Consider the following 57,671-nt stretch of genomic DNA (forward strand, 5'->3'; position numbering starts at 1 on the left):
GTTCAGTACGCTTGCAATGAGTTCAGTTGTTTACTGGAAAAAAATCCATTCATCATCAGGAGCATGAGTAGGAAAGGAAATTGCTGGGATAATGCAGTCGCTGAGAGCTTCTTTAAGACACTTAAAGCGGAGTGTGTATATCAGCATAAGTTCACTGACAAAGAGCAGGCAGCACTTATCGTATTTGAATATATCGAGACTTGGTACAACCGTAAAAGACTACATTCTGCACTGGGGTACTTGTCCCCAGAAGAATTTGGGAAAAACTTAAATAAACAAAATATTGCCGCTTAACTAAATGTCAACTTTAATGTTGCAATTCCACTAAACAAAAATTAAGCCATATGTAATACTTAAAGAGCTTTAGAAGCGTCGCAGGCAAATAGAAAAAGAACAAATTGGTTTTTACGCTGCTGACATAGGGTTGTCACGAACGCCACTATTTTTGCTGCTTAACAAATAGAAAAAATGGATAATATAAAAATCGGCTCCTTCCACATCATTGGTATTTCAGTGCGTACAACTAATGAAAACGGGCAATCAGCTAAAGATATTCCTGTACTTTGGGAGAAGTTTATGTCGGAAGGAATTCTTGATCAGATCCCAAACAAAATTGACAATTCGCTCTACTGCATCTACACTGATTACGAAAAAGATCATACTAAACCTTATACCACTATTTTGGGCTGTAAAGTTGAAAACTTAAGTGAAGTTCCCAATCATATGGTTAGTAAAACAATCAAAGATGCAACTTATCAAAAGTTTGTGGCAGAAGGAAATTTAATGCAGGGGGCCGTTTATAATGAATGGACAAAGATTTGGAATTCAGAATCAGGAAGAACTTTTACCGCAGACTTTGAAGTATATGATGAGCGATCTCTGAATCCTGAAAACGCAGTGGTGGATATATTCGTTGCAGTTAAATAAGGGATTCCTTATTTAAAATAGGATACATTTGTTTTTTGTCCTAAAAGATTATTGATGAAACTCGAAACCATAGTAACTACATTGAGTATGATTGCGGCTGCCAGTGTATTTCTCTATTTAAAGAAAAGGTATAATCAGCGTTTATGGAATGAAGCCATGGCTAACCCTGATCATCAACTACAAACAGGAAGTTTTATTTTTTCAAAACGTAATGAGGTTCAATCCAAAGAAATACACTATTCCATATTTAAGGTGGTTAGAATAGATGGTGAGTACGTGAAACTTTCAAATATCAGGCAATTTCCCGGTAAAGGCAATTCCGTAAATACTAATTTTTTAATGACTGCTGAACACTATGAATCTATAAAAAATAACATCCAGCAAGTAGTTATTACCGGAATATTGGCGGAGGATTTATCTCAAAAGAGCAATTTAACCCTAACTGAAGACCTATTGCTCAAATATCCGGAATTGAATAAATCGGGATATTATTTTGAAGATCTTGCTTCGGATGAAAAGAATAAACCACTGCCTGCTGACGTCAGCGGATGCCAGCGTTATATGAACCAGATTTACTCTGCTGAACATATAATTAAAAATTGGCGTTTGCGTCTTTATTCATCAACAGACCTTCCCTCGCTGATGCCTTCTTTAGAAGCTGGCAGACGTGAAATTATCGAAGTGATCATTAATAAGAGAAATTAATAGTCAGATAATTAATTTTTATTTTCTTCAGGTGAATATTATTTTTTATTAGAATTAATAGGTAACTTAATGAATTAATTAACCTAAAACCTCTAACAATGAAAAGACTATTAATTGTTTGTATGCTGGCTACTGGATTTACTGTGAATGCAATGCCGATAACTTCTTATACTGTTCCTGTTGAGTATATGAATGCACATCAGATAAAAAAAGCAGGAAATGGCGGATTTATCTACATTGCTGAGGCAGAAGACAGGGATGAATATTTAAGCAATCACCCTGGATCAGTTTATTTAGGTATTGCTTATGTACCAAGTAACTGGGTGTTAAAAAGAGATCCGGGACCTCAATAAAATATAGGGTGATTAAATTCACCCTTTTTATTTAAGGGATTTCATTCAGGTAATCCACTTTCGTGGTTTTATGAACAGAGTCCGCTTTTGTTTTTTTTATTCCCTGAGAAGCTATAGGATCTTTTTTAACCATGGTTGTTTTCTGTTTTTCCTGACTCTGGCAACTATAAATAAACAGACTAAGAAATAGCAAACTCAATAGTGATATTTTCATATTCAAATATCGGCAATACCTTTCAATCGTTATAATTGATTGTTTTAATGGTATTGATTGTTAAAACCGATGATAAGTGCATGGTTTTATAAAGGAATAGAAAGCAAAGGGATGTCCAGTCCTGATGCCATCACGCGGGTTTTACTCCGATGGATAATGTTGGCCCAGAACCCATATTTCTTTGGAACCATAATTAGCAGGTCAGCCTGAAACTCTTTAATCTCTTTCTCTATTTCCCGGATGACCGTAATTGACTTTACATTTTTATAATAATAAGTAATGCCATCTAATCCATCATCCAGTGTATTCACTACCGATGAATGCTCATCCTCAGATCTCAAAACTTCCAGTTTTTGGTCCACATTAAAAATTTCGATGTGAGCATCCAGGTCTACAGCAACTTCCTTAATTCGCGCCAGTACTTTTTTAGATAATCCACGCAATACATCACAAGCAAAAAGAACTCTTTTAGTGCCTTCAAACCTTGCATTTATAGGTACAGCCAGTACAGGAAGTTTCAGATTCTTAATCGCAAAAGAAGTTGTATTTCCCCAGAGGTCCTGTTCCAGTGTCTTTTTTGGCATTCCTAAAACAACCAGTTCAGCTTTATATTTATGGATGACTTCCTTTAATTCATCCTCAATAAATGAAAAAGCACATTCATGGCCCACTTCGATCTGATAAGCATAAGAAAGAGAAAAAGATCTTTCCAGCAAGCGGATCTCATTTTCAATCATTAAAGCTTGAATACTGGAAGCTGGTAAAAGCGTATTCGCGGCATGAAACGGAATGACGAAGGAATTAAACAATATCAGTCTTGCATTTTTGTGCTTTGCAATTGCAGCAGCATATTCGACTGCATTCTCAGCAAGTATGGAAAAATCGGTTGCGGCAATTATAGTCATCATGATCAGCTGGCGTTTCAAAAAATTTACTCACATTACTTTACTTAAAAGTGGAATAAAATAAATTTGACATAATAAAAGCATATCAATTTTTTTATGCCCTTTACCAGATTAAAAAATAAATTTATACATTTGAATCATCAGATGATATGATGAATACTACAAATCTAATTTCCCGTAAATCTCTGGCCGACGAAGTCGCTGAAAAAATACAACAGCAAATCGCTTTTGGTACCTATAAAGTAGATGAAAAGCTACCTATAGAACCAGAACTGATGGCATCTTTCGGAGTTGGCCGCTCTACGATCAGAGAGGCTATCAAGATCCTGGCAAACTGCGGTTTGCTGAGAGTACAGCAAGGGATAGGCACTTTCGTAGAGAACTCAACAGGGATTAAAGAACCCTTATCCCAGCGGTTGAAACGTGCTGATTTCGAAGATTTGAATGAAGTGCGGCACTTGCTGGAAATGAAAGTTGCTGAAAAAGCGGCACTCAACAGGACAAAAGCTGACCTGGTGAAAATATACGACTGGCTCAAAAAACGAGATAAAGCAGCGAAGAACAATTTGCTGCAGGAATGTATCGATGCCGATATTCAGTTTCACATTTCTATTGCAGAAGCTTCGGGAAATGAAATTCTGATTGACTTATACAAATCAGTAGCTATTCATATGAGAAACTGGTTTTTGGAAGTTTATAAAGACACCAAAGCATTTAAAGATACCAGCCATCAGCACAAACAACTTGTTAAAAGTATTGAAGCTGGTGATGCAAAAAAAGCATGGAATAATTCGGCAAAAATCATAGGACATATTTCTCAATAATAATTTCATCGCAAAGATGAACTGACATAATTTATGGAAACCAATACAGCAACACTAGATCCCGGTACCAAAAAAGACATTATTCAAAAGACAATTTATCCGATTCTCTTTACGATCAGTTTTACGCATTTCCTAAACGACATGCTGCAGGCTGTTATCCCATCCGTTTATCCGCTTTTCAAAGCTGAGTTTAACTTATCATTTACCCAAATTGGTTTGATTACGTTAACTTATCAACTAACTGCATCACTCTTACAGCCTTTTGTAGGTCATTATTCTGACAAGAAGCCAAAACCTTATTCTTTAGCTATAGGTATGGGATTCACGCTGATCGGGCTGATCTTTGTCTCTATGGCGGCGAGTTTTGCGGCAATCCTGGTATCTGTTGGTTTTATCGGTATCGGTTCCTCCATCTTTCACCCTGAAGCATCCAGAGTTGCTCACCTGGCCTCGGGTGGTAAAAAGGGATTGGCACAGTCTATCTTTCAACTAGGCGGAAACGCAGGAAGTGCAATAGGCCCCTTGCTGGCTGCACTGATTGTTATTCCTTACGGACAATTTTATATTATCTGGTTCGGAATTGCTGCCGTTTTAGGTATCCTGATTTTATTTCAGATTGGGAAATGGTATAAAGGCCATCTAAATCTTAAAATTCAGGGAAAAGTTCAGAGTTCAGATGAACCTAAACATAACTTGACAAAAGGAAGAGTAATCGGTTCTATTGTAATCCTGTTGGTACTGATCTTTTCCAAGTACTTCTACATGGCTAGTATGACCAGTTACTTCACATTTTACCTGATTGACAAATTTCACGTTTCAGTTCAGGAATCACAACTTTACTTATTTGCTTTCTTAGCGGCTGTTGCTGCAGGAACGATGATTGGCGGGCCATTAGGTGACCGTTTCGGCAGAAAATATATTATCTGGATCTCTATTTTAGGAGTTGCACCATTTACACTGCTGCTGCCATATACCGGGTTATTTTTAACAGGAGTACTGGCGGTGGTGATCGGGGTAATTATCTCTTCTGCATTCTCAGCAATCCTTGTTTATGCGACAGAGCTGATTCCTGGAAAGGTAGGTATGATTGCCGGCCTGTTTTTCGGTTTCGCCTTTGGTATGGGTGGGGTAGGATCAGCTGTATTGGGTAAACTAGCCGATCAGACCAGCATTGAATATGTATTCAAGGTCTGTGCCTTCTTGCCACTGATTGGTATAATTACCGGCTTCCTCCCTGATATTGAGAAGAAGAAAAAGGCAGTCAGCTAACAGAAAATATTTTATGGAACAAATTATAATTAGAAAAGCGGCGCTCAGTGATCTGGATATATTACTGCAATTTGAACAAGGTGTCGTTGAAGCTGAACGCCCTTTTAATCCCGTATTAAAAGAATCGGGAGTTCATTATTACAATATCAACGAATTGATTACTGCCGATCATATCGAGCTTCTGGTTGCCCTGTCAGGTACTGAAGTTATTGGCTGCGGTTATGCCAGAATAGAAAGCGCAAAACCTTTCCTGAAATATGAGCGTTATGCCTATTTAGGCTTCATGTATGTGGTACCAGAACATCGGGGAAGAGGTGTAAATAAAGCAATTCTACAAGAACTTACTGCATGGTCTAAAGCAAAAGGCATTACCGAATTGAGGCTGGATGTCTATTCAGAGAATATAATTGCGGTTAATGCGTATGAAAAGGCAGGCTTTAAAAAACTTCATATTCAGATGCGGAGTGAGATTTAAATTATTATTTATAAACGATTTAGCTCATATTTGCCAAAAAAAAGATTTTTCCTGACCCTAAATTATTATGAAATTATCTCTAGTTGCCATTGCTTTAATAATTCTTTCTGCCGGATGTAGCCAGCAGGACCAAAAAGTGAAGAATTATACACCGAGAACCTTAACTAAAAACGAAGTCTTCAATGACTTTCCAACGAATGCCTCAGACTCCATTTCTGTTTTGAGTAACAATCAGGGAAAATTAGAAACCTTTAGTGCAAAATTCAGGGACAGTACCGTCCATATTCAGGCTGGTGCAGCTGACCAGAATAAAGATGCAACCAAATTTGTCTCTGCACAATTTATCAATCAGCAAAAAACAGCACTGCTGGTTCAGATCGCAGATAGCTCAGGTATGATTCCGCGTCCATTTCTGATTGCAGTAAAAGACGGTGTATTAGAAGTAATCAGTTTATACCGTCCATCTAAAGGGAAAGAAGATTTAAAGTTCAGCAAAGGCGTGAAGAAAATCGGAGCAACCGGTTACCTGGTTAACAATGATTTTTTCATTACCAATGTAACTGCTAAAGTATACCTGGTTAAAAGACAAAATGACGAAGAAAGGATTCAAGGAGACGTTTTATTGTTGTCACCAGATAAGCAGACTATTGTTTTTACTGCTAAAAATGTCCTGTACCAGGTTAATTACCGGACAGATGACGTGGTGAGTGAACCAATTGTTGCTGGCAGTCCTAAGGGGGATGAAGCCGCTTTTAATAACTGGATCACCACTAATTACGCCTTTACGAAAAATAAAAGAGGAAATACCTTCCTGAAATATCATGACGACAACAGGATCGTGGATATGAAAGAATTCAAATAAGAATAAAAAAGGACAGCAATCGCTGTCCTTTTTTATTGAAAATATGATCTGGTTAACCTCTTGACTCAATATACTGCTCACACAGTCCAAAAGATAAAGTCATTCCATTACCCCCTAAACCATTGATCACAGTAACTCCCGGTGCTGCCTCTGTAATCAACTCAGTAGCTCCATTAGTCATTTTAGGATAGATACCGTGCCACGACTGCAGCATCTTCCACTCCTTGAAATCGGCGAAAGTATGCAAATAATCAATAATCATACGATTGATAAATTCCTTATCAAAAGGATCATGGACTAAACCATACTCATGTGAATCCCCGATAGTCAGTTCCCCATTTCCATTTTGTGAAACCATCACATGAATACCCCAGTTTAAATGCGTTGCATACTCCTGTTCATATCTCTTGCGTAAAGCAGGTAACGAAGCTGCAGCCTGAAAACCCGGATAATGGATCATAGATAAACCACCGCAAAGAGAAGGACCAATACGCCATTCATCCGGCTGTGTTACTAAACGCATCATCTGTAACTTACATTTGGTAATTTCTGCAGCTGCAAATAATTCAGGATAAAGCGTTTCAAAATCAGCCCCGCTGCAAACAAAAATCTCATCTGCCTCCCAGCTCTGATTTCCTGAACTCACCTTAGGATGCTCAATCCGGCTGATAGCTGTATTCCAGTGAAAGACTACCCCATACTTTTCAGCCAGGTAAGCCGTTACCTGCCCAACAGCAACTCTGGATTCAATAATCATTTCCTCCGCACTCCATAAAGCACCTTTCAGCCCGTTGCTATTGATGGCGGGCGATTTTGCCAAAGCCTGTTCCGGCGTTAATAAACTACAATTACGATGCTGACGGTTAAGCTCCGCATACTCCTTCATCACCTGTAACTCATCCTCGTGATAAGCCACATGCAAAGAACCCACCTCATCATGCCATATTTTAGCCTCCGTACAAATCTCTTTCCAAATACTTCGGGATAACATTGCTCTTTCAAACATCGGGCCCGTAGCCTGTCCAATAGGCCATACCATACCGAAATTACGGATAGATGCACCGACTGCGCGTTCATTCCGCTCAATTACTGTGACTTTATAACCTCTGGTGGCCAGTGCGCGGGCAGTCGCTAAACCTACAATGCCTGCACCAATTACTATTGCTTTACTCATAATGATATGATATTAAACTGCTGCTGATTTCTTTGTTGTTCCTCAGCTTTTTTTTCTTTATTTCTATTCTTCTGCGCAGTTTGTAAAAAGTAAATCAGCGACAATACCGCGCTAATTACTCCCACAATCGCAACGAGCATTACACCCTCTTTAAAAAAGTTGCCCCAGCTAATATTAGGCCTTCCCAATTCTTTGACTAATAAAATGCTTACACTCGCTAAATAACCCGCAGCATCAGCTACATACATAATGAAGCCAGCATTGCTGCGATAATTGAAAGAAGCAATCATTCTTTCGAAAAATATAGCATTATAAGGGACATAAGCAAGATAAAGACCCAAACCAGCAGTTGTCATCCAGGCAATCGGGCTGATCATCCGGTGGTCAAAAAGATAAGTAGACATTCCGACCAGTAAACAACCTCCGATAATAAATAAATGAATAATGCTGAAAGCCTTAATGTTTTTCTTCACCAAAATCAGCAAGCTCATTGCAATTAAAACAATGATGGAAATGAATAAATCTATATGTGTATAAATACTATTGCTCTTTACCCCTAAATCTGCCCAGATTTCTACTTCAAAATTATCCCTCACATCACGCATAATCGTTAACAGCACATAAATAATCAATGTTAAAATGATACCCGGTAAAAAGCGGATCAGGAAATCCTTTCGTTCCTTAGCATTCATTGGCGTGCGTTCTACCCTTAACTTTTTATCCTCAGCAGTAGGAGGCGGCATTAATTCCAGGCAAAATACAAAAAGCAGCAGCGGAATAACAAAGATTGCTCCCGTAACAAAAGGCATGTTATACTCATTGATATGAAAATCTGTCAACAACGTACGGCCAATAGTTTTGACAAAACCAGAAGCGAATATTAAACTGATAGACATTACAGCAGCCATAAACTCCGTAGATTTTCTACCCTCCAGGTAACCGAATACCAGGCCCCAGATCATTCCCAGCGGGAAACCATTGATAAATAAGAAGGCAATGTTCCAGGGGGCAGGTACAAGCGCGAACCCTAACAAAGCAAGCCATGAAATTCCGATCAGTATCAGGATACTCTTACCCCGGTTATTTCCTTTGATTTCGGAGATAAAACGAATACCATAAAACTTACTTAACATATAGCCCATTACCTGTGCAATCACCAGCCATACTTTATAATCAAGATGCAGATACTGATGATCTGTAAAAGTACCCGCCGCAAATGCCTTACGAAAAGAATACATAGCTGTATAAGTGCCAAATGCAGCTAAAGCGGCCATGATAGAAAGCACAGCATAAGGTAATGTTGCGACTTGAGTACGCAGACGATCCATTAACTTCATATTATCCGTTTATTATGGTTAACACCTTTGCCATATCATCAATCAGGTGCGTAGGATGGTGAGAAGCTAACTCTTCATGGGTGAAAATTCCTGTAGTGATGCCCACCACATACCTGCAACCTGCATTTTGTCCTTCATGAATATCCACTTCGGTATCTCCTGCTTTAAGTACCTGTAATGGATCTGTAATTCCTGCAAGTTGCATTAAACGCTGAATCATCAAAGGATGCGGTCTGCCCAGTGTAACCTCATCCGATCCGATCAGGTAATCAATCACCCCTTTTTCTCTCCACTGTAACCTGTTTATAATGGCATCAGCAATATCCTTTGAAAACCCGGTATTAATCCCAACTTTTATTCCCTGTTCCCTTAAAGCTTTTAGCGTTTCCTCCACATTCGGAAGCGGCTCAATTGCAGGACCTGCAGTGTAAAAATTAAGCATTTGCTGCACAAAGTCAGCATGGATAACACTAATCAGTTGTGGAGTAATAGTTTCGGAAGCTAAACCCTGCATTTGCAGAAGCTGACCGATGGCCAGATTTTTTTCATAACCCATTAAAGGATTAATCTGTGCTAAATCAACCGCATGACCCTGTTTTGCCAAAGCTGCCTGAAGGGCTTTGCTCACTTCATGATTATCCTTGATTGTAGTACCGGCTATATCAAATACTGCTAGCTTAATGAGGCTCATAACTGCTTATCTTTTGTTTAGCAATACTAAACTTTGTTTATTAATAGCAAATAACCTCAATGTTAAGCTTTGGTAAACAATTGATTCATAAATTTAGCTAAATTTAGACCATGGATACGGTAACAGTTTTATGGCTTAAATCTCTCGATTTTTTTAGTAATGTTCCTGATGATCAGTTACAATGGTTTATTGACCATAGTGAAAATCAATTGCTGAAGGACGGCGATTACCTGACCCGGCCAGGCGATCCCATTCAAGGGCCCCATGTGCTGGTAGCAGGCAAACTGAGCCTTCATATGTTTCAAAATGGCTCCAAACGTGAATTTGTGATGTTCAATAAAGGAGATATTTCAGGTTATCTGCCCTATTCCCGGGGGAAGATTTCAGGAGGATATGCACAAGCCATTGGTGAAGTACAACTCTTGAGTTTCCGGACAGACAGCATCCAGGAAATGATTAAAGATCATTTTGAGCTCACGCAATCGCTCGTTCATGTCATGAGTAACCGGGTCAGAGAATTTACAGCTATGCAGCAGCAAAATGAAAAGATGATGGCGCTCGGTAAATTGAGTGCAGGTTTGGCACATGAGCTGAATAATCCTGCCTCAGCCATTGTACGGGACTCTATTTCACTGAAAGAACACTTAAGGATGGGGCCGGAAGTTTTCAAGAAAGTGGCAGCCATTACTATTGCCGAAGCTCAGATCGACAAATTAAATGAAGTATTATTCGGAATATTGGGCGTTAAAGAGAAACCTCTTTTAAACTTAAAACAGCGGATGGTGCTGGAAGATGAAATTGCAGACTGGTTTGAAGCGCAAAACGTAGAGAACAGTTACGCAATTGCAGAGAGCTTCGTTGACTTTAACTTTACTGTTGCTGACCTGGAAGCCTGTGCAGCACCAGTTGCTGAACATCTTTCCCCGGTTTTTAACTGGATTAGTAACCTGTTGATTACAGAGCGGATGGTCGAAGATATTCAGGAATCCTCTAAGAGAATAGCCGATCTGGTTAATTCCGTGAAAACATTCACCCATATGGACAGGGGAATGGATAAAGAATACGCAGATATTCATATTGGTATCCGCAATACACTCACCATGTTAGGTCATAAAATCAAGAAAGGGAATATTACAATAGTGGAAGATTACGATGAAACGCTTCCGCAAATCAAAGGCATGATCGGTGAATTGAACCAGGTCTGGACAAACCTGATTGATAACGCTATTGATGCGATGGAGTCCAATAAGAAAGGGACTTTAACCTTAAAAACAGAAAAGGACAGAGAATTTGTCAACGTCTTTATAATTGATGACGGGCCCGGTATTCCTGCCGATATTCTCTCTAGTATATTTGATCCCTTTTTTACCACTAAGCCTATGGGTAAAGGCACAGGAATGGGGCTTGAAGTGGTTCAAAGAATCATTCATCAGCACAATGGCAACGTTAAGGTTAAATCGGTACCGGGCCGAACGGAATTTACGGTATGTTTTCCATTGGAAAACTAATGGCTTGATCAGCCGTTTAACGAATTTTAAATTAGTATAAAAGATGAACCTTCCTATAATTTTTTCTATAGATGATGACCCGCAGGTTTTACGTGCAATCAGCCGTGACCTGAAAATAAAATACGGTAAAGAATATAAAATATTAAGTACCACTTCTGCTCAGGAAGCCTTAGACATGCTCACAGAACTTAAAAACAGTGCCGACGTGGTAGCTTTATTTTTATGTGACCAGCGGATGCCTGAAATGGAAGGCGTAGCTTTTCTGGAAAAGGCAATGCTGATCTATCCGGAAGCCAAACGTGTCTTGCTGACCGCTTATTCTGATACTGAAGCAGCAATTAAAGCTATCAATGACGTAAAGCTGGATTATTACCTGATTAAACCATGGGACCCGCCAGAAGATAAACTCTATCCCGTAATCAATGACCTGCTGGATGACTGGCAAGGTGATTATACACCTGAATTTAAGGGGATCAGGGTGGTCGGTTTTCAGTTCTCCCCCTTATCGCATGTGGTTAAAGACTATTTAGCCAGCAATTTGATTCCATACCGGTGGATGGATGTACAGACCAATCCTGATGCGGCGAGTTTATTAACGCTTAATAAGCTGACCAATGATGATCTGCCGATGGTTTTAATGGATGACGGCACATTTTTAACCAAACCATCTATTAAGGAAATAGCTGCTAAAATAGGAAAGAACCCGGAAATCATCCATGACATGTACGATGTGGTGATCATTGGTGCGGGGCCTGCAGGTTTAGCCGCAGCAGTTTATGGAGCTTCCGAAGGATTAAAAACATTAATGATTGAACGTAAAGCCCCCGGAGGACAGGCAGGAACAAGTTCAAGAATAGAAAATTACTTAGGTTTCCCGGCCGGACTAAGCGGAGCAGATCTGACCAGAAGGGCGATCAGTCAGGCCGTGCGCTTGGGTGCAGGGTTCTTATCTCCGCAATCTGTTAGCGATATTAAACAGAAAGATGGTTATAAAACTATCATCCTGGAAGACGGGCCGGAAATTATCAGCCGCTCGGTGATCATTACCACAGGCGTAGATTACCGTAAACTAGAGGTGAAAGGAGTTTCTGACCTGACAGGTGCTGGTATTTATTATGGTGCTGCTACAACAGAAGCCAGTGCTTGCCGGGACAAAAATGTGTATATCATTGGCGGAGGTAATTCTGCAGGACAAGCAGCAATGTATCTGTCAAAATTCGCTTGCAGTGTCAATATTGTCGTGCGCAAGAACGATTTAACCTCCACGATGTCCTCTTACCTGATTGATCAGATCGGGCATACCCCGAATGTGCATGTTTTAGGAAATACCGAAGTGATTGAAGCGAAAGGAGATAAGTGTTTAGAGAAATTGGTACTGATTAACGTAAAAACAAAAGAAACCAGGGAAGAAGAAGCTGCGGCACTATATATTTTTATTGGCGCTAAACCCTATACAGACTGGCTGAAACTGGATATACTGAAAGATGAAAAAGGCTTTATTGAAACTGGCCGTGAATTGAGAAATTATGAGAATTTCAATAAAACATGGAAACTGAAAAGAGATCCGTTTTTATTGGAAACCAGTTGTGCAGGTATTTTTGCCGCAGGCGATGTACGCTCGGGTGCCATGAACCGGGTGGCCTCTGCAGTAGGGGAAGGCTCTATGGCCATCAGCTTTGTCCACAAATACCTGGCTGAAGTTTAAACAGTTGCACGAACTTAAAAAAAAGGCTTTACCTGATCAGGAAAAGCCTTTTTTTTAAGTTTCAATGGCTGATTCATCCTTAGCCTGATTGATTTCGATTGTTTAACAAAGGCTTTACACTAAAGATTTATGTGGGCAATATCTTTGTTACAGCACATTAATTATAATAATTTCTTATAATTTGATACCTAAAATGTGCTCCATTAAATTGATACACCTAATTGTAATTAACAAAAATGAATTCCAGAAGAGACTTTTTAAAGAAAGCAGCAATGTTTTCTGGTGCTGCCGGTTTAGCGAACGTAATCCCGATGTCCATACAAAAAGCAATGGCGATTGAAGCAGATCCCGGAACCACTTTTTATGATGCAGAACACGTGGTATTCCTGATGCAGGAAAATCGTTCTTTTGATCATATGTTTGGTAAACTGAGCGGTGTACGCGGATTTAATGACCCGCGCGCAGCAATTCTGCCCAACCAAAATAAAGTATGGCTGCAACAAGACGCTTCTGGAAACACCTTTGCACCTTTCCACATAGATATTAACAAAACCAAGATCACCTGGCAAGGTGGCCTGCCACATTCCTGGAATGACCAGGTTGCCGCACGCAATAAAGGAAAATACGATAAATGGGTACCTGTAAAAACACTCATGACTTTAGGGCATTACGAGCGTACCGATATTCCTTTTTATTATGCTTTAGCAGATGCCTTTACCATTTGTGACCACAGTTTCTGTTCCTCACTCACCGGAACTACCCCAAACAGGTTGTTCTTCTGGTCGGGTACGATCCGTCCGGAGCAAAATGGAAAATCAATAGCAGTAGTGAATAACTCACAGGCAGAATCTCATTCTGGCACCTTTGTAGACTGGGATACTTTCCCCGAATTACTGGAAGACCACGGCGTATCCTGGAAAGTTTATCAAAACGAGCTCTGGACAGCAAATCTTCAAGATAAAAGAGTAGGGGATTGGGTGGATAACTATGGGGATAACCCGCTGGAATACGTGAAAAGATACAACGTCAAACTTTCTGCCTATTTCCGTAAACACGGTGACCAAACCAATAAAAAAGAGATTTTAACAGCAGAACAAGTGACTGCGAAATATAATAAACTCAGCCAGAAGGAGCGAAACCTGATCGACAAAGCATTTGCGACCAACATCAATATGCCGGGAGATTACCTGGAGCTGAAACCTTTCACCTATACCGATGACCAGGGGAAAAAGGAAACAGTTGATATTCCTGAAAATGATATTTTCCACCAGTTCAGAGCAGACGTAGACCAGGGGAAATTACCAGCTGTTTCCTGGTTGGTTGCCCCTCAGCGCTTTTCAGACCACACCAGTTCCCCTTTATATGGAACATGGTATGTGTCCGAGGCCATTGACATCCTGACTAAGAACCCTGAAGTCTGGAAAAAGACAATCTTTGTTTTAACTTATGATGAAAATGATGGCTATTTCGACCATATCCCTCCATTTGTAGCGCCGGACCCTAATGATCAGGAAACAGGAAAAGTTTCTGCCAAAATGAATATTGACGTAGAATGGGAAGCTAAAATGGGTAGTCCGCTAGGTTTAGGTTACCGCGTACCCATGCTCATCGCTTCGCCATGGAGTAAAGGAGGATATGTAAATTCACAAGTGTTTGACCATACCTCTTCCCAGCAATTCCTGGAGAAATTCTTAAGTAAAAAAACCGGTAAAAAGATCAAAAACAATAATATCAGTGATTGGAGAAGGGCTGTTTGCGGAGATCTGACCTCAGCTTTCAGGCCTTATAACGGAGAAAAAATAGTTAACCCTAAAGCACTGCAAAAAGAGGAAGTAGTAACCAGTATTCAAAATGCCAAGAATAAACCCGCTCAAGTTACCCCTAATGCACTGACAGCAGCGGAAATAGCAGCAATTAATACCCATGCGCCATTTTCTTTCGCATCGCCTGCAGCTATGCCCGTACAAGAAAAAGGAACAAGGAAAGCATGCGCCTTACCTTACCAATTATTTGCAGACGCTAATTTGAATGCAGAAAAAACAGCTGTAGAATTAAAATTTGAGTCTGGTAAAACAGGATTTGGACAACTGCTGGAGCCCGTAGGTTCAGCTTTCAACGTAACCTCCTTAAATCCCTATGCTGAAGTAGCTGGTAAAAACTGGGATTATGCAGTCAATGCCGGAGATCAGGTAACACAACAGCTTCCATTGAGTAAATTCAAAACTGGAAACTATAACCTGCTCGTTAGAGGGCCAAATGGATTTTTCAGACATTTCAAAGGCAGTAAAAATGATCCGGAGCTTACCGTAAACTGTACCTATGAAAAGTCCGGACTGCTTAAAGAAAAACTTAGTGGAAACGTCAATATAGTACTGGAAAATAAAGGGGACACAGCTTTAACGGTAGATATTAAACCGGGCGTATATGCAGGTAATCCGCAGAAAGTTCAGTTAAAACCCAAAAGTAAAGAACAGGTAGTGCTGAATCTTGAAAAGCACTCAGGCTGGTATGATTTTACCATTGTAACCGCCGAAGAAGCTTATAGCAGACAATATGCAGGACATGTGGAAACCGGTGAAGAGTCTGTTTCTGATCCTTACATGGCTGGAATCCTGTAACTCCCTATCCTTGTTTATACGTGGGCAGAGAAATGAAAAAAGAGCTTCCAAAGTTTTTACCTTTACTCTCTGCCCATACTTTACCTTTATGGCTTTCCACCAGCATTTTCACAATAAACAGCCCTAAACCATAAGATTTTTCATGTGCCGTAGGGATAGCGCTTAATTTCGCGAATTTAGTAAATAGCTTTTTCATATCTTCAGTACTCAGGCCAAGTCCCTCATCTTTGAACTCAATGACCAGCTCATCTTCGATCTGGGAAGTACTGACGATGATTGTAGCGCCTTCATAAGAGTATTTCATGGCATTGCTCAGCAAATTATCCAGCACATCCAGTATACGTTCCCGGTCTGCATAAATTAAAGCAGACAGGTCATTGTGAATAATTAAAGTTTGATTTTTTGCGGCCAGCGAAAGTTCAAAAGACTGCTGCAGTTGTAAAAGCAGGTCAGTAATAATAACTGGCTCATGGACTAATTCAATCAGCGAGTTTTCACTTCTGGCATCAGTTAGCAGGTTATTGAGCTTCTTTTCTATTCCCTTAGAAGAACTCTCAATTTTGGCAGCCATAGTAAACACCTTTTCACTGGTCATTTCTCTGCTGCCCAGCAACTGCGCGTATAAAGATATAGAGGTGATTGGATTTTTCATATCGTGGGCCAGGCGATGCAAACGGTCATCGTAAGCCCTCACAATTTTTCTGTTGACCATCCGGGTTTCTAATTTCTCCATCACCATTTTTGAAAGTAACAGCAGCATTCTGGACTGATGCGCAGTAACTGTTGCCCGGGGTTCAGCATCCAAAACGCAAACGGTACCCAGTGCAAAACCATCTGCAGTTCTGATCTGTGCAGCCGCATAAAACCGCACACCTCCCGGTCTGGAGATATAAGGGTTTTTCATGAGCTCCGGAAATTGGTGAGTGTCGTGAAAAATAGTCAGGTCATCCTCCATAATGCTCAGTGAACATAAACCATAAGCGCGGGAAATATGGTCAACCTCAATCCGGCTGCTGCTCGCTTTAACAAAAACATGTCCTTTATCCACAAAAGTTACAAACGCCTTCTTTGTCCCGAATATTTCGGCCGCCATTAAAGCGATCGTATCAAAATCCGTTTCAGAATGGGTGTCCAGAATTTCATATTGGTAAAGTTTCTTTAATCTGATCTCGTCGTTATTGGGAATAAGATTATCCGGCGTTTGAGTATTTGTCATTGATTTTAATTCAGGGCATGCGTGTTCAGGTCGTAAGTTACGTTTTAGCCACGCTTGACCTGGCATAAAAAGAAATCCTAAGAATAATATTATGATTAAACAAAAAACTGGATTGATTGTTGTATAAATTGTTCTTTTTATAAAACGATGTTGATTAACTATACTATTAAGAGAATTACAATGACCGGTCCGTGTATGTTTATGTGTGCATATTATTCATCTTTATAAATTATGAGTATAATTAGACTTTGCCTGGGATTTATTAAGTTTCTATATTCACAGGTATAAGAAAAGCATGGATTCATGCGGTTCTAAAACCTGAACTGAAAGATATGAGACAAAAAGGCGTTAAAATTATTGCTGTTGTACTAATTTGTTTAGGTGCCGTGTTCCCCGCCAGCGCTTCCGAATTAAACAATCCTGGTTACAAAAACGCTGCTGAAGCTTCATTTCCTTCTTTACTTTCTGCTGCTGCTTTTAACAAGCTGTTTCCCTTAAGAAGCAAGTTTTATACTTATGCTTCCTTAATGAAGGCTGTTCAGAATTTAGCACAACTTAAAGTTCAAGTAGAGAAAAGAGGACCTTTTATTTATAAAATTACCAGAACAGACCAGCGTACAGGGAAAAAAACTGTGGTCCGTCAGGATAAAGACTGGAATGAAAGCTGGGCGCAGCAAAAAGAATATACCACCATCACTATTGACTATAGTCAGTTCTGTAACAGCGCAGATCCAAAGACTAATCAAAAAGAACTGGCCGCCTTTTTTGCACAAGCCGCACATGAAACCAGGGACGGAGCAGATGGTCAGTTCAATGACGGGCTGATGCTCAAAAGGGAATTGGATACCACGAACGCTTATCTTGCTGTTAATGTAGTTTATCCTGCAGTTCCAGGAAAGAAATATTACGGACGCGGCCCGCTTCAATTAAGTTACAATGGGAATTACGGATTTGCTTCGGACTGTATTTTCGGGGATAAAAATAAACTACTGTCTGATCCCGATCTGATTCTCAGAGACCCTGTCGTTGCCTTTGAAACTGCGCTCTATTTTTGGATGACCCCACAAGGCATTAAACCTTCCGCACATGAAGTAATTACAGGGAAATGGAAACCTTCAGCTGCGGATCAGGCGAAGGGTTGGGTTGCCGGATTTGGCCTGGTCACCAATATTATCAACGGCGCAATTGAGTGTAACCATGGAGAAAATGTGGCGGCTATGAAAAACAGGACTGCTTATTATCAGCACTATTTGCGTTCATTTGGCGCGACAGATGTCCGGAAATGCTCCTGCGGATCAATGCAGCCCTTTCCTTAGGCGCTTAACATCGGTAAAATTTCATCTACATACTTTCTTTCATTAGCCAGACGTGGTACTTTATGCTGTCCGCCTAATTTACCTTTTGATTTCAGCCAGTTATAAAAAGTATCTTTTGGGGCATTGTGAACTTTAGGTCTGCAAAGCGCCATGTTGTTGAAACGTTTCGCATCATAGTCAGAATTGATGTCCCTGAGCGTCTGATCCAGTATATCTACAAATTTCTCGAAATCATCAGGCTGCTGATCAAATTCTATGATCCATTCATGCCCTCCGGCATCATTTCCTTTGAAATAAATCGGACAGGCTGTATAATCTTTAAAAGCTGCGCCAGTTTCTCTGCAAGCTTTACTGATGGCCTGTTCTGCATTGTCAATAATCACCTCTTCTCCAAATGCGTTGATGAAATGTTTGGTCCGGCCGGTAATTTTGATTCTGAAAGGGGATAAAGAAGTAAACTGAACCGTATCTCCAATTACATAACGCCATAAACCAGCATTGGTAGAAATGATAATTGCATAGTTTTTATGTAATTCTACTTCACCAAGGCTCAGTGTAACCGGGTTATCATCACAAAGCTGCTCTAAAGGTAAAAACTCATAGTAAATACCATAATCCAGCATCAATAACATTTCTTCAGAGTTTACCTGATCCTGGATGCCAAAGAAGCCCTCAGAAGCATTATACGTTTCCAGGTAATACATATCCTCCCGGGGTATTAATTCTTTAAACTGCTCCCTGTACGGGCTGAAATTAACCGCACCATGGAAGTAAAGTTCCAGATTTGGCCATACTTCCAGTAAATTCTTCTTGCCTGTGATTTCCAGTACCTTTTTGGCCAGTACAATCGTCCAGGTGGGTACGCCTGAGATATTGGTTACGTTCTCTTTAATCGTGGCTTCTGCCATACGATCCATCTTTTGCTCATAATCATCCATCAAAGCAATTGAAATATCCGGCGTACGGTAGTATTCTGCCCACATAGGCAGGTTTTTAATCAATACAGCAGAAAGATCTCCGTAAAAGGAATCTTCATTTAATTGATTAATCTGGTGGCTGCCGCCTAATACAAGTGCTTTCCCGGTCAGGATCTGGTTGGATGGTTTGTTATTACAGAAGATTGAGATCATATCCTTTCCGCCCTTAAAGTGGCATTCTTCTAAAGCCTCAGGAGAGACTGGGATAAATTTACTTCTGTCACTGGTTGTTCCGGATGATTTGGCGAACCATTTAATCTCTGAAGGCCATAGAATATTTTGTTCCCCCTGCAACATCCGCTCGATATAAGGTTTTAGAGAATCATAATTCTGAAGCGGAACGCGCTGCTTGAACTGATCCGGGGTTTCAATAGACTTATAATCATATTTCTTCCCCCATTCTGTGTTCTCAGCACAGGAAATCAGGGTGTGAAACCATTCCTCCTGGACATCTATCGGATATTTCATGAAAAGCTCTATCTGGTGGACACGCTTTTTCATATACCAGGTGAAAATAGAATTTACAATTGCCATACGATACCTTATAAGTTTTTACTGCGAAGTACAAAATTGGAACCCAGGTAGACCTTTCTTACCATTTCATTGGCGGCAAGTACTTCGGGAGTACCAGACTCCAGTATTTTACCTTCAAACAGCAGGTAGGCCCGATCCGTGATGGAAAGTGTTTCCTGAACATTGTGGTCGGTAATCAGGATACCGATATTTTTATTTCTGAGTTTAGCTACGATGGTCTGGATTTCCTCCACAGCAATAGGGTCTACCCCTGCAAATGGTTCATCCAGTAAAATGAAATTAGGGCTTGCTGCCAGTGCTCTGGCAATCTCTGTCCTGCGGCGTTCTCCTCCTGATAAAAGGTCACCACGGTTTCTTCTTACTTTGTGCAAACTGAATTCATCAATTAACTCTTCCAGTTTTTCCTGTCGCTCTACCCTGGTCATGGTGGTCATTTCCAGAATCGACAGGATGTTGTCTTCCACAGACAGCTTTCTGAAAACAGAGGCTTCCTGCGCTAAGTAACCGATCCCTTTCTGCGCCCTGCGGTACATCGCATCCTTGGTGATGTCTTCATCATCCAGGAAGATATTCCCTTCATTTGGTTTGATCAGGCCTACAATCATATAAAAGGAAGTAGTCTTTCCAGCACCGTTAGGGCCGAGTAATCCTACAATTTCCCCCTGACTCACACTAAACGAAACATCGTTGACGACCGTTCGCTGTTTGTATTTTTTTATAAGATTATCAGCTCTTAATATCATTGATATGATTGGTTATTTATCTCTATTGCTTTAATATTCAATTGTAAACGCTTCTGCTCTTTCCAGACATTTTCCTCTATCGTATAACAAACAGAGAAGGGTTGATCAGGTTTTAATAGTTGCTCAAATTCTGCCAGTCCGAATCCAATGGTTTCAAAAATACTGGAATTTTGTTGTTTAATGCTCAACTTTAAATGTTTTGCCCCTACAATATAAGGTCTTCCCGCATAAAATACATCATGGCTCACAAATACAGGAGCCGGGTTAGCCGGGCCAAAAGGTGCCATCTGAGCGAGTATACGCTGAAACTTGCCATCAATCTGGGTCAATGAAATTTCATTGTCAATCAAAATTTCCGGACAAAGTAAATTTTCTGTTATCGTCGCCGCAACCACAGTTTCAAACCTTTCGGCGAAAGCTTCGATGTTTTCAGGCTTAATCGTCATTCCGGCTGCAAACTTATGCCCGCCAAATTGTTCCAGTAAATCAGCGCAGCTTAACAAAGCCTCATAAAGATCATAACCCGGTACCGAACGCGCAGATCCTGTCATCATTCCATTCGATAAAGTTAAAACGATGGTTGGCCTGAAATATTTCTCGGTTAAACGGGAAGCGACAATCCCGATCACTCCTTTATTCCACTGGTCATTGTAAACTACCGTTGTTTTTTTATTGATCAGGATTTCAGATTCATCAATCAGTGCTAATGCTTCTGCGGTAATGTTCTGATCTGTTATTTTCCGGTCTGTATTCTGCAGGTTAATGAAAAGGCTTTGCTCGGTGGCCAGCGTATCTGCGGTGCACAATAACATTTTAACCGCCTGGTTCCCGTGATCCATCCGTCCGGCAGCATTAATCCGCGGTGCTAAAGAGAAGACGACATCAGTAATGGTAAAGTCTTTGTTTTTGCCGCAGCTGTCCATTAAAGCTTTCAGCCCGGTACAAGGGTTTGTATTGAGCTTGATCAGGCCATAATAAGCAAGGGTACGGTTTTCATCATTGATCGGAACAATATCTGCGGCAATGGAAACCATGACCAGGTCAAGGTATCTTTCGTAATTTTCTGCCGGAAGATTATGGGTGATGCAATAAGCCTGGGCGAGTTTAAAACCAATCCCGCAGCCCGCAAGTTCCTTAAAAGGATAAGGGCAATCCGACCTTTTAGGGTCAAGGACGGCAATTGCTGCCGGTAGCTCATCACCCGGTAAATGGTGGTCACAAATGATAAAGTCTATACCCAGTGTATTGGCGTAATCTATCTTATCATTTGATTTAATTCCGCAATCCAGCGCAATGATCAGCGTAATTCCCTGCGCCTTTGCATGGTCAATTCCTGCGGTAGAAATCCCGTATCCTTCTTTATGGCGGTCGGGGATATAATATTCAATAGCTGAAGTGAACTGACTGAAAAAACTAAAAGTAAGGGCTACTGAAGTTGTTCCGTCCACATCATAATCTCCATAAATCATGATATTTTCTCCCGCAGCCAGTGCAAGGTCAATCCTGGCGATGGCTTTATCCATATCCTTCATTAAAAACGGATCATGTAATTGCGTGAGTTGAGGCCGGAAAAAGTCTTTAGCTTCCTGAAAAGAAGAGATACCCCGTTGTACTAATATTTCAACTAAACTTGTATCTATATTTAACTGCTGTGCAAGCGAACCTGTTGTTTCTACTTTACCCTTTACGGCCTGCACCCATCTTTTCTTCATTTAGTTTTAGTTTTTTGTGTTTTTGCAAAGCGCTGTTCAGGCGGTAATGACGTTAGCATGAAGGTATTTCATGCAGGTTCCATATCTTTGTAAAAGATTGTAAATATATCATTAATTATTCTTTTGACTAACACCTACGCCATTGCAAGTTTTCACTTTATATGAAGGTTCTTATTCTGTAGCAGCCGACAAAAAGTTCGTCCCTTTTAATCCTCAGACAGATAGCCCTAAAGACAGACCCGGATCTCTATTTATTCACGTTAATCCTTTCCTTGTTAAATTTGGGGATAAATTATTGGTACTGGATACCGGACTGGGCTATAGTAACAGTAATGGAGAGCTGATTTTACATGAGAATATCCGCAAAGCAGGCTTTAATCCTGAAGATGTGGATTATGTTTTAATGTCGCACCTGCATTTTGATCATGCCGGCGGCATGGTGCATAAAGAGAACAATGGAATGGAGCTTAGTTTTCCGAATGCGACTTACGTGATCCAGCGCGGAGAGTGGGAGGGTGCGTTTACCAATGCTTCTTCCTCTTACAGAACGGAGATCTTTGATTTCCTTCAGCGCAATGCAACCCTGGTTTTCGTAGATGAAACCGGTGATTTAATTCCGGGCATCAAACATATCCTGACTGGCGGGCATACCCCTTTTCACCAGGCCTGGTTATTAGAAGATGAAGAAAATAAAGTGTTTTTTGGTGGTGATGTTTTGCCAGAGCCAGAAGAGCTGTACAAGAAATTTATCGCCAAATATGATTATGACGGCCGCAAGTCCATGGAATTAAGAGAAGAATTTGGACATAAAGCAGTTACTGAACACTGGAACTGTCTTTTTTATCATGGTAAAAGTAAAGCGACCGGTTTTATAGAGCTTGGTGAAGAAGGTCAGTTTAAAGTTATATAGCCTGCGTATTTTTGCCTTCAAAGAGTTCCACAAGACGTTCAATAGAAAGGGGTTTAGAAATAAACCCTTTTACTGTTTTATAGGTTTTGGCTTTTTCAATATCATTCTCATAAACTGAAGAAGAGAGCATATACATGTCTATCTCAGTTTGTATCCCCAGTTTTTCATAAGCGTCCAAAAACTCCCAGCCATTCAGTACCGGCATATTGATGTCGATCAGGATCAGGTGCGGAAGAACTTCATTACCAGCTATTAATTCCTGCAGATATTCAATAGCCATTGACCCATTTGTCTTGGCAACCATTTTAGCCTCATAGCCTGTTTTTTCTACAATTTTCTTAATGATGAAGATGTTAATGTCATCATCGTCAATTACCAGCAGGTTAATTTTAGTATTCATCAGCTTAATAGTTTATAGAAAGATCAGCGGGATTAATATAAAGATATAAAATAGAAACGTAAAGTAAATCTTTGAAGATTTATATATTTCAAAAAAGCAGGGTCATTTTTTAAAATGACCCTGCTGCTTAATCAAAGGAATGTGAAGCTCAGTTTATAAACTAACCTCTTCTTCTTCCATATAACTTTCTATTGGCGGGCAGGCACAAACTAATGACCTGTCTCCAAATGAATCGTTAACTCTTCCAACTGAAGGCCAGAATTTATGTTCTGATACATAAGGCAACGGGAATGCTGCAGTTTGTCTGCTATAGCTATGTGACCATTCATCACCTGTAACTTTAGCCGCAGTATGCGGTGCATTTTTCAATGGATTATCTAATTTATCCAAAGTACCGTTCTCCACCTGGGTAATTTCATTTCTGATGGCAATTAAAGCATCACAGAAACGGTCAAGCTCATGTTTAGCTTCACTTTCTGTTGGCTCAACCATTAGCGTTCCAGCAACCGGGAAAGAAACCGTTGGTGCGTGGAAACCATAATCCATTAATCTTTTCGCAATATCAACAACCTCGATACCGAAGTTTTTGAATCCGCGGCAGTCCAGGATCATTTCATGTGCACAACGTCCTTTACTACCAGAATAAAGTACCGGGTAATGTTTCTCTAAACGCGCTTTCATATAGTTCGCATTTAAGATTGCATATTCAGTCGCATTTTTCAGTCCTTCGCCACCCATCATTGCAATATAAGCATGAGATATAATCAGGATAGAAGCAGAACCCCATGGTGCAGAAGATACCGCATGAATTGATTTCTCATTGTTGATGTCAACTACAGCATGACCTGGTAAATATTTCACCAGGTGTGCAGCAACACCGATCGGGCCCATACCAGGACCACCACCACCGTGAGGAATACAGAATGTTTTATGCAAGTTCAGGTGACATACGTCAGCGCCAATATTTGCAGGGCTGGTTAAACCAACCTGAGCATTCATATTTGCACCATCCATATAAACCTGTCCGCCATTGGCGTGGATAACTTCACAGATTTCAATGATACTTTCTTCAAATACACCATGTGTAGATGGATAAGTAACCATGAAACAAGATAGATTCGCTTTATGCTCTTCCGCTTTTGCTTTCAGATCAGCTACATCAATATTACCATTTGAATCACATTTAACGATCACAATCTTCATTCCGGCCATCGCTGCTGATGCAGGATTAGTACCATGTGCTGAAGAAGGGATTAAAGCGATGTTACGCTGATGATCACCACGATCCTGATGATAAGCTCTGATCACCATTAAACCTGCATATTCTCCCTGAGCACCAGCATTTGGCTGTAAACTCATAGCTGCAAAGCCAGTAATTTCACTTAACCATCTGTCAATCTCGTTGAATACAGTGTAATAACCAGCCACCTGATCTGCCGGAGCAAACGGGTGAACACGGCCAAACTCTGCCCAGGTAACCGGGATCATTTCTGTAGTTGCATTTAACTTCATCGTACATGAACCTAAAGCGATCATAGAATGACAAAGAGAAAGATCTTTTGCTTCCAGTGATTTGATATAACGCAGCATTTCATGTTCTGAATGGTGCAGGTTAAATACCGGGTGCGTCAGGTAAGCCGAAGTACGTTGTAATTCAGCAGGGATTACAGTTTGAATATTTTTTTCTTCAGCAAGTTCAACGCTGTCCGCAGAGATCGCTTTTACTTTAGAAAATATTTTATTCAGCAATTTGATGTCTTCAATAGAAGTAGTCTCATCTAATGCGATGGTAGCTACAGTACCGATGTAGTTCAGGTTGATTTCGTTATCGATACATTCTTTATGGATTGAATCTTTTAAATCACCTAAATCAACACGGATCGTGTCAAAGAAAACTTTGTTTAATTGTTTATAACCGGCTTGCTCAATTGATTGAGAAAGGGCAACAGCTAAACCGTGTGTTCTTTCTGCAATTAATTTAAGACCTTTCGGGCCATGATATACTGCATAGAAACTAGCCATGATAGCTAATAAAGCTTGTGCAGTACAGATGTTTGAAGTTGCTTTATCTCTGCGGATGTGCTGCTCTCTTGTTTGCAGCGCCATACGTAAAGCATAGTTGTTGTGACTGTCAATAGTTACACCGATAATTCTTCCAGGGATAGAACGTTTATATTCATCCTTAGTAGCGAAAAATGCAGCGTGCGGACCACCAAAGCCCATTGGTACACCGAAACGTTGTGTAGTACCTACAACGATGTCAGCTCCCCATTCTCCCGGAGGAGTTAATAGTGTTAAGCTTAAAATATCAGCTACCACTGTTAATTTAACATTTTTAGCGTGTGCTTTTTCAGCAAATGAAGTATAGTTGAACACTTCACCGTTTCCAGCAGGATATTGAACAATTGCACCAAAGAACTCTTCAGTTGCTTCAAATGTTTGGTGATCACCGATTACCAGTTCAATTCCGAATGGATTTGCACGTGTTTTTAAGATGTCTATAGTTTGAGGGAATAACAATTCCGAAACGAAAAACTTGTTTGCCTGTGTATTTTTACGCAAACTGAACTGCATAAACATCGCTTCAGCAGCAGCAGTACCTTCATCTAAAAGAGAGGCATTTGCAATTTCCATACCCGTCAGGTCAATCACCATAGTCTGGAAGTTCAGCAAAGCCTGTAAACGACCTTGTGCAATTTCAGCCTGGTATGGAGTATATTGTGTATACCATCCTGGATTTTCCATCACATTTCTCAGAATTACTCCTGGAGTAGTGGTGTCATAATATCCTTGTCCGATATAAGATTTGAAAACTTTATTCAGTGAAGCCGTTTGTCTAAGGCTTTCCAAATATTCTTTCTCAGACTTAGCAACAGGTAAATTAAGTGGTTTTTTCAATCTGATTTTTTGAGGAACAGTTTGTTCAATCAGTTCTTCAATAGAATTCAGACCAAGGGTGCTTAACATAGCCTCAGTATCCTCCGCATTTGGAGCGATATGACGGTTTTTAAAGTCTTCTTTGTAATGGATGTTTAAACTCATGACGGTTAACAATAAATTTGCGCAAAGGTATTAAAATTTCAGTTCCATTCCAATGGAATGGGCTGATCTAAATATATTCTACAATTGTTTCAAATAGAGCTGAATTGTGTTTTCCAGACCTAAATACAGGGAATCGCTGATTAAGGCATGGCCAATAGAAACTTCCAGTAAATTAGGGATGTTATCTGCAAAATATTTCAGGTTCTGCAGGTCAAGATCATGCCCGGCATTGATCCCTAAACCAAGCTTGTTCGCTGTATGTGCAGCCTGCGTGTAAGGACTGATTGCTTTGACAGGATCTTTGGCATAATTCGCTGCATAATACTCTGTATAAAGTTCTATCCGGTCAGTTCCTGTAGTTTGTGCAGCTTCGATAATTTCTCTTACCGGATCTGTGAAAATAGAAACCCTGATACCTTCTTTTTGAAATAGCTGGACCATTTCTTTAAGATAGGCCTGATGTTTTATAGTATCCCATCCATGATTGGAAGTGATCTGTCCTTCAGTATCTGGTACCAATGTTACCTGTGCGGGCTTATTGGCCAGTACAAGGTCAATGAATTTTTGTTCTTTGCAGTTACCTTCTATATTGAATTCTGTTGAAATGGCTGTTTTAAGATCGAATACATCCTGATAACGGATATGACGTTCATCAGGTCTTGGATGTACAGTGATTCCTTCCGCACCAAAACGTTCACAGTCAAGTGCTACCTTAACCAGATCTGGATTGTTTCCCCCGCGACTGTTGCGTAACGTGGCTATTTTATTGATATTTACTGATAGTTTTGCCATGTACAAAGATAAACCATTAAACATGAACAGGTATAATATTATTGTAAACAGGTTAACGTTCTGTGTAATTATTTGTTGTTTTTTAATTTTTGGAGCAACTGTCTGTTCCGCGCAGGAGGTTATTAAAAATTATACTGTTTATAGCGGGGTGGCAAAAGTGCAGGGAAGTGAGCTGCTGGTGATCCGTAAAATGGAGAAAGCGGGACAAGTGGTTTATCTGACCGTAAATCCGCAGACTTTAACTACAGCATTAACCGCTGAAGTTGCTGTACGCCCGATGGACTGGAAAAGTGCAAAAGCTTATTTTCAGCAGACCCCTTATTTCAAAGCTTACGATGCGGCCGCAAAACAGGCGCTTGCTTTACAGGATGCAGGAGTGACCCATGGTTTCCCTAAGAATAAGGGAATAACGCTGACTATAGACCTTTGTCCTTCGCATAAACCATTAGACAGGATTATTTTCACTTCACTGATCACCGAGTTTGCGAAAATTGAACAGCCTGTACCTGTAGCACTTTCTATAACCGGGCGGTGGATGTTAACGCATACTGACGATTTGAACTGGCTGAAAGAACTGGTCGCAAAAAAAGAAATTGACATTACCTGGATTGATCATTCTTTCAATCACCATGTGAGCCCGACTGCGCCTTTAAAGACTAATTTCCTGCTGGAACCGGGTACGGATATGAATTTTGAAATACTGGGTACTGAACTGGCTATGTTGCAGCATGGTTTAATTCCTTCTGTATTTTTCAGGTTTCCGGGACTGGTTTCTGATCAGCGGGTAGTGGATAAAGTTTTAGCTTATGGGATTATCCCGATAGGGAGCGATGCCTGGCTTGCAAAAGGGCAGAAACCTGCTGCGGGCAGTATCGTTTTAATTCACGGGAATGGAAACGAGCCGGTAGGAGTGGCTGACTTTATCAAACTGTTAAAAAGCAAGACTGCTGAAGTAACCAGCAAGCAGTGGCTGATGTATGATTTGTCGGAAAGTGTAGAAGATGAATTTGGAGGGGCTAAATAACCTATTGTATTAAAAGAGGGATGTAACCTTTCGGCACATCCCTCTTTATTGTATTTAATAACCTCTTAAAAAAGGTCTTTAAACGGACTAGTATCTGTAAGCTTCCGGTTTGAAAGGACCTTCAACTGGTACACCGATATAATCAGCTTGTTGTTGATCTAATACATCTAATTCAACACCGATTTTAGCTAAGTGTAAACGTGCTACTTTCTCATCCAGTGATTTAGGAAGAACATATACTTTGTTCTCATATTTTCCTGGGTTAGTCCAAAGCTCTAATTGAGCTAAAGTCTGGTTAGTGAAAGATGCAGACATCACGAAACTTGGGTGGCCGGTAGCACATCCTAAGTTTACTAAACGGCCTTCAGCTAATAAAATAATGTCTTTACCGTCGATAGTATATTTATCAACCTGTGGTTTGATTTCGATTTTAGTATCACCGTAGTTCGTGTTTAACCAGGCCACATCGATTTCATTGTCAAAGTGACCAATGTTACAAACGATAACTTTATCTTTCATTACTCTGAAATGCTCAGGACGAACGATGTTACAGTTACCAGTAGTGGTAACCACAATATCAGCTTCTTTAACTGCTGTAGCAAATTTCTTCACTTCATAACCTTCCATTGCAGCTTGTAATGCACAGATAGGATCAATTTCAGAAACGATAACACGTACACCTTGTGAGCTTAAAGATTCAGCAGAACCTTTACCTACATCACCGTAACCTGCAACTACAGCAACTTTACCAGCAAGCATTACATCAGTAGCACGACGGATCGCATCTACCAATGACTCACGGCAACCGTATTTGTTGTCAAATTTAGATTTGGTAACTGAGTCATTTACATTGATAGCTGGTAAATGCAAAGTTCCGTTTTTCATACGTTCGTATAAACGGTGAACACCAGTAGTAGTTTCTTCTGATAATCCTTTGATTGCAGCAATCAGCTCAGGGAATTTATCGAAAACCATGTTGGTTAAGTCACCACCATCGTCCAAGATCATATTTAAAGGCTGTTGTTCCGGGCCGAAGTGTAAAGTTTGCTCAATACACCAGTCGAAATCTGCTTCATTCAAGCCTTTCCAGGCATAAACCTGGATTCCTGCAGCAGCAATAGCAGCAGCAGCGTGGTCTTGTGTAGAGAAGATATTGCAGGATGACCAGGTCACTTCTGCACCAAGTTCAACTAAAGTTTCAATTAAAACTGCAGTCTGGATAGTCATGTGCAGACATCCTGCGATACGTGCACCTTTTAGTGGTTTTGAAGGACCAAATTCAGCACGCAAAGACATTAAGCCTGGCATTTCTGCTTCTGCTAATCCAATTTCTTTACGGCCCCATTCTGCCAGTGAAATGTCCTTTACTTTAAAAGGAACGTAAGTAGTCTCTACTGATGACATATTTATTTTGTTAAGTTGTTTATTTATAGTTAGTTGTTAAGATTTACGAGTGAAGCTGATGATGCGCATGCCCCACGTCCTCTTTTACTATTACAAAATTACACAATAGTTTAGCCAAATTCAAAAAGGGATCAGATCGTTGGGATGTTTATACAAAGATCTCCACATTCTTGATTTTCAAATGATAAAAAAAATGCCCTTCGTGCCTTATACGGATTTCACTTGACACATTAGGCGTAATAATTGATTATAATTGCTGATTTTACTTTACCTTATGTCCGTTCCTGAAATCACTTTACGTCTTAATAAATGGCCGTGATTATGATTCTAAAGGATTGATGTATAAGCCTGAATTGCGTTTCGATGGCCTGGACGCGGAATATATTATTATGGTAAGTGGCGGGCCGGCCTCTAAAAAAAGAATCCCAACTGAAAATTTGTTTCAGGGTAAACAGGGAAGCCGGGTGCTGTTAGAAGGGAAATATAAAGAAATTGTTCCTGGGTTTGATGTAATCGAAAGTATTGAAGAACTTACGGAAATGAGTGTTCAGGTTCCATTGATGAAAGAAGACGAAGATTAATTATGAAAAAAAATATTATTTTAGCATTGTTTATAGTTTTGATGATAAATGCAGCACAGGCACAACAGAAGCTGGATTTGGAAAAATTACCTTACCATACTTCCATCAAAACTTTATTAAAAGATAAAGATACTTACCCTGAAGAACGGGAACTGGCAAGCTCTTTACCTTGTCTGACCACAAAGAGTGTAAAGAAATTCAAATTCGGTACCCTGGAATTTACGAATGGCAGCCAAAGTGGTTCTGAATCGGACCTGAGTAGTACAGTTTCTTTTCTTTTCACTGATCATACACATACAAAACTGGCTGGGCTGGTCATTAGGATAGAGAAAAAAGTGGAGGCTAAAAAGGTAGGGAAATATATCGCTGCGAAATATGGAAAAGGTACTGTACTGGCTGCGGTTCCAAAACCACGGGCTACCGGAGAGGTACTTGGATATCCTGCAGTATTTTACGTAGATAAAAAGACAAACTGCACGATCATAGTTGCTGATAATTATACAGAGATAGATGGAAAACCAGATTTTTCTACAGACCTGTTTATCATCGCTAACGGTATTAAAGTTGCTGACAAGGGAACCACCGATACGGTAGATGAAAGGCTGAAAAGGTCTTATAAAAGACTTCAGGAATAGACTAGAAAAGCAATAATTATAATCAGGATGAGAACATCAATCTACTTAAATCTTTTTATATTGGATTTTACAGGGGGTATAAGTTCAAAGTAATTTCAAGGTAAAAAACTATTCACCCTGTCAGTATTCCTTTGATGCTATGTAACAGTGCAGTACCTTTGTATAGTAAAATTGAATAATATTAAAGCTTTTATATATGTATCCAGAATATTTAGTTGAACCAATGCGTGCAGAACTTACTAATGTAGGTTTTGAAGAAATGAAAACTGCAGAAGATGTGGACAACGCGATTTCATCAGAAGGAACTGTTTTTGTAGTTGTGAATTCTGTTTGTGGCTGTGCAGCTTCAAATGCAAGACCAGCAGCAAAATTAGCAGCTGCTAATGAGAAACACCCTGATAAAATGATCACTGTTTTTGCAGGAATGGAAAAAGAAGCGGTAGACAGAGCAAGAAGCTATATGGTACCTTTCCCTCCATCTTCTCCAGCAATGGCATTGTTCAAAGACGGTAAATTAGTACATATGATTGAACGTCACCAAATTGAAGGACGTGCAGCTCAAATGATCGCTGATAACCTTAAAGGTGCTTTTGATCAATACTGCTAATTAATATCTTAAAAGATATATCCGGTGAATACCGGTAAGGAATCCGGTCTTTGTACCGGATTTTTTATTGCGTTTAAGTTTCCAGTAATACTGCTGTTTGAATAGCAACAGTTTAAAAATCCTTGTTCAGTAGTTTTTCCAGTTCCCCGAAAGAAACATTCATCCTTACCCTGCCTTGTTTTGCATAGGCAATTTCACCAGTTTCTTCAGATACAATAACTGCAACTGCATCGGTAGTTTCTGACACCCCAATTCCGGCGCGGTGACGTAAACCAAACTGCGGAGGCAGTTTATCATTTTCTGTAAGCGGTAAGATACAACTGGCACTTTTAATCTTATTTTCTGCAATAACCACGGCTCCATCATGAAGCGGGCTGTATTTTTGAAAGATACTCTCTAATAAACGTTTAGAGATTTTAGAATCTATCAGTTCACAGCTGTTAGCGAATAACTGATCATCGTAAAATTTCACGAACACAATTAAAGCCCCTGTTCTGGACTTCTTCATGCTTTTACAGGCATCGATAATAGGCTTAATCCTGACCAGGTTATCGCGTTCAATATCTTTGCTGCCAAATAAGTATCCCCACCAGGCTTTGTTTTTCTGTAAAAAGGTGTTTTTACCAATCAGGAGCAGGAACCGCCTGATTTCGGGCTGGAAAATCACAATCAGCGCGATAATTCCCACACTCATGAATTTGTTAATAATGGTTGATAAAAGACGCATATTCAGCGCATCTACCACAAACCAAAGGATCAGAATGATAAACATACCCAGCAGTAAATTAACTGCCAGTGTATTTTTAATCAGGTTATAGGTATAATAGATCAGGAAGGCAACGAACAAAATGTCCACTACATCCGTAACTGTTATCGTTAGAAAATCAAAGTCAAAGCCTTTCATTGTTGCCAAGTTAGGAAAATATTAAGTATCTGTTTGAATTTAGATCCTGTTTAAGTTTTAAGCTTGCTGCATCTTTTCGACAATGGTGATACATTCCACTGCAGCCTTTACATCATGTACACGTAAAATTGCTGCACCTTTTTGTAACGCAATTGTATTTAATACCGTGGTTCCGTTCAATGCTTCCCCGGCCGTAGTGCCTAATAATTTATAAATCATAGACTTTCTTGAAATCCCAACCAATACCGGTAAACCGAATACATCCAGGTTTTCCAGCTGATTCATTAACTGGTAATTGTGTGTCGTGTTTTTAGCAAAGCCAAAACCAGGGTCCAGGATAATATCTTTAACGCCTAAAGCTTTTAATGCGCTCACTTTTTCAGCCAGATAAGCTACGACTTCAAGTCCTATGTTTTTATAAACAGGTTTTTGCTGCATGGTCTGGGGCGTGCCCTGCATGTGCATCAGGATATAAGGCACATTTAAAGCTGCAACAGTCTCAAACATCAGTTCATCAAGGTTTCCTCCTGAAATATCATTCACCACATGTGCTCCGGCTTCAATACTTTCCCTGGCAACTTTAGCTCGGAAAGTATCAATAGATAACCTGGCTTCCGGAAATCTTTTACTGATCGCGGTTACCACCGGGATCATTCTTTGGAGTTCCTCGTCTGTACTGACTTCGGCTGCTCCCGGACGGGAAGAATAAGCCCCGATGTCAATAAAAGCAGCGCCTTCTTCAAGGCAGGTTTCTGCTCTTTCCAGTGCCGCATCTATCGATCCCATTCTGCTGTTGCTATAGAAAGAATCGGGGGTTAAATTCAGTATACCCATCACACAGGGACGGCTTAAATCTACCAGTTCACCTTTTACGTTAAGTGTTATTTTTCGGTTTAAAAACGTATCTTTAGCCATCATTCTGTACAAAAATACAGTATTAAAATAGCTTTAAACTAAGAAGCTGTTTAAATTTATCTGATAAATTTAAACGATTTCTAAGAGCCGTTTAAAATTTATCAGACTCTAAATATTTTAATTGTTTTGGCAACAAATACCTCACAAGAATTCGACTCAGTAATTGCGGTTTGTAAATCGCTTTTTTTAAAGAAAACTAAAGACTACGGAACAGCATGGCGCATTCTGCGTTTGTCTTCTATCACCGATCAGCTGTTCATCAAGGCGCAGCGTATCCGCACACTGGAAGAAAAGAAAGTTTCTAAAGTTGGAGAGGGGATTATTCCTGAATATATCGGTATTATTAATTACTGTGTGATTGCGATGATGCAAAGTGAAATGACAGCGGATGATCCGAATGAACTGGAGCTTGCAAAAGTGGAAGCCCTGTTTGATCAAAAAGTAAAAGAAACCAAAGATTTGATGCTGGCCAAAAATCACGATTACGGTGAGGCCTGGAGAGATATGAGAATCAGCTCACTGACCGATCTGATCCTGATGAAAGTATTCAGGGTGAAACAAATTGAAGATAACCTTGGAGAAACTGTAGCCTCAGAAGGCGTGGTTGCCAATTATCAGGACATGCTGAACTATGCAGTTTTTGCACTGATCAGAATGGATGTGAAATAATATCAATACATAAAAATAGCTGTAAAAAAGATGAACAAAGCCGCGCTGAATTTTTCAAGAATATTTGTAGGGATACTTTTTATTTTCTCAGGTCTGATCAAGGCCAACGACCCGCTGGGATTCGGATATAAGCTGGAAGAGTACTTTGATGTATTTCATATTTCTTTCTTTAGTCCTTATGCTACCGGGATAGCCATATTTCTTTGTGTGCTTGAAATTGTATTGGGTGCATTATTGTTATTTGGTTTCTGGAGTAAGAAAGTAGCTACAGGCCTGCTTGGGATTATCATCTTTTTTACTTTTCTGACCTTTGTCTCTGCTGCTTTTAAAGTAGTGACTTCTTGCGGCTGTTTTGGGGATGCTATTCCTTTAACACCATGGCAGTCTTTTTCAAAAGATCTGGTCTTATTAGTACTGATCGTATACCTGTTTATCAACCGCAACAAGATTTTACCGCTTACCACAAACCCAGGTCAGCAAAAGATTGGCCTGATCGCTGTAGTTTCCCTTTCTGTAATCTTCAGTATCTATACTTATACCTACCTTCCTGTACTCGACTTTTTACCTTATAAAAAAGGGGCCAGCTTACCAGAGGCGATGAAAATTCCTGCTGGAGCAGAACCGGATCTGTATCTGATTATGTATAAGCTGAAAAATAAAGCGACCGGAGAAACCAAAGAAATGAGTGATAAAGATTATCTGAAAACAGAAATCTGGAAAGACAATAACTGGGAAATTGTAGGTCAGCCGGTACAAAAACTGATTAAGAAAGGTTATGAAGCTAAAATCAAGGATCTGGTGATCAGTGATGCTTCAGGAACCGATTATACCAAAGAACTGATAGAAAATCCATATTATAATATTCTGATTGTTGCCTATAACCTGAACCATACAGATGAAGAGGCTATCGGGAAATTGAATGCCATGACTTTGGATCTGACCGAACAGTTCAATATCCGCACAGTTTTACTGACTTCTAACTCTGCTCAGGATGCTGCGGTATTCAGTAAAGAACATAAACTGTTCGCAGAAGTATTTTATGCGGATGCTGTTCCTTTAAAAAGTATGGTGAGAGCTAACCCGGGTATTGTATTAATGAAAAACGGGGTTGTAATCAATAAATGGAGTTACCAGTCTCTGCCTTCACTGGAAAAATTAAAAGCCACTTATTTCAATAAGTAAATCAGATGTGGTTTTACGCGCTCAGGAAATTTGGCTATGGGCTCGCTGTGATGGCGGGTGTGGTCGTAGTTGTATTTGTCCTGTTCAATATCCTGCCGGGCGACCCGGCAAGGATGACGCTCGGACAGCGAGCTGATGTACAGTCTTTAGAAGCGGTACGTAAAGAATTCGGACTGGACCGTTCCAGACCAATGCAGTTTGTGCTGTTTCTCAACGACCTGTCGCCTGTTGGTTTTCATGAAGATAACAAGCAGACACAGGAAAAGTATCATTATATCCGTTTGATTAGTTATTCTTCCGATGTTATTGCCTTGAAATGGCCTTATCTAAGGCGATCTTATCAAACTAAGCGGGAAGTATCAACAATCTTATCAGAAACTGTCCCTAACACCTTTGTATTAGCTGCAACGGCTATGTTGTTTGCTACACTCTTAGGTGTTTTGCTGGGTGTGCTGTCAGCAGTGCACCAAAACACATGGATTGACCATGCTGTTAATGCTTTTGCAATCATGGGGTTATCAGCGCCTTCATTTTTTGCGGGTATTATTATCGCCTGGTTTTTCGGTTTCGTACTTGGTCCGTATACGGGATTGAATATGTCCGGGAGTTTATATAGTTATGATCCTTTCAAGGGAGAAGTTCTGACGCTGAAAAACCTGGTATTACCAGTGCTTACACTTGGACTTCGCCCGCTGGCAATTATTGTTCAGCTCACCAGAACAACTATGCTTGATATACTGGCACAGGATTATATCCGCACTGCACGCGCAAAAGGACTGGGACGTAATGCGATCATTTATAAACATGCTTTGAAGAATGCAATGAATCCTGTGATCACTGCGATTTCCGGCTGGTTTGCTTCTTTACTTGCTGGTTCTTTTTTTGTAGAATATATTTTCGGTTATAATGGGCTGGGAAGGGCTACGGTCAGAGCTTTGGAAATGTCTGATTTCCCTGTAGTGATGGGATCGATCCTTTTTATTGCACTGGTATTCGTAGTAATTAATATTTTTGTAGACGTGTTGTACGTCCTTGTTGACCCAAGGGTAAAATTGAATAATTAATGAAGATATTTCTGATTGGTTTTATGGGATGCGGCAAGAGTACGCTGGGAAGAAAATTAGCGACTAAACTGGGTTATGATCTGATTGATCTGGATCACCAGATTGAGAAAAATACAGGACTCGCTGTAGGTGAATATTTTTCAACTCATGGCGAGGAAGCCTTCCGTAAATTGGAAAGTGAAACCCTTCAGACTTTTGACTACCCTAAAAACTGTGTCATTGCAACAGGAGGGGGCACACCGTGTTTCTTTGATAATATAGAGTGGATGAATACCAACGGTACTACGATCTATATTGACATGCCGCCAGCAGCACTCGCTAAACGCCTGGAAAGTGGCATAGCCAAACGTCCGCTGCTGCGTAACCTGAATGCTGAAGGCGTGCTGGAATTTATTGAAAGTAAGCTGGCCGAACGTGAGCCATTCTACGCTAAAGCATCATTGGTGATGAGTGGGATCAGCTTAACCGCCGACGACATCCGCGCAGAAATCCTGGCCCGGAACTAATTATCTTCGGCAGCGAACTGCTCTTCTATAAATTTGATCTCTTTTCTGCCGTGTGCGACAGGATTACCATATTCATCAACGTTTACAAAGACCATTTTATCAATTGTTAAAATGCTTTTCCTGGTGATCTTGTTGCGTACCTCACAGCGCATCGTCAAAGAAGTATGACCAAAAGCGATTGCAGTAATCCCCATTTCAATAATATCTCCCTGTTTTGCAGAGCTTACGAAGTTGATTTCTGAAATATATTTGGTAACAACTCTTGGATTGCCTAGCTGAACAATAGCATAAATGGCTGCTTCTTCATCTATCCATCTTAACAAACTACCTCCAAATAAGCTTCCGTTAGGATTTAAGTCTTCGGGTTTGATCCATTTTCTGGTGTGGAAATTCATAATATTTAAATTTCCACAAAAATAAGAGTTTCTTAATGCCCGAATCTCACCTGAGCGTAAATAATATTACAGTGCTTTCCAGTTCGTATCCGCGTGTTTTTGAAGCACGGCAGAGAAATCTACTCTTGGAGGCAGGTTCAGATAGGGATAAGTTACTTTAGAAAGGTACAGTCCCTGGGGATGTGCAGGAGTAATCAGCGCAGGGGTTTGTCTGCTGATCAGATGGCTTTCAAATTCATCCACACTGAGCGTTCCCTGACCAATTTTTAAAAGCTGGCCCATAATAATGCGGATCATCTTTCCTAAAAAACGGTTAGAAGAGATCTGGAACCTCATTTTCTCCCCCTTCTCATCCACCATTAAACTGGCAGACCTCACATAACATAAAGTATGCTCATATTTATCCGGGCTCGTACAAAAGGCACGGTAATCTTTGTATAACGGCAATAAAGCTACTGCTGCTTTCATTTGATCCCATTGCAGATTCTCCAGCAGGTAATAAGAACTCAGTCCGTTTAAAAAAGGGTCTTTATACGTATGCAGGAAATAATCATAGGCACGCTGTACGGCATCAAACCGGGCATGGGGCAGACCCTCCATCGGTATGACATCATAAACAGCAATGTTCAGGGGGAGTAGTTTATTGAGCCTGAAGATCAGATCAAAATCCCAGGACTGCTCAATGTCCATATGAAAAAAGAACTGGCTGGCATGAACCTGTGCATCTGTTCTGCCGCATCCGTTAATGAAAACGGGGACCTTAAAAATCTGGGTCAGTGCGTTTTCTATCACGCCCTGAATATTCAATACATTGAGCTGCTTTTGCCAGCCATTGTATTGTAAACCATTATAACTGATGTGTACGAAATATCTCAACCGCTTATCTTTTTCCTGCTCTTTTATTTAAATCATCAACAGAGATCGTTAATAATCTGCCGATCGCCTGTTTACCCCTGTAAGTAATGACACGCATTTGATTTGCATCTTTAGGGATGACTACTTTTTCTGTATATTTTGGATAAAATCTATCTGGAGTAGAGTTGTCGAAACTGTAATAAATATCCAGACCGTCAATTTCGGTCGTCAGTTCAACCATCACCTGTCTGTCGGCAGTTCTGCTTGCTTTGATGACCGGATCGTAAATTGCTGGTGAATATTTAGTTTCAGCAACGTCCATTCTGTGGAAGTGCTGTTCTACTTTACTGGCAAAATTAGTCCAGTTTTTCTTCTCTTTCGGCGACCATACCGATTCTGCAATGGCATAACCTCTTGGCCAGGTCATATATTCAGCCTGACGGATGTTATAGACTTGTTCTGCCCATAAATTACCTTGTCCTCCTTTAATGTATTTAGGATCTGCTCCGGCCGGGACAGGGTCAAATTCATAAGCTTTGCCTAAACGGACTGAGTTGTAGACTTTGGACTCAGAGGTAACGTCGCCTTGCATCAAATCGAGATAATTTGTTCCCTGAGGGCTCATGACTACTTCACGTTTGGCACGTGAAGCCTCTATACCGAATTTCGGGCTTCTCCAGCTCATGATTGCTGCACTTGTTGGAATGTCATTCTCCATGATTTCGTCCCAGCCCATAAATTTCTTGCCTTTGGACTCTACGATTTTCTGAACTCTCTTTTCGAAATATCCTTGTACCTGGTGTATGTCTTTTAAGCCTTCTCTTGCCATTAACGCTTTAATCGCATCACTTTTCTGCCAGTAATTTATCGGAGCTTCATCGCCACCCATATGAATGTATTCAAAAGGAAATAAGGCAGCTACTTGTGTAATCACGGTATCCAGAAAAGCATAAACTTTTTCATTGGCCGGGCATAAAGTATTATCTACCAGTGCAATTGGAGGAGCCCCTTTTGACCAGTCCATAATACGTTCTCCTGAACGCACACGGTAAGTTTCAGCGCCCGGTGTACAGGAGAGCTCCGGATAAGAAACAACTGCAGCCAAACTGTGTCCGGGAACATCAATCTCCGGTAAAATATCTACAAACCGGTCTTTGGCATATTTAATCAGTTCTCTGACATCGTCCTGCGTATAAAAACCACCATAAGTACGGGGTTCATCAGCTCCTGGGGTACTAAAAGTACCGAAATCACCTACTTTTTTAACATTCCATGCGCCTACTTCAGTTAATTTTGGTAAACCTTTAATCTCCAGTCTCCAGCCTTCATCATCGGTGAGGTGAAGATGAAGCAGGTTAAACTTATAGCGGACCATTGCATCAATATATTGCTTCACTTCTTGTTTGGTGAAAAAGTGACGGGCTACATCGAACATTAGTCCTCTCCAGGCCACGCGTGGGTAATCTGTAACTTCTACACATGGGATTTTCCAGGTTACGCCTTCAACCAGCTCCTTAGATTCTATTTCTTTGGGGAAGAGCTGTAATAAACTTTGAACACCATAAAACAGTCCTGCAGGCTGATTCGCTTTAATCACGATCATGGTTGGCGTTACCGAAAGCTGATAACCTTCATTGCCTAAAGCAGCATCTGGTCTTGGATTAAGTACTAACCTGATTGTTCCTGTGGCCTGTGTATGGGCAAATTCAGCGATAAACTTACCTGTTGGTACGGATAGTTTTTCCTTCAGGTAATCTACTACGAGTTTCATTTCCGGAGTAGCTAAAACAACTACTTTATCTGGTAAAGTGAAAGAACCATTGGTTTTTAACAAAGATACCGGCTCAGGAATTATGGAGAATTCAGGTGGTCTGCTGGTAAAATTAGTATTGCTATCTATAACTGAAGAAGTAAAAGTTCCGGTTCCCATTTGTTGACTATATGTGCTTGTGTAAAAAAGAAGGCAGCATATAAAAGGTAAGAATTTATTCATAAAATGAAGAGTGGCTTGTGCTTGTGAAATTGGTAAAAGGTTGCAATTTAACAATTTGTGGATAAATACGGAGTTTCTGTGGAGAAATTATTACTATTTAAGAGCATCCAGCACTTTGAATAGTTTGCTGTTGATTCCAGTGCCGGAATAGTTGTTAATATTGATCACAATCACGTATTTATTGCCATTATCGGCTGTATAATAGCCTGCAAATGCAGAAACATCGTTAATCGTACCACTTTTTAATTTCATTCCGTTGTATTCTGGTAAAGATTTATAAAAATCAGGAAACCAGTTTTCCTGCTGAACCTGGAAAAGTATGTTAGCCATGGCCGAAGTGGTTACCCTGGTAGCTGGTGAAAGTCCGCTGCCATCAATAATATTCATGGCATTTTTATCAAAGCCTTTAGCTGCCCAGAATTTAATCTCTGCGGCCGCGCCATTGCTTGTTGTAGGGGTTACACCAGATTTCCAGGCTATAGTCCTTAAAAGATGTTCTGCATATAAATTGATACTTTTTTTATTTAACCAGTAAACAATCTCAGGCAAAGCAGGAGAAGTTATCGTACTCAGATTTTGCTTGATTGCTGGTAAAGGTAATTTAGCAGCGGAAAGCTGACGGCTTGTTACCGGCACTTCAGTAACCTGGATGCCTGCCTTGGCTAAAGTATCCTTCAGCCGGAATGCCGCTTCGTAAGCCGGATCAGGCAATGCTGCTGCAATACCTTGTTTTTGTATATCTGTTGCCCATGTGCCTCTCAGGTAAGCTATATTTGATAAGGGTGGGAGATAAGCATAAGCATGATCTCCGCTGCCTGCAGTTCCTGGTTTTAATTCGTTAACAATACTCAGATAGGGCATTTCTGGTACGGTTCTAAGGACGGAAACCGGATTTCCCGCACGGAGTTTAATATCAAACTGATTTTCCCTCCAGCTTAAGGCCGACGTACCTGCGCCATAATAATTGCCAAGGTCCTGCCATATCCAGCCGTCAGGAATAGATTGAGTACCCCAAAGACCATCGTCACCTATCACTTTACCTTCAACTTTTTTAATTCCTGCTGCTTTGATCACTGAAACCCACTGGGCTAACACAACACTTTCTTTACTGGTTGCATAACGGGGAGAACCCAGGGTAGGATCGCCGCCGCCCACAATAATCAAATCTCCTTTTAGGGTGCCATCAGCGCTGATGCTGCCACTGTATCCTAAGGTTGTTTGATAGTGGAAGTCTTTTCCTAAAATAGAAAATGCAGTTGCTGAGGTAATTGTTTTTAACGTAGAGGCTGTGGCAAGGCCGATGTTCTCATTCCTGGCATACAGTTGTTTTCCTGTTTTAGCATCTAACACACAAATTGAAGTGACCGCATATTTTGCTTGCTTATCTTCAGCCAGTATATTGAAAGATTGTGTTAGTTTTTGTACAGGGCTCTGCGCAAAAGAAAAACTTTGCGAAAGCACAAACAGGCATACTATTGATTTTTTTAACATCTGTATCGGATAATTCTACTGCAAATAACGGGAAAGCAAAAGACTAATAACTAAAAAATGTGGTGTTATTCCAGCATTTTGCCAGATTAACACCACATCCTGTATCTTTAAAGAACAGCTTAGATCAGTTCTTTTCTCAGTAAAAACTCAGCAATCTGCACTGTATTAGTTGCAGCACCTTTACGCAGGTTATCGGCAACAATCCATAGATTTAAAGTGTTTGGCAAAGATTCGTCTCTTCTGATACGACCTACAAAAACCTCATCTTTTTCATGTGCATCTTTCGGCATTGGGTATTTAAGATTTGCAATGTCATCTACTACGATAATGCCTTCTGTTTTCTCTAAAATTGATCTTACTTCAGCTACATCAAAATCACTTTCAAACTCTATGTTTACAGATTCTGAGTGACCACCCATTACAGGGATTCTCACCGTTGTTGCGGTAACGCGGATGCTATCATCGCCCATAATTTTACGGGTTTCTTTAATCATCTTCATTTCTTCTTTGGTATATCCGTTTTCTTCGAATACATCAATCTGAGGAATAACGTTTAAGTCGATCTGGTGCGGATAAGCCATCGGTCCATCTAAAATACCTTTACGCTCATTCATCATTTGCTCCACAGCTTTAACACCAGTTCCGGTAACAGACTGGTAAGTCGAAACAACTACACGTTTAATTTTGTATTTATCATGTAATGGTTTTAAAGCCACCACCATTTGTATCGTTGAACAGTTCGGGTTAGCAATGATTTTATCATCAATTGATAATTCATAACCATTCACCTCAGGTACAATCAGTTTCTTAGAAGGGTCCATGCGCCATGCAGATGAATTGTCAATCACTGTTGTTCCTGCTTCTGCGAATAAAGGAGCGTATTTTAAGGAAGTACTGCCACCTGCAGAGAATAAAGCCACATCAGGTTTCATTGCAATTGCTGTTTCCATGTTAACGACCTTGAACTTCTTACCCTTAAATGTGATTTCTTTACCAACACTCTTCTCAGATGCAACCGGAATTAATTCGGTCAACGGGAAATTACGCTCTTCTAGTACTTTTAACATAACAGTGCCTACTAAACCAGTAGCACCTACAACTGCAATCTTCATTATTATAATTTTATTTAAAGTTTATTAATGATAATATATCATATTTCAAATATGGGAAAAAACTTCGCTTTTTCCTTAGAATCTGTTTAAATAGTTTCTTAAAACTATCTCTTTCTTAAGCATTTTACGAATTTCAGGAAACCTTACTGCACAAAAAAGGCGGGCTTATTTTTTAAGCCCGCCTTTTAAATACATTATTTATAAGATTGACTTTTTAATATAATTTGCGCTTTGCTTAATACTCACGTAAGGATCAATACTGAAATTCTCCTGCTCCACGATCAGGTGTTTCAATCCTGCAAGTTTAGCTCCTTTATAAATCTCTTTGAAGTCGATTTTTCCAGATCCCACTTCCGTGTTAATCGTGTTGTCAACTTTGTCCATATCTTTCACATGCCACATTGGGAAACGTCCCGGGTGATCAGTAAATAATTTGACAGGATCATTACCAGATCTTACCACCCAGTATAAGTCCATTTCAAACTTAACCGCTTTCGGATCTGTTTCTTTTAACAGGATGTCATAACCAGTTGTTTCCCCGTATTTTACAAATTCAAAGTTATGGTTATGGTAACCAAGACCTAGTCCACTCGCTTTACAAATCGCTGAAGCTTCATTTAACCTTGCTGCAACTTTTTTCCAGTCATCTTCTGTTTTGCGTAGATTATCTCCTAAATAAGGAACTACAATATAGCTGCTGCCAATGATATTTGCGGCCTCGATATAGCTTTTAAGCTCATCTGAATTACCAGTGCCAATGAACTTATCCATTCCATAATGCCCGCTCGGTGCAGTTAACCCATTATTTGATAGTAAAGTTTTAAAAGCTTTAGGATCTAAACCCCAGTACTTATCTTTTAAGGAATAGCCAAAAGTTTCCACTTCTTTATAGCCAGCTTTTGCAACTTTGGCAATGGTACCATTTACATCAGTTGGTAATTGTGCTCTTAGTGAATATAGCTGTAAACCAACCACTTTAGCCGGGGCAGCAGCAAAAGTTAGTGAAGGCAATACCACGGCACCTGCCGCAGCTAAACCCGCCTGTTTGATGAAATTTCTTCTTGAGTTCATAATTAAATCTTTATAAGTCACAAATTTTAATCGCGTTTCTTAAGGACTGAAGTTTATCTTTCTGTTTAGGAATAAATTCCTGTGCGATGTATCCTTTAAAACCTGTTGCCAGGATAGCTTTAATGATTGCAGGATAGAAAAGCTCCTGTGTATCATCTATTTCATTTCTACCGGGTACACCAGCAGTATGGTAATGCGCAATATATGGATGATAAGTCCTGATATTATGAATAACATCACCTTCATCAACCTGCATATGGTAAATATCATATAATAGTTTGAAGTTTTCCGAACCCAGTCTTTTTGCTAGTTCAGCACCCCATGCAGTATGATCACATTGATAATCTTTATGATCAATTTTACTATTTAATAATTCCATCACCAGTACCACATTGTGTTGTTCAGCAAGCTTAATCACCTGCTTTAATCCTTCAACACAATTATTCCAGCCTTCTTCATCAGTTTTGCCTCTGCGGCTTCCGCTAAAACAAATCAGGTTCTTATACCCGGCTTCCGCTACTAAAGGAATCATCTTTGTATAATTCTCTATCAATTTCGGGTGAAAGGTTTTATCATTCCAGCCATCGGTCAGGTTAATCTCTGCACCATTACACATCGAGGAATATAACCCGTGTTTCTTCAGCACCGGCCATTCAGCAGGGCCCACAAGGTCTATTGCTTTCAACCCCATTCCTTTTACAGCAATACAAAACTCGTCCAGTTCTATGTCACTAAAACACCAGCGGCAAACGGAATGTTTCACATTTCCCTTTAAAGGAGCCTTCCTGTCTGAAAGAGCATCACTTTTTAAAGGAGTATCACTTAATCCGCGTTCCGCAGCATAAGATGGCATCGCAGAAGACAGGCCCAAAATTGCTGAACCTGTAATCATTGTTTTCAGTGCATTCCTGCGGCTTTGCCCGGTTCCCATCTTTAAACTTCGTTAAATTGGGTGTCCACCGCTCTCTTACGCTTTTCATTGAAGAAAACAGTGAAAAGTAAGAATACAACCAATGCAATTCCTGCAGGGATGATCCAAACCATTTTCCAGTCTACAGCGCCATCAACTAACTTATAGCTGTCGGTAATCATACCTGCAACTTTAAAGCCAATCAGCATCCCTACACCGTAAGTAGCCAAAGTAATCAGACCCTGAGCAGCACTTTTATATTTTTCTCCAGCTCTTGAATTCGTGTAAATCTGTCCTGATACAAAGAAGAAGTCATAACATACACCATGTAAAGCGATACCGATAATCAGCATAAAGCTTAATTCACCAGCATTACCATAAGCGAATAAAGCATAACGGACTGCCCATGCAATCATACCGACCAGAATGGTTGTTTTAAAACCAAATCTTTTGAAGAATACCGGGATCATTAATAAAAACAGGGCTTCAGAAACTTGTCCGATTGCCATTTTTCCGGTTGGCCCTTCCACACCAATATTAGATAAGAAAAGGTTTGCATTCTGATAATAAAATGCCAGCGGAATACAAATCAAGATAGCAGATACGAAGAAGACTGCGAAGTTTTTATCTTTTAATAACTTCAAAGCATCCAGGCCTAAAATATCTGAAATCTTAATTTTTTCTCCTTTAGCAACTTTTGGTGGTGTTTTTGGCAGTGCAAAACTGAACAAACCTAAAACCAGAGAGGCTATTCCAGCCATTGCGAAAGTATTTTTTAACAGACCTGATTCCATACCAGCTTTTGAATCCCATAAGAATAAGTAACTGATACATAATCCGGCAACAATCCATCCGATAGTACCCCAGAATCTGATGTTTGAAAACTCTTTTTCAGCATCTTTCATCTGATTAAATGATACCGAATTCACTAAAGCCAGGGTAGGCATGAACAGGATCATATAACCTAAAACATAAGGATAGAATACATTTACATCCGTTGCTGTATACATCTGGTACATTAATACCGCTCCGATCAGATGCAGGACACCGAGAATTTTCTCTGCATTAAAGAATCTGTCGGCAATCAATCCGATAATAAAAGGGGCAATAATCGCTCCCCAGGACTGCGTAGAGAATACAGCGGCTGAGTCCGAACCTGTAGCGTGCAGGTTTTTTTCTAAGAAAGTACCCAGCGTAACAAACCATGAGCCCCAGATAAAGAACTCCAGGAACATCATCGTTGATAATTTAATACGGGTATTGATATTCATCATATAGTTTAAAGATTTTTAAGGTGTATCAGAATTTAACAAGCTTACAGTTCTTTGATCATAATATTACGGAACCAAACTTCGTCTCCGTGATCCTGTAATGCAATCTTTCCTTTTGTAAAAGTTCCAAAACCTTCCCATTTAGCAAACTTGCTTCCTGCGATCAGTGCTTTCCAGTTCTCATCAAACTGAGTAGTTGAAACTGTTTTTACGCCATTCAGGATAAATTCTAATTTACCTTTATTACTGATAATTTCGGCAGTATTCCATTGTCCAACTGGTTTAACAGGCTCAGAGCTGCTTTTTACCAGGTCGTACAAATCACCTGCACGATGTTTAATAATTTTTCCATCAGGGTGTCCATCATTGTCAATTACTTGCATTTCAGGGCCTGTACTGTAAGTTTGGTTATATTTTTCTGGATTCTCATTGATGTGGAAAAGAACACCGCTATTAGATTTAGGAGCTACTTTCCAGTCAATTTTTAAATGGAAGTTTGCATATTCTTTATCCGTTACCAGGTCACCATCATCTTTTTGTTTAGACTTAGGATCAAGATGTATCGCCCCATTTTCAACTTTCCATCCTTTTCCGACAGAAGTTTTTCCATAGCTATGCCATCCTTTTGTTGTTTTTCCATCAAATAGAGAAGTAAACCCTTTTTTTGAACTCTGTGCTTGTGCATTAAAGCCAATCATTGTAAATACCAGTATCGCTGAAATCGCGTAAGTCTTCATATAAGTTTTTTTTAAGATAAAATTAAGCACCCAGTGTCCATCCTTTGCGGTATTCGCGTTTGACATACTGGTTTACATCATCAAAATTGGTAACTTTCATATTGTTATTATCCCATAACAGTTTGATGTTTCTGCCAGGATAAGAGATTTTTCCATTCGCATCTTTGCGTTGTACATCATTGGCTCTGATAGCAAGGTTAGCCATTAATAAAGCTTCAGTAAGCGGACCTGCAATTTCGAACGGAGAACTCAGTTCTTTTTTGCCATGACCAGCAATACAAGCCTCAACCCATTGTGCATAATGACCTTCTGCACCATTCGGTACACGGGCAAATTTCTCAGGAACTTTAATGTCTTTATTACGGCTCAATGGTAAAAGACGAGGATTAGCACTATAGGTTTCACTCATCATCTTTCCTTTTGTTCCGATAAATAACGTTCCGTTACCACCATCACCAAATACTTCATTTGCTTCCAGTTCTTCCGGACGTGTTGGTTGTATACCACCATCCATCCAGTGTACGGTAACATCACCCTGAGTCTTGGCAGTTTTAGGGAATTTTAAAGTTACATGACTTGAAGGAGGGCAGCTATCCGGGAAATAACCACGTTTAAATTCATCTACATAAACAGAACCAACACTGGCTTCTACCTCAGATGCGTATTTTAAACCCAGCATACTAAAAGGAGCTTCCAGTAAATGGCAACCCATATCTCCTAATGCGCCTGTTCCATAATCCCACCAGCCTCTCCAGTTAAAAGGAACAAGCTTTTCTACGTAGTCTTTGTAAGGAGCACTATTCAGCCATAAATCCCAATCCAGGTTTTTAGGAATATCTGCTTTGTTTGCAGACCATGGAATACCCTGTGGCCATACCGGACGATCGGTCCAGGCATAAACAGTATGTACATCGCCAATAAGACCTGCATCATACCATTCTTTCATTTGACGGGGGCCATCATTTGACGCACCCTGATTACCCATTTGAGTAACCACTTTATATTTTTTTGCCGCTTCAGTTAACTTTCGGGCTTCATAAATATCATGAGTCAGTGGTTTTTGAACATAAACATGTTTACCCAGCTGCATGGCAGCAAGAGCAATCATGGCATGACTATGATCTGGTGTGGAAACACTGACCGCATCAAAGTTTTTATGCTCTTTGTCCAGCAACTCGCGCCAATCTTTGTAAAACTTAGCTTTAGGAAAGTTCTTAACCGATCCTGCAGCTCTGTTTGTATCTACATCACATAGAAATCCGATATCTGCTTTTCCACTTTTAGCGAAGTTTGCAATATCTGAACCACCTTTTCCACCAGCACCAACCCCCGCTACTATTAATCTGTCACTCGGTGCTATAAATCCATTACCGCCCAGTACATGACGGGGAACAATCATAAATGAAGCTGCGGCTATTGCTGTTGTTTTAAGAAACGAACGCCTGTTAGACGCGTCTATCTCTTCGTTGGTTTTTTTCATCAGATTATATTGGTTTTAGGTTATGAAGCCTGCATGAGTTTTGTCAGTTAAACTCTGAGTGTAAACTCATGCAGGTTCCATGCTTAATACTATTTGGTTAGATAGGGATATGCAGGTGTTCCGGAAAACTTATTTTTTCAGTGACAAAATCCAGGTCACCATTTGTTTAGCGTCTTCTTTGCTTAAGTTAGGGTGAGGTGTCATTGGCAGATCGCCCCATGTTCCTTTACTTCCGGCAATAACGACATCAGCTAATTTGTTGATGTTTTCTTCGCTTGAAGGGTATTTGTCTGCAATATCTACATATGCAGGTCCGATTACCTTTTGAGTTTTGTTATGGCAGCCGATACAATCTGCTGTAGCTATTAGTTTTTCACCAGGCAACATTTCTGTTGGTGTTTGCGCTTTTACCGTAGTTTCAGTATCTGTTGAAGCTGCTGAAGTTGATCCTTCAGTAGTAGATCCCGGGTTTCCGCAAGAAGCTATTGCTAAACTAATACATCCCAAAATTAACAGTGTCTTTTTCATAATGTTCTTATTGTTCTTTAATGGTTATGAAGCTTTCATGAGCTTTTTATCCTGATTATAAAAGGTAAGCTCATTCAGGTTTCATTGTGTGTGTTTTTGTATTTACTATTTATTTTATACCTAATATTTGTTTGTTGAATTCTGAATCTGCACCTGTCGCAGCGAAATCATCAAATGCTCTGGTTGTTACCGGAATGATGTGGTTTTTGATAAACTCAACACCTTCTCTTGCACCAGTCTCAGAGTCTTTAATACAGCATTCCCACTCCATAACTGCCCAGCCTTTAAAGTCATACTGAGCAAGTTTACTGAATATCGTTTTGAAATCTACCTGTCCGTCTCCCGGAGAACGGTAACGGCCTGCACGATTTGCCCAGCTTTGGTAACCGCCAAAAGTCCCTTGTCTGCCAGTTGGGTTAAATTCTGCATCCTTCACATGGAAAGCTTTAATCCGCTCATGATAAAGATCAATATACTGGATGTAATCCAGCTGTTGTAATACAAAGTGTGACGGATCATATAATAAACATGCTCTTGGATGGAAATTTACCTGCTCCAAAAACATTTCATAAGTTGCCCCGTCAAATAAATCTTCACCAGGGTGGATCTCATAACAAACATCTACACCACAAGTATCAAATTCATTTAATATCGGTAACCAGCGGCGGGCAAGTTCTTTAAAACCTTCCTCTACTAACCCTTCCGGTCTTTGTGGCCAGGGGTGGAACATATGCCATAAAAGTGAACCACTAAAAGTAGCATGCGCATCCAAACCAAGATTCTGAGAAGCCTTGGCAGCATACTTTAATTGCTGTACTGCCCACTCCGTTCTGGCCGCAGGATTATTCTGGTACGCAGCAGGTGCGAAACCGTCAAATACCTTGTCATAAGCAGGGTTAACTGCTACTAACTGACCCTGAATATGCGTAGAAAGTTCTGTAATTTCCAGGTCATATGAATTGATTTTTCCTTTCAGTTCATCCGCATAGGTTTTACTTTCTGCTGCTTTCTGCAAGTCAATAAATCTGTTATCCAAGGTTGGCATTTGTATACCTTTGAACCCTAAATCTGCCGCCCATTGACAAATCCCGTCAAGGGAATTGAACGGGGCCTGTTCTCCAATAAACTGGGCTAAAAAAACTGCTGGTCCTTTGATTGTTGTCATCGTTTCTTATATTTTAAAATCAAACCATTTCTGGTCTGACAGCCCTGAGGCTACTACATTTTCTATAAAAGCCATTCCACGTACACCTTCCTCTACACCAGGGAAATCTAACATTTCCGGAGTAGGGGTTTTACCTTCTTCCTTTGCTTTTAAAGTTAACGCGAAATTCCGGTAAATGTTAGCAAAAGCTTCCAGATAACCTTCCGGATGTCCCGCAGGTGTTCTTGCATTAAATTGTGCCGCCGGGGTTAAATAACCTTGTCCCGCACGAAACAGTTGAGTAGGTGCATCCAGCCATTTTACTTTCAGCGTATTCGGTTCTTCCTGGTGCCATTCCAGGCTGCCTTTTTCTCCGTAAACTTTGATTTTAAGTGCATTTTCTTCACCCGCAGCAATCTGTGAGGCAACTAAAACGCCATTCGCTCCATTGTTGAACTTCAGCAATACGTTCCCATCGTCATCAAGCGCGCGGCCATCTACCATAATATTCAGGTCCGCGCAGATTTTTGTAATCTCCAGGCCTGAAATATATTCAGCAAGTTGTGCAGCATGTGTTCCAATGTCTCCCATACAGCCGCTGATCCCACTTTTCGAAGGATCGGTTCTCCACGCAGACTGTTTATTACCATCACGTTCAGAAGGTAAACTTAACCAGCCCTGAGGATACTCTACCAGGATTTTTCTGATCTTTCCGAAAGCATTATCCTTTACCATCTGACGCGCCTGCTTAACCATCGGATAACCAGAATAGGTATAGGTAAGACATAAAGTCAAACCTGTTTCCAGTACTTTGTCCCTGAGTTGTTTAGCTTCTGCTAATGTCAGGCTGATCGGCTTGTCAATGACCACGTGGAAACCATGTTCCAATGCCAGCATTGCGGGTGCGAAATGTGCGAAATTAGGGGTAACAATAGTCACAAAATGCATTCTTGTATTTTCAGGCAGGAGACTCTCTTTTTCGATCATCTCCTGGTAAGTCCCGTAATTTCTGTCTGCTGCCAGGAACAATAATTCACCCGATTCCTTAGCGGTTTCAGGATTGGAACTTAAAGCTCCGCAAACCAGTTCAATCTGACCATCTATATTGGCTGCAATACGGTGGACGGCGCCTATAAAAGCATTTTTACCGCCACCGATCATCCCCATTCTAATTTTACTATTCATTAAAGATTACCTTTTTTTAGTTCACTTACTGCAAAATCTGCTGCTCTTGCTGTTAAAGCCATAAAAGTCAGCGAAGGATTTTGACAAGCAATCGATGGCATACAAGATCCATCAGTTACAAATACATTTTTAACTTCATGCATCTGGTTCCATTTATTTAATACTGAGGTTTTAGGATCATTTCCCATACGGGCTGTTCCTTGCTCATGGATAGCCATACCTGGAGTTGATCCCGCATCATAAGTTTGTACATTTTTGATTCCTGCTGCTTCAAGCATTTCTGCCGCATCATTCATCATGTCAATACGCATTTTTTCTTCGTTACCTTTAAACTCACAGTCGATAGCCAATACCGGCATTCCCCATTTATCTTTTTTGGTTTTATCAATATAAACTCTGTTTTCATGGTAAGGAAGAGATTCACCGAAACCACCTAATCCCATTTTCCAGGCACCTGGCTGCGTCATCAGATCTTTAAAGTCGCCGCCAAAAGCAAGTTCAGCTACGTCTTTATGCCATCCTGTACGGCTTGCACCACCCTGATAACCGAACCCACGTAAGTAATCACGTTTATCGCCACCCATGTTCTGGTACCTTGGTACATATATCCCATTTGCCCTGCGGCCATAAGTATATTTGTCATCAAAACCTTCCGCATCTCCCGAAGCACCGCATCGGAAATGGTGATCCATTAAATTGTGTCCAAGCTCACCGCTTCCATTACCTAAACCAGTAGGATGTTCAGCAGAAGTTGAGTTTAACAATAAGAATGTACTACCTAAGGTAGAGCCATTTACAAAGACAATCTTTGCAAAGTATTCTATGTTTTCTTTAGTCTCAGAATCGATGATGACTACACCCGTTGCTTTTTGTGTTTCTTTGTCATAAACGATATGATCAACTAAAGAGAAAGGGCGTAAAGTAAGATTTCCAGTAGCTACAGCAGCCGGAAGGGTAGAAGATTGAGTACTGAAATATGCGCCAAAAGGACAACCTCTGCTACATCTGTCACGGTATTGACAACTACCTCTTCCACCATGGGGAACAGTCAGATTGGCTGTACGGCCAATAGTCATGATACGTGATTTTTTCCATTTGTCTTCTATTCTTTTTTTGACATCTTTCTCCACACAATTCATTTCCATTGGCGGCAAAAAGTGTCCATCAGGTAATGCAGGCCAGTTTTCTACCTGACCACTAATTCCTGCAAATTTTTCAACATGGTCATACCATGGGCTTAAGTCTTTATATCTGATTGGCCAGTCATTACCATGACCATCTTTTTTATTGTCTTCAAAGTTCAGGTCACTAAAGCGGTAACTTTGGCGGCCCCACATTAATGATTTTCCACCTACGTGAAACCCGCGGTACCAGTCAAAACGTTTTACCTCAGTATACGGACATTCGTGGTCATTTACCCAAAAGCTTTCATTGAATTCCTGGTAAGGATAATCACGCTTTTGTACTGGGTGTGCCTCTTTTTGTACTTCAGTTAATTTACCACGGTGTTCAAATTCCCATGGCTTTTTCATTGCTGTAGTATAGTCTTTTATATGTTCAATATTTCTGCCGCGTTCAAGCAACAGAACTTTAAGTCCTTTTTCAGTTAGTTCTTTTGCTGCCCATCCTCCACTTATTCCTGATCCGACTACGATAGCATCGTATGTATTTTGTGCGGTTGCTTTTGTGTTTAAATTCATGTGTTTTGGTAAATAGATTAAGAAGAATAAACTTTTTGTCCAGGTTTTAAATCTACACAGCCATTGTAACGGCCGGGAACCTCAATGTACTCTAAAGCCTGTGTTGCGCCAATTTCTGAGGTGAAATAACCTAGCATAGTTAAATCTCTCGCGATGGCAAAAAAGTAAGATGGGCCTTGTGGTCCAAATTTCGCTGCTTTAACAGTATTTGTCAACGCTTTTCCTGTTCCTTTCGCTTTTTCTGCGGCTGCAGCTTTTTCGCCATCAGCTTTTTGAGCAGCAACAGTCTCATCTCTTACTTTTCCAAGTAATTCTCCGCGTTCTTTTACAGAAATTTTAAGGAACGAATTGTTGTATTCTTTTTTAGAACGTGCTTCCAGATCTTCAAGACCTTTCACAAATACGTCTTGTGCCTCTTTAGGGTAACAGTCCCTAACCATCATTGAAATCCATGGCCCGACACCTGCTGCTTTTGCCCCCGGTGTTTTTGTCGATGGGATAATAATGTCTGCTACTTCAGTGATCAACTGGTCCTGATCTGCTGAAAATAGTCCCGATCCTTTCTTGGTGGAAGGGGTGTTACAGCTGTCAAGAAATACTCCGATTGTAGTAGCAGATAATGCGCCTCCCATTAAAAAGGCAATGTTTCTGACTGCGTCTCTTCTTTCCATACTTTGATATTTGGTTATTTAAGGTGTTGTTTATACACTATCAACTACTAAAAATAGAAAAAAAATAGACGTAACGAACAAAATATTGATATTTAATTCTTCCTTATCTTGCTTTTGTTACACCCTATATTCATTCTAAATAAGGATTTAGCAAAAGGATGTCTAAACACCGTTTTAAGGGCGATTCAGACATCACTTATTAAATATAAACAATAGCTGTGTAAAAACATTTTTCAACAGGTTTCGTGCAATTTTTTACCTTTGCCAAAATCAAAAGACCAATGACCGAAAAAATACTAGTATTAGGCTCTAATGGGCAGATAGGAACTGAACTGGTTACTGCACTGCGCAAAACTTATGGTGAAGACAATGTAGTGGCCTGTGATATTCGCCGCCCTGATTACGACATTAAGAATTCAGGACCTTTTGAGTTCGTCAATGTTTTAGAGAAGGATACTTTAAATACCATTTTTAGTAAATACAAGCCTAGCCAGGTTTATTTGCTGGCTGCTTTATTATCGGCTACGGGTGAGCAGAATCCAAAGCTTGCCTGGGACCTGAATATGAACGGTCTGCTGAACATCCTTGACCTGGCAATTGTCTATAAAACGGCAAAAGTTTACTGGCCAAGTTCAATTGCAGTATTCGGGCCTAATTCTCCGAAGGATCAGACTGAACAGTACTGTGTGATGGACCCAAATACTGTTTACGGAATCAGTAAATTGGCGGGTGAAAGATGGTGTGAGTATTATCATCAGAAATTTGGTCTTGATGTACGTAGTATTCGTTACCCTGGTTTAATTAGCTGGAAGGCTGCTCCGGGTGGTGGTACAACGGATTATGCGATACATATTTTTCATGATGCTTTAAAGAAAGCGAGTTATGCTTCTTTCCTTTCTGCTGAAACGGAATTGCCGATGATGTATATGGATGATGCGATCCGTGGAACAATAGAATTGATGGATGCTCCGGCAGATCGTATTTCTATTCGTTCGAGTTACAATTTTGCTGGTGTAAGTTTTACGCCTGAAACTTTGGCAGCGGAAATAAGGAAACATATTCCGGAATTTACATTAACTTATACTGCTAATGATCCTCGTCAACAGATCGCTTCAAGCTGGCCCCGTTCGATGGATGATCAGATTGCAAAACGTGACTGGGGTTGGAAGCCTGAATTTGATCTGTCAAAAATGACGATTGATATGTTAAACAATTTAAAAAAGATAGGGTAACCTATATAATTTATACCATGGGAAGAGCATTTGAGTTTAGAAAAGAGAGAAAATTTAAGCGTTGGGCTAAAATGGCCGTGCAGTTCACCCGTATAGGGAAAGAGATTGTAATGGCTGTAAAGGACGGTGGTCCGAATCCTGATACGAATTCACGTTTACGTACAGCGATCCAAAACTCTAAGGCGGTAAATATGCCGAAAGACAGGGTGGATGCTGCAATTAAAAGGGCTTCTAATAAGGATGAGAATGGTTACGAGGAGCATGTTTACGAAGGATATGCACTTCATGGTGTAGCTATATTAATCGAAACTGCTACTGACAATACAAACAGAACAGTTGCTAACGTACGTAGTTATTTTAGTAAGACTGGTGGTTCTTTAGGAAAAACTGGTTCTCTGGATTTTATTTTTAACCGTAAGTCTATTTTTAGATTTGTACCGGGGGAGAAGGATATGGAAGAGCTGGAGTTCGAATTGATCGATGCTGGTTTGGAAGAGTTATACCTGGAGTCTGATGAAGAGGGTAATGATATTGCCGTTGTTCAAACTGCGTTTGAAGATTTTGGTAAGATGCAGAAGGCGCTGGAAGATTTAGGCTTTGAAATGAAAAGTGCGAAATTGGAAAGAATTGCGATGTCTACAACTCCTATTTCTGAAGAACAGGCGCTTGATGTTTTCAAACTTATTGATAAGTTGGAAGATGATGACGATGTACAGGCTGTTTATAACAACATGGCTGAGTAGGAAGGGGGGTATCCTCTGGAATAAAAAAACCAAGAAGTAGTTTTCTTTTGACGTTCATGAAGAATGAACAATGTCAGAAAACTTACTTCTTGGTTTTTTTATTTCCATCCGAACTGGGGGGAGTTGGAAAGGTTAGAAAGAAAGAAAGAAAGAAAGAAAGAAAGAAAGAAAGAAAGAAAGAAAGAAAGAAAGAAAGAAAGAAAGAGAAGAAGCCCCTGACCAATCGCAGAGATAAGCCGCATATCTAAAAAAAAAGTCGCTGGATAGTTTTCTGACATTGTTCATTCTTCATGAACGTCAGAAGAAAACTGCCAGAGACCTTTTTTTTTGTATTATGGATTAATTTTAAGATTCTTTTCAAGGATTGCTCTTAGAAAAAACTTTAAGGATTCCCGTCGTATAAACAACTTTAACAATCGCTTCTGTGAATCTTTTAAAAAACTACTTCTTATGACTGAACAGCCAGGGCAAAAACTTTGGCTCTGCAAAAGTAGAATCCCAGCTGTTATGATTTGCATCAGGATAAAGCGTAAACTTCACCTCTTTACCAATAATTTTTAACTGGTTAGCGATAGCAGTAGATCCGGCTGGTGGTACCACATCATCTTTCCCACCGTGGAAAATCCAAAGGGGAACGTGTTTGTATTTTTCAACGTTTGCAATGTTATCACCTCCGCAAATTGAAAAAGCAGCGGCAAATGTTTTGGGTTTACGTCTCAGGAGTTCGAAAGTTCCCATACCGCCCATAGAAAGTCCGCCAACATAAACTTGTTCGTGATTAATGTAAGGTTTATCAAGAAGGTTATCTATCATTCCTAAAAGGGCTTTCATCGCTTTTGTAGGTTTTCCGCGTTTTTGATAATCAAAGACTCTTTTTCCGGCGGAATCTGCACCCATCTTTACATTTGCCCAGAAACTGTCTGCTGAGCATTGGGGGAAAACTATGATTGCGGGGTATTGTTCACGAATGTCGTTTCTCAGAAAGAGCTTTCCGCCGTGTAATAATTGTTTTTCGTTATCATTTCCGCGCTCTCCACTGCCGTGAAGAAAAAACAGGATTGGGTATTTTTGTTTGGGATCGAAGTGTTCGGGGAATAAAATGCGGTAGGAGATACTGTCTTTACCGTCAATATAACTGCCTTTATCGTATTTTTTGAAATCCTGAGCCTTGGTTTGCAGGGTGAAAAGGATGGAAAACCAGAGAATTAATTTGAAGTGTTTCATACAACTAAATTAAAAAAACCCGCTTGAATATAAGCGGGTTTTAATGAATTAATGTTTATTTAAATGGTTAAACCATTTGTTTGTTAGTAACCAGGGCTCTGTACTAATTTACCATTACTTCTGTCAATTTGATCTTGTGGTAATGGCCAGTACTCATCGCGTGGTTTTAAACTGATACCTTTAAGGTAATCGAAGTAGGTGCCTTCAAAAGCGAAATAGCTTTCCATTGTGGCTTTAACGACACCCCAGCGTACAAGGTCAAAGTACCTGTGTCCTTCTAAGGCTAATTCTAATCTGCGTTCAGTACGAACAGCAGTTCTTGCATAATCAGCACTTGGAAAAGATGGATAGTTGCTAACTTTGTAAGCGGCAGCAGGTTTTCCATTCGCAAGCAGCAAAGGAGGGATTTTTGAAGCGCGTTCTCTTACTGCGTTTACTAAAGTTAAAGCTCTTCCAAGGTCACCAGTCTCCACTGCACACTCTGCAGCCATCAGATAAATATCTGCAAGACGAATCAGATTAACGTTTAATCCAGTAACATTTGGACTGCCAGGAGCAGCGCCACTTGCAAACTGGGCAACTTCAATTGTGTTTTTAACAGCAAGAAAAGGTCCGCCATTGCTTGCATCACGAATCCAGGCATCACCAGGCATCAAACCCCAATCACGAAATGGAACTCCTCTTCTGCCTAAAGTAGGGTCAATCCTTGGATCTAAAGCCAAGTCTGTATTCAGGACATAGTTATTCTTTGGAACCTCTTCTAATCCAAAATCAGAAATATAAGGCGTTGCGCGATAAGCCGCAACAGCTAATGGCAGGCCATTAGCATCTACTCTGAATGAATTTGCCAAATCAATTGTAGGCTGGAAGAAACCACAGCAATTAATTGGCGCTGTGCCAGCAGGGAAGTTCAACATATCCCCAACATTTCCGTTATCACCACCTGTACCGTCTGTTCCTACAGAATTTTCTACAGCAACAATAGATTCCGGACCATCTTCTTTAGTAATATCGAAGTTATCTGAATAAGCTAAATTGACAAGAGCTGGCTTTGCAACTATAACAGCATTCAATAATGCGTAAGCTTCAGCATATCTTTTCTGGTATAAAAATACCTTTCCAAGATAGGCCTGTGCCGCGTATTTATCCATACGACTTTTTTCACCTTTTGGTTTTGTTACATTCAGGTTCGCTACCGCAAACTGAAGGTCCTCTATGATATTAGGATA

At 40.2% G+C, this 57,671-nt stretch carries 55 protein-coding genes (1 of these 55 running past the window's edge); 24 read left to right on the forward strand and 31 right to left on the reverse strand.

Features of this window, described 5'->3' with window-relative positions; all coding sequences use genetic code 11:
• The 4 genes from LY11_RS20340 to LY11_RS20355 form a co-directional block, all read left to right on the forward strand.
• Window positions 1-294, forward strand: a 294-nt coding sequence (locus tag LY11_RS20340) for an IS3 family transposase (protein WP_146610880.1), incomplete at its 5' end; no start/stop codon positions are given.
• 174 nt (window positions 295-468) lie between these two features.
• On the forward strand, window positions 469-927 hold the full coding sequence (locus tag LY11_RS20345) for a GyrI-like domain-containing protein (protein WP_111635472.1): 459 nt from the start codon (window positions 469-471) through the stop codon (window positions 925-927).
• A gap of 54 nt (window positions 928-981) precedes the next feature.
• Entirely contained in the window at window positions 982-1,632 is a 651-nt protein-coding gene (locus LY11_RS20350; protein WP_111635473.1) for a hypothetical protein, read from the forward strand.
• 98 nt (window positions 1,633-1,730) lie between these two features.
• Window positions 1,731-1,985, forward strand: a complete 255-nt coding sequence (locus tag LY11_RS20355; protein WP_146610881.1) for a hypothetical protein — start codon at window positions 1,731-1,733, stop codon at window positions 1,983-1,985.
• Between the two features lie 300 nt (window positions 1,986-2,285).
• Here LY11_RS20355 and LY11_RS20360 read toward each other — a convergent pair whose 3' ends face one another.
• Window positions 2,286-3,107, reverse strand: coding sequence for a universal stress protein (locus LY11_RS20360; protein WP_245952845.1), 822 nt, complete (start codon window positions 3,105-3,107; stop codon window positions 2,286-2,288).
• 146 nt (window positions 3,108-3,253) lie between these two features.
• On the opposite strand from LY11_RS20360, the gene LY11_RS20365 reads away from it, so the two are divergent.
• The 4 genes from LY11_RS20365 to LY11_RS20380 all read left to right on the forward strand — a co-directional run bounded on the left by LY11_RS20365 (window position 3,254) and on the right by LY11_RS20380 (window position 6,534).
• Complete coding sequence (locus tag LY11_RS20365; RefSeq protein WP_111635476.1) at window positions 3,254-3,928, forward strand: FadR/GntR family transcriptional regulator; 675 nt, start codon at window positions 3,254-3,256, stop codon at window positions 3,926-3,928.
• Window positions 3,929-3,961: 33 nt separating this feature from the next.
• Window positions 3,962-5,197 (forward strand): MFS transporter, encoded by a 1,236-nt coding sequence (locus LY11_RS20370; protein WP_111635477.1) that lies wholly within the window; start codon window positions 3,962-3,964, stop codon window positions 5,195-5,197.
• A gap of 13 nt (window positions 5,198-5,210) precedes the next feature.
• Complete coding sequence (locus LY11_RS20375; RefSeq protein ID WP_111635532.1) at window positions 5,211-5,672, forward strand: GNAT family N-acetyltransferase; 462 nt, start codon at window positions 5,211-5,213, stop codon at window positions 5,670-5,672.
• A gap of 67 nt (window positions 5,673-5,739) precedes the next feature.
• Window positions 5,740-6,534 carry a hypothetical protein gene (locus tag LY11_RS20380; RefSeq protein WP_111635478.1) on the forward strand — a complete coding sequence of 265 codons (795 nt, stop codon included), beginning with the start codon at window positions 5,740-5,742 and terminating at the stop codon, window positions 6,532-6,534.
• A gap of 52 nt (window positions 6,535-6,586) precedes the next feature.
• On the opposite strand, the gene LY11_RS20385 is transcribed toward LY11_RS20380, so the two are convergent.
• The 3 genes from LY11_RS20385 to LY11_RS20395 are packed head-to-tail and all read right to left on the reverse strand — an operon-like array spanning window position 6,587 to window position 9,736.
• Window positions 6,587-7,708, reverse strand: a complete 1,122-nt coding sequence (locus LY11_RS20385; protein ID WP_111635479.1) for a TIGR03364 family FAD-dependent oxidoreductase — start codon at window positions 7,706-7,708, stop codon at window positions 6,587-6,589.
• The gene (locus LY11_RS20390; protein ID WP_111635480.1) at window positions 7,705-9,045 is read right to left on the reverse strand and encodes a DUF5690 family protein; all 1,341 of its coding nucleotides are present in this window, start codon (window positions 9,043-9,045) and stop codon (window positions 7,705-7,707) included. The genes LY11_RS20385 and LY11_RS20390 overlap by 4 nt, the downstream gene beginning before the upstream one ends.
• Window position 9,046: 1 nt before the next feature.
• Complete coding sequence (locus LY11_RS20395) at window positions 9,047-9,736, reverse strand: HAD family hydrolase (RefSeq protein ID WP_111635481.1); 690 nt, start codon at window positions 9,734-9,736, stop codon at window positions 9,047-9,049.
• A gap of 110 nt (window positions 9,737-9,846) precedes the next feature.
• Here LY11_RS20395 and LY11_RS20400 point away from each other — a divergent pair, with 110 nt between their 5' ends.
• The 3 genes from LY11_RS20400 (at window position 9,847) to LY11_RS20410 (ending at window position 15,567) form a co-directional block, all read left to right on the forward strand.
• The gene (locus LY11_RS20400) at window positions 9,847-11,244 is read left to right on the forward strand and encodes a sensor histidine kinase (RefSeq protein ID WP_111635482.1); all 1,398 of its coding nucleotides are present in this window, start codon (window positions 9,847-9,849) and stop codon (window positions 11,242-11,244) included.
• 43 nt (window positions 11,245-11,287) lie between these two features.
• Window positions 11,288-12,949 carry an FAD-dependent oxidoreductase gene (locus tag LY11_RS20405; protein WP_111635483.1) on the forward strand — a complete coding sequence of 554 codons (1,662 nt, stop codon included), beginning with the start codon at window positions 11,288-11,290 and terminating at the stop codon, window positions 12,947-12,949.
• Between the two features lie 236 nt (window positions 12,950-13,185).
• Window positions 13,186-15,567, forward strand: a complete 2,382-nt coding sequence (locus LY11_RS20410) for a phosphocholine-specific phospholipase C (RefSeq protein ID WP_111635484.1) — start codon at window positions 13,186-13,188, stop codon at window positions 15,565-15,567.
• Between the two features lie 4 nt (window positions 15,568-15,571).
• Here LY11_RS20410 and LY11_RS20415 read toward each other — a convergent pair whose 3' ends face one another.
• Complete coding sequence (locus tag LY11_RS20415) at window positions 15,572-16,783, reverse strand: sensor histidine kinase (RefSeq protein ID WP_170132735.1); 1,212 nt, start codon at window positions 16,781-16,783, stop codon at window positions 15,572-15,574.
• A 332-nt stretch (window positions 16,784-17,115) separates the two neighbouring features.
• Between LY11_RS20415 and LY11_RS20420 the strand changes: the two genes are divergently transcribed.
• On the forward strand, window positions 17,116-18,099 hold the full coding sequence (locus LY11_RS20420; protein ID WP_111635486.1) for a glycoside hydrolase family 19 protein: 984 nt from the start codon (window positions 17,116-17,118) through the stop codon (window positions 18,097-18,099).
• Here the strand turns inward: LY11_RS20420 and LY11_RS20425 are convergent.
• From LY11_RS20425 to recJ, 3 genes are read right to left on the reverse strand one after another with little or no spacing between them, the layout of a single operon-like run.
• The gene (locus LY11_RS20425; RefSeq protein ID WP_111635487.1) at window positions 18,096-19,610 is read right to left on the reverse strand and encodes a GH3 auxin-responsive promoter family protein; all 1,515 of its coding nucleotides are present in this window, start codon (window positions 19,608-19,610) and stop codon (window positions 18,096-18,098) included. The two genes, LY11_RS20420 and LY11_RS20425, sit on opposite strands and share 4 nt — an antisense overlap.
• Before the next feature lie 8 nt (window positions 19,611-19,618).
• A complete protein-coding gene (lptB, locus tag LY11_RS20430) occupies window positions 19,619-20,353 on the reverse strand; it encodes an LPS export ABC transporter ATP-binding protein (RefSeq protein ID WP_111635488.1) in 735 nt (244 codons plus the stop codon).
• Window positions 20,350-22,065, reverse strand: a complete 1,716-nt coding sequence (recJ, locus tag LY11_RS20435; RefSeq protein ID WP_111635489.1) for a single-stranded-DNA-specific exonuclease RecJ — start codon at window positions 22,063-22,065, stop codon at window positions 20,350-20,352. Before recJ ends, lptB begins: the two co-directional genes overlap by 4 nt.
• A 142-nt stretch (window positions 22,066-22,207) precedes the next feature.
• Between recJ and LY11_RS20440 the strand changes: the two genes are divergently transcribed.
• The gene (locus LY11_RS20440; protein ID WP_111635490.1) at window positions 22,208-22,975 is read left to right on the forward strand and encodes an MBL fold metallo-hydrolase; all 768 of its coding nucleotides are present in this window, start codon (window positions 22,208-22,210) and stop codon (window positions 22,973-22,975) included.
• On the opposite strand, the gene LY11_RS20445 is transcribed toward LY11_RS20440, so the two are convergent.
• The 3 genes from LY11_RS20445 to LY11_RS20455 all read right to left on the reverse strand — a co-directional run bounded on the left by LY11_RS20445 (window position 22,968) and on the right by LY11_RS20455 (window position 27,209).
• The gene (locus LY11_RS20445) at window positions 22,968-23,375 is read right to left on the reverse strand and encodes a response regulator (protein ID WP_245952846.1); all 408 of its coding nucleotides are present in this window, start codon (window positions 23,373-23,375) and stop codon (window positions 22,968-22,970) included. The genes LY11_RS20440 and LY11_RS20445 overlap by 8 nt on opposite strands.
• Before the next feature lie 153 nt (window positions 23,376-23,528).
• Entirely contained in the window at window positions 23,529-26,417 is a 2,889-nt protein-coding gene (gene gcvP, locus LY11_RS20450; protein WP_111635492.1) for an aminomethyl-transferring glycine dehydrogenase, read from the reverse strand.
• A 78-nt stretch (window positions 26,418-26,495) separates the two neighbouring features.
• Window positions 26,496-27,209, reverse strand: coding sequence for a pyridoxine 5'-phosphate synthase (locus tag LY11_RS20455; protein WP_068407893.1), 714 nt, complete (start codon window positions 27,207-27,209; stop codon window positions 26,496-26,498).
• Between the two features lie 22 nt (window positions 27,210-27,231).
• On the opposite strand from LY11_RS20455, the gene LY11_RS20460 reads away from it, so the two are divergent.
• A complete protein-coding gene (locus LY11_RS20460; protein WP_111635493.1) occupies window positions 27,232-28,233 on the forward strand; it encodes a polysaccharide deacetylase family protein in 1,002 nt (333 codons plus the stop codon).
• An 87-nt stretch (window positions 28,234-28,320) separates the two neighbouring features.
• Here LY11_RS20460 and ahcY read toward each other — a convergent pair whose 3' ends face one another.
• Window positions 28,321-29,637, reverse strand: coding sequence for an adenosylhomocysteinase (gene ahcY, locus LY11_RS20465; RefSeq protein WP_111635494.1), 1,317 nt, complete (start codon window positions 29,635-29,637; stop codon window positions 28,321-28,323).
• Window positions 29,638-29,975: 338 nt separating this feature from the next.
• On the opposite strand from ahcY, the gene LY11_RS20470 reads away from it, so the two are divergent.
• The 3 genes from LY11_RS20470 (at window position 29,976) to LY11_RS20480 (ending at window position 31,460) form a co-directional block, all read left to right on the forward strand.
• Window positions 29,976-30,218 (forward strand): hypothetical protein, encoded by a 243-nt coding sequence (locus LY11_RS20470; protein WP_111635495.1) that lies wholly within the window; start codon window positions 29,976-29,978, stop codon window positions 30,216-30,218.
• A gap of 2 nt (window positions 30,219-30,220) precedes the next feature.
• The gene (locus LY11_RS20475) at window positions 30,221-30,853 is read left to right on the forward strand and encodes a hypothetical protein (RefSeq protein WP_111635496.1); all 633 of its coding nucleotides are present in this window, start codon (window positions 30,221-30,223) and stop codon (window positions 30,851-30,853) included.
• Window positions 30,854-31,049: 196 nt separating this feature from the next.
• On the forward strand, window positions 31,050-31,460 hold the full coding sequence (locus LY11_RS20480; RefSeq protein WP_111635497.1) for a BrxA/BrxB family bacilliredoxin: 411 nt from the start codon (window positions 31,050-31,052) through the stop codon (window positions 31,458-31,460).
• 112 nt (window positions 31,461-31,572) lie between these two features.
• On the opposite strand, the gene cdaA is transcribed toward LY11_RS20480, so the two are convergent.
• Window positions 31,573-32,364, reverse strand: a complete 792-nt coding sequence (cdaA, locus tag LY11_RS20485) for a diadenylate cyclase CdaA (RefSeq protein ID WP_111635498.1) — start codon at window positions 32,362-32,364, stop codon at window positions 31,573-31,575.
• Window positions 32,365-32,421: 57 nt separating this feature from the next.
• Window positions 32,422-33,279 carry a dihydropteroate synthase gene (gene folP / locus LY11_RS20490; protein WP_111635533.1) on the reverse strand — a complete coding sequence of 286 codons (858 nt, stop codon included), beginning with the start codon at window positions 33,277-33,279 and terminating at the stop codon, window positions 32,422-32,424.
• Window positions 33,280-33,405: 126 nt separating this feature from the next.
• Here folP and LY11_RS20495 point away from each other — a divergent pair, with 126 nt between their 5' ends.
• The 4 genes from LY11_RS20495 to LY11_RS20510 are packed head-to-tail and all read left to right on the forward strand — an operon-like array spanning window position 33,406 to window position 36,700.
• Window positions 33,406-33,948 (forward strand): DUF1599 domain-containing protein, encoded by a 543-nt coding sequence (locus tag LY11_RS20495; RefSeq protein WP_111635499.1) that lies wholly within the window; start codon window positions 33,406-33,408, stop codon window positions 33,946-33,948.
• Window positions 33,949-33,978: 30 nt separating this feature from the next.
• Window positions 33,979-35,130: a BT_3928 family protein gene (locus LY11_RS20500; RefSeq protein ID WP_111635500.1), complete on the forward strand. Its 1,152-nt coding sequence runs from the start codon at window positions 33,979-33,981 to the stop codon at window positions 35,128-35,130.
• A gap of 5 nt (window positions 35,131-35,135) precedes the next feature.
• Complete coding sequence (locus LY11_RS20505) at window positions 35,136-36,194, forward strand: ABC transporter permease (RefSeq protein WP_111635501.1); 1,059 nt, start codon at window positions 35,136-35,138, stop codon at window positions 36,192-36,194.
• Window positions 36,194-36,700 (forward strand): shikimate kinase, encoded by a 507-nt coding sequence (locus LY11_RS20510; RefSeq protein WP_111635502.1) that lies wholly within the window; start codon window positions 36,194-36,196, stop codon window positions 36,698-36,700. Before LY11_RS20505 ends, LY11_RS20510 begins: the two co-directional genes overlap by 1 nt.
• Here LY11_RS20510 and LY11_RS20515 read toward each other — a convergent pair.
• The 15 genes from LY11_RS20515 to LY11_RS20585 form a co-directional block, all read right to left on the reverse strand.
• Window positions 36,697-37,095 (reverse strand): acyl-CoA thioesterase, encoded by a 399-nt coding sequence (locus LY11_RS20515; protein WP_111635503.1) that lies wholly within the window; start codon window positions 37,093-37,095, stop codon window positions 36,697-36,699. The two genes, LY11_RS20510 and LY11_RS20515, sit on opposite strands and share 4 nt — an antisense overlap.
• A gap of 66 nt (window positions 37,096-37,161) precedes the next feature.
• Window positions 37,162-37,971 (reverse strand): tRNA pseudouridine synthase A, encoded by an 810-nt coding sequence (locus LY11_RS20520; protein WP_111635504.1) that lies wholly within the window; start codon window positions 37,969-37,971, stop codon window positions 37,162-37,164.
• Between the two features lie 4 nt (window positions 37,972-37,975).
• Window positions 37,976-39,880 (reverse strand): beta-N-acetylhexosaminidase, encoded by a 1,905-nt coding sequence (locus LY11_RS20525; RefSeq protein WP_111635505.1) that lies wholly within the window; start codon window positions 39,878-39,880, stop codon window positions 37,976-37,978.
• A gap of 156 nt (window positions 39,881-40,036) precedes the next feature.
• Window positions 40,037-41,434: a D-alanyl-D-alanine carboxypeptidase/D-alanyl-D-alanine endopeptidase gene (gene dacB, locus LY11_RS20530; RefSeq protein ID WP_111635506.1), complete on the reverse strand. Its 1,398-nt coding sequence runs from the start codon at window positions 41,432-41,434 to the stop codon at window positions 40,037-40,039.
• Window positions 41,435-41,553: 119 nt separating this feature from the next.
• Window positions 41,554-42,546 (reverse strand): aspartate-semialdehyde dehydrogenase, encoded by a 993-nt coding sequence (locus LY11_RS20535; protein ID WP_111635507.1) that lies wholly within the window; start codon window positions 42,544-42,546, stop codon window positions 41,554-41,556.
• Between the two features lie 198 nt (window positions 42,547-42,744).
• A complete protein-coding gene (locus LY11_RS20540) occupies window positions 42,745-43,617 on the reverse strand; it encodes a sugar phosphate isomerase/epimerase family protein (protein WP_111635508.1) in 873 nt (290 codons plus the stop codon).
• Between the two features lie 10 nt (window positions 43,618-43,627).
• Complete coding sequence (locus LY11_RS20545; RefSeq protein WP_111635509.1) at window positions 43,628-44,548, reverse strand: hydroxypyruvate isomerase family protein; 921 nt, start codon at window positions 44,546-44,548, stop codon at window positions 43,628-43,630.
• A 2-nt stretch (window positions 44,549-44,550) separates the two neighbouring features.
• Window positions 44,551-45,798, reverse strand: coding sequence for a nucleoside permease (locus LY11_RS20550; protein WP_111635534.1), 1,248 nt, complete (start codon window positions 45,796-45,798; stop codon window positions 44,551-44,553).
• A 44-nt stretch (window positions 45,799-45,842) separates the two neighbouring features.
• Window positions 45,843-46,535, reverse strand: a complete 693-nt coding sequence (locus LY11_RS20555; protein WP_111635535.1) for a 3-keto-disaccharide hydrolase — start codon at window positions 46,533-46,535, stop codon at window positions 45,843-45,845.
• Window positions 46,536-46,557: 22 nt separating this feature from the next.
• Window positions 46,558-48,015, reverse strand: coding sequence for a Gfo/Idh/MocA family protein (locus tag LY11_RS20560; protein ID WP_111635510.1), 1,458 nt, complete (start codon window positions 48,013-48,015; stop codon window positions 46,558-46,560).
• 129 nt (window positions 48,016-48,144) lie between these two features.
• Window positions 48,145-48,543 (reverse strand): c-type cytochrome, encoded by a 399-nt coding sequence (locus tag LY11_RS20565; protein WP_111635511.1) that lies wholly within the window; start codon window positions 48,541-48,543, stop codon window positions 48,145-48,147.
• Window positions 48,544-48,652: 109 nt separating this feature from the next.
• Window positions 48,653-49,708, reverse strand: coding sequence for a sugar phosphate isomerase/epimerase family protein (locus tag LY11_RS20570; protein ID WP_111635512.1), 1,056 nt, complete (start codon window positions 49,706-49,708; stop codon window positions 48,653-48,655).
• A 6-nt stretch (window positions 49,709-49,714) separates the two neighbouring features.
• On the reverse strand, window positions 49,715-50,872 hold the full coding sequence (locus LY11_RS20575) for a Gfo/Idh/MocA family protein (protein ID WP_111635513.1): 1,158 nt from the start codon (window positions 50,870-50,872) through the stop codon (window positions 49,715-49,717).
• A complete protein-coding gene (locus LY11_RS20580) occupies window positions 50,872-52,572 on the reverse strand; it encodes a GMC oxidoreductase (protein WP_111635514.1) in 1,701 nt (566 codons plus the stop codon). The genes LY11_RS20575 and LY11_RS20580 overlap by 1 nt, the downstream gene beginning before the upstream one ends.
• A gap of 17 nt (window positions 52,573-52,589) precedes the next feature.
• Window positions 52,590-53,243 (reverse strand): gluconate 2-dehydrogenase subunit 3 family protein, encoded by a 654-nt coding sequence (locus LY11_RS20585; protein WP_111635515.1) that lies wholly within the window; start codon window positions 53,241-53,243, stop codon window positions 52,590-52,592.
• 281 nt (window positions 53,244-53,524) lie between these two features.
• On the opposite strand from LY11_RS20585, the gene LY11_RS20590 reads away from it, so the two are divergent.
• The 3 genes from LY11_RS20590 to LY11_RS26770 are packed head-to-tail and all read left to right on the forward strand — an operon-like array spanning window position 53,525 to window position 55,466.
• The gene (locus tag LY11_RS20590; RefSeq protein ID WP_111635516.1) at window positions 53,525-54,475 is read left to right on the forward strand and encodes an NAD-dependent epimerase/dehydratase family protein; all 951 of its coding nucleotides are present in this window, start codon (window positions 53,525-53,527) and stop codon (window positions 54,473-54,475) included.
• A 17-nt stretch (window positions 54,476-54,492) separates the two neighbouring features.
• Window positions 54,493-55,218 (forward strand): YebC/PmpR family DNA-binding transcriptional regulator, encoded by a 726-nt coding sequence (locus LY11_RS20595; RefSeq protein WP_111635517.1) that lies wholly within the window; start codon window positions 54,493-54,495, stop codon window positions 55,216-55,218.
• A gap of 56 nt (window positions 55,219-55,274) precedes the next feature.
• Window positions 55,275-55,466, forward strand: a complete 192-nt coding sequence (locus LY11_RS26770) for a hypothetical protein (RefSeq protein WP_170132737.1) — start codon at window positions 55,275-55,277, stop codon at window positions 55,464-55,466.
• 193 nt (window positions 55,467-55,659) lie between these two features.
• Here the strand turns inward: LY11_RS26770 and LY11_RS20600 are convergent, their stop codons facing one another.
• A complete protein-coding gene (locus LY11_RS20600; protein WP_111635518.1) occupies window positions 55,660-56,442 on the reverse strand; it encodes a carboxylesterase family protein in 783 nt (260 codons plus the stop codon).
• Between the two features lie 83 nt (window positions 56,443-56,525).
• Window positions 56,526-57,671: the 3' portion of a RagB/SusD family nutrient uptake outer membrane protein gene (locus tag LY11_RS20605; protein WP_111635519.1), read on the reverse strand. It continues 570 nt past the right edge of the window; 1,146 of the gene's 1,716 nt are visible here — the last part of the coding sequence; the start codon falls outside the window, past its right edge; its stop codon occupies window positions 56,526-56,528.

It is taken from the genome of Pedobacter cryoconitis, from assembly GCF_003259615.1.
GTDB classification, from domain to species: domain Bacteria; phylum Bacteroidota; class Bacteroidia; order Sphingobacteriales; family Sphingobacteriaceae; genus Pedobacter; species Pedobacter cryoconitis.

Excerpts from the sequence above, each read along its gene's own strand:
- LY11_RS20345 (WP_111635472.1), top strand. The coding sequence starts at position 469 with ATGGATAATATAAAAATCGGCTCCTTCCACATCATTGGTATTTCAGTG.
- LY11_RS20350 (WP_111635473.1), top strand. The coding sequence starts at position 982 with ATGAAACTCGAAACCATAGTAACTACATTGAGTATGATTGCGGCTGCC.
- LY11_RS20355 (WP_146610881.1), top strand. The coding sequence starts at position 1,731 with ATGAAAAGACTATTAATTGTTTGTATGCTGGCTACTGGATTTACTGTG.
- LY11_RS20360 (WP_245952845.1), bottom strand. The coding sequence starts at position 3,107 with ATGATGACTATAATTGCCGCAACCGATTTTTCCATACTTGCTGAGAAT.
- LY11_RS20365 (WP_111635476.1), top strand. The coding sequence starts at position 3,254 with ATGATGAATACTACAAATCTAATTTCCCGTAAATCTCTGGCCGACGAA.
- LY11_RS20370 (WP_111635477.1), top strand. The coding sequence starts at position 3,962 with ATGGAAACCAATACAGCAACACTAGATCCCGGTACCAAAAAAGACATT.
- LY11_RS20375 (WP_111635532.1), top strand. The coding sequence starts at position 5,211 with ATGGAACAAATTATAATTAGAAAAGCGGCGCTCAGTGATCTGGATATA.
- LY11_RS20380 (WP_111635478.1), top strand. The coding sequence starts at position 5,740 with ATGAAATTATCTCTAGTTGCCATTGCTTTAATAATTCTTTCTGCCGGA.
- LY11_RS20385 (WP_111635479.1), bottom strand. The coding sequence starts at position 7,708 with ATGAGTAAAGCAATAGTAATTGGTGCAGGCATTGTAGGTTTAGCGACT.
- LY11_RS20390 (WP_111635480.1), bottom strand. The coding sequence starts at position 9,045 with ATGAAGTTAATGGATCGTCTGCGTACTCAAGTCGCAACATTACCTTAT.
- LY11_RS20395 (WP_111635481.1), bottom strand. The coding sequence starts at position 9,736 with ATGAGCCTCATTAAGCTAGCAGTATTTGATATAGCCGGTACTACAATC.
- LY11_RS20400 (WP_111635482.1), top strand. The coding sequence starts at position 9,847 with ATGGATACGGTAACAGTTTTATGGCTTAAATCTCTCGATTTTTTTAGT.
- LY11_RS20405 (WP_111635483.1), top strand. The coding sequence starts at position 11,288 with ATGAACCTTCCTATAATTTTTTCTATAGATGATGACCCGCAGGTTTTA.
- LY11_RS20410 (WP_111635484.1), top strand. The coding sequence starts at position 13,186 with ATGAATTCCAGAAGAGACTTTTTAAAGAAAGCAGCAATGTTTTCTGGT.
- LY11_RS20415 (WP_170132735.1), bottom strand. The coding sequence starts at position 16,783 with ATGACAAATACTCAAACGCCGGATAATCTTATTCCCAATAACGACGAG.
- LY11_RS20420 (WP_111635486.1), top strand. The coding sequence starts at position 17,116 with ATGAGACAAAAAGGCGTTAAAATTATTGCTGTTGTACTAATTTGTTTA.
- LY11_RS20425 (WP_111635487.1), bottom strand. The coding sequence starts at position 19,610 with ATGGCAATTGTAAATTCTATTTTCACCTGGTATATGAAAAAGCGTGTC.
- lptB (WP_111635488.1), bottom strand. The coding sequence starts at position 20,353 with ATGATATTAAGAGCTGATAATCTTATAAAAAAATACAAACAGCGAACG.
- recJ (WP_111635489.1), bottom strand. The coding sequence starts at position 22,065 with ATGAAGAAAAGATGGGTGCAGGCCGTAAAGGGTAAAGTAGAAACAACA.
- LY11_RS20445 (WP_245952846.1), bottom strand. The coding sequence starts at position 23,375 with ATGAATACTAAAATTAACCTGCTGGTAATTGACGATGATGACATTAAC.
- gcvP (WP_111635492.1), bottom strand. The coding sequence starts at position 26,417 with ATGAGTTTAAACATCCATTACAAAGAAGACTTTAAAAACCGTCATATC.
- LY11_RS20455 (WP_068407893.1), bottom strand. The coding sequence starts at position 27,209 with ATGGCAAAACTATCAGTAAATATCAATAAAATAGCCACGTTACGCAAC.
- LY11_RS20460 (WP_111635493.1), top strand. The coding sequence starts at position 27,232 with ATGAACAGGTATAATATTATTGTAAACAGGTTAACGTTCTGTGTAATT.
- ahcY (WP_111635494.1), bottom strand. The coding sequence starts at position 29,637 with ATGTCATCAGTAGAGACTACTTACGTTCCTTTTAAAGTAAAGGACATT.
- LY11_RS20470 (WP_111635495.1), top strand. The coding sequence starts at position 29,976 with ATGTATAAGCCTGAATTGCGTTTCGATGGCCTGGACGCGGAATATATT.
- LY11_RS20475 (WP_111635496.1), top strand. The coding sequence starts at position 30,221 with ATGAAAAAAAATATTATTTTAGCATTGTTTATAGTTTTGATGATAAAT.
- LY11_RS20480 (WP_111635497.1), top strand. The coding sequence starts at position 31,050 with ATGTATCCAGAATATTTAGTTGAACCAATGCGTGCAGAACTTACTAAT.
- cdaA (WP_111635498.1), bottom strand. The coding sequence starts at position 32,364 with ATGAAAGGCTTTGACTTTGATTTTCTAACGATAACAGTTACGGATGTA.
- folP (WP_111635533.1), bottom strand. The coding sequence starts at position 33,279 with ATGGCTAAAGATACGTTTTTAAACCGAAAAATAACACTTAACGTAAAA.
- LY11_RS20500 (WP_111635500.1), top strand. The coding sequence starts at position 33,979 with ATGAACAAAGCCGCGCTGAATTTTTCAAGAATATTTGTAGGGATACTT.
- LY11_RS20505 (WP_111635501.1), top strand. The coding sequence starts at position 35,136 with ATGTGGTTTTACGCGCTCAGGAAATTTGGCTATGGGCTCGCTGTGATG.
- LY11_RS20510 (WP_111635502.1), top strand. The coding sequence starts at position 36,194 with ATGAAGATATTTCTGATTGGTTTTATGGGATGCGGCAAGAGTACGCTG.
- LY11_RS20515 (WP_111635503.1), bottom strand. The coding sequence starts at position 37,095 with ATGAATTTCCACACCAGAAAATGGATCAAACCCGAAGACTTAAATCCT.
- LY11_RS20525 (WP_111635505.1), bottom strand. The coding sequence starts at position 39,880 with ATGGGAACCGGAACTTTTACTTCTTCAGTTATAGATAGCAATACTAAT.
- dacB (WP_111635506.1), bottom strand. The coding sequence starts at position 41,434 with ATGTTAAAAAAATCAATAGTATGCCTGTTTGTGCTTTCGCAAAGTTTT.
- LY11_RS20535 (WP_111635507.1), bottom strand. The coding sequence starts at position 42,546 with ATGAAGATTGCAGTTGTAGGTGCTACTGGTTTAGTAGGCACTGTTATG.
- LY11_RS20540 (WP_111635508.1), bottom strand. The coding sequence starts at position 43,617 with ATGAACTCAAGAAGAAATTTCATCAAACAGGCGGGTTTAGCTGCGGCA.
- LY11_RS20545 (WP_111635509.1), bottom strand. The coding sequence starts at position 44,548 with ATGGGAACCGGGCAAAGCCGCAGGAATGCACTGAAAACAATGATTACA.
- LY11_RS20550 (WP_111635534.1), bottom strand. The coding sequence starts at position 45,798 with ATGAATATCAATACCCGTATTAAATTATCAACGATGATGTTCCTGGAG.
- LY11_RS20555 (WP_111635535.1), bottom strand. The coding sequence starts at position 46,535 with ATGAAGACTTACGCGATTTCAGCGATACTGGTATTTACAATGATTGGC.
- LY11_RS20560 (WP_111635510.1), bottom strand. The coding sequence starts at position 48,015 with ATGAAAAAAACCAACGAAGAGATAGACGCGTCTAACAGGCGTTCGTTT.
- LY11_RS20565 (WP_111635511.1), bottom strand. The coding sequence starts at position 48,543 with ATGAAAAAGACACTGTTAATTTTGGGATGTATTAGTTTAGCAATAGCT.
- LY11_RS20570 (WP_111635512.1), bottom strand. The coding sequence starts at position 49,708 with ATGACAACAATCAAAGGACCAGCAGTTTTTTTAGCCCAGTTTATTGGA.
- LY11_RS20575 (WP_111635513.1), bottom strand. The coding sequence starts at position 50,872 with ATGAATAGTAAAATTAGAATGGGGATGATCGGTGGCGGTAAAAATGCT.
- LY11_RS20580 (WP_111635514.1), bottom strand. The coding sequence starts at position 52,572 with ATGAATTTAAACACAAAAGCAACCGCACAAAATACATACGATGCTATC.
- LY11_RS20585 (WP_111635515.1), bottom strand. The coding sequence starts at position 53,243 with ATGGAAAGAAGAGACGCAGTCAGAAACATTGCCTTTTTAATGGGAGGC.
- LY11_RS20590 (WP_111635516.1), top strand. The coding sequence starts at position 53,525 with ATGACCGAAAAAATACTAGTATTAGGCTCTAATGGGCAGATAGGAACT.
- LY11_RS20595 (WP_111635517.1), top strand. The coding sequence starts at position 54,493 with ATGGGAAGAGCATTTGAGTTTAGAAAAGAGAGAAAATTTAAGCGTTGG.
- LY11_RS26770 (WP_170132737.1), top strand. The coding sequence starts at position 55,275 with ATGAAGAATGAACAATGTCAGAAAACTTACTTCTTGGTTTTTTTATTT.
- LY11_RS20600 (WP_111635518.1), bottom strand. The coding sequence starts at position 56,442 with ATGAAACACTTCAAATTAATTCTCTGGTTTTCCATCCTTTTCACCCTG.